We start from the raw sequence: 56,396 nt of genomic DNA, 5'->3' as shown, positions 1-56,396 counted from the left end.
GGCTTGATCAGCCTCGTCACCCCAATCTCCAGCATAGCTCACTGTCACGCGGCCAACGTGCCTCCGTAGCTAACATCTACGTCAGCGTTGAAGAAGTACCCTGCGCCACGGGATGTTTTGACCAGGCGAGGGTTGGCCGCATCAGCCTCCAGCTTTCGGCGCAAGCGCATGATTAGGACATCGATACTTCGATCGTACACCTCTTCTCCACGCACACGGCTCGCGAGCAAAAGCCGTTCTCTGGATAGCACGTTGCGGGGGTTCTCCAGAAATGCGATCAAGAGATTGAACTCACATGCGGTAAGCTTTACCTCGCCACGCTCCGCACAGATCAGTCGCCGCTGCTTCACGCTGAGCTTCCAGGCCCCAAAGCGAAATGAGCGCTGCTCTCTGGTTCGCGGACTAGAAATGCGCTGGCGTAGCGCTACTCGAATGCGGGCCANCGTGGACTGCGGTTACCTTCAGGGCATGCATCGTGAGATACTCGGCGATGAGGCGCCGCATTGCGGCATCATCGTCAATGACAAGAACATGTTTCAACGGCACACCTTCAATCTTGAATCCCCTTGTCTAAACCTGTTGCCGAGCAACCCTGGGGCACCGACCCAGAACAGCTGCTCCTTGATACCACTCGCCGTTGCGTGCGGCCAATGTGAGGCCGTGCTCGTCCTGTTCTTTTCATCCCCAGCGAATTGACCGCACCAAGGCAGCCCGTGGCCACCAGACAGGTCCCAGCGCCGACATGACCCTGCCGTGTGGTCCTTCGCTTTTTCGCTTCGAGCTCCCCCGTTGGTGCAGGCCTGCCAATATCACTCAAGTTCGACCTCATGGATGCCAAGTTTCCTGCTATGCCCTTGCATCCTGGTCATCCTGGAGTTTGCGGACCTGGATCATCTCGATATCATCCGGCTCGTGGATCCAGCTCGGACATGGTTGAGCAGCGCGGCGTTTGGCTTGATCGGAGAGGCGGTCGGCGGAAGAAGACCGTGATTCGCTGCAGCGGCCTTGTGCAAAATAGTGTGTCTCCTGCCAAGCCGGCTTCGTCCAAGGTGGCCGGCGGCCTCAAATGCTGTTCGGCGACCGGCAGGTCGCCGGTTGCGGTGAACGTCCGGGCTAACATTTCTCAGTTACTGCAACTCCTCCATCTTGAGCGTGTCACTATGCTTGTCCATTGCGCCGTCGGACTGCGTCAATGACGTGCGGTTATCTGCCGATGGGACTGTGCATGATCCACCCTTTGGCGGCGGCGGCCGAACAGCTGAACGAGGCTCGCACCAGGATGGGCTGCGCCGCCACGTCTTCCCAGTTGACCCTCGCCGCCGCGGATTTGCGCCTTCGAGCCAGCTTCGCGGACGAGCTCGCGTCTCAAGCAATGATCTGAGTATGCAGGGCCGCGCATGGCTGCTCTTTAAGGACCGGCAGCATACCGGCAAAGTTGGGCCGCTTTATCGCCTTAGTCGATTCCCCACGGTGATCCCGAGCCTGAACAAGCCCGCCAAGCTCCCCATTTTGTCCTTGGCTTGGCGCTGACAGAAGTACCGTCCATGACGCCAAAGTCGCGGCCCACACTCCAGGAGCAACGGACGGCCGGGACGAGCAATCCTGTAAAGGAGTCATTGTACCAAGATGCTCCGGATGTCGCTGGCTGATCGGGCCCGCGCCACCCACGCATGCGCAAGATGCTCACCCACGCTGATACGAACACGGTCTTTGCTTCAATTGAAACCGAAAAGCTGAACTTGAACATCACACAGTAACAAACCTCCCCGATAAGCGCGTGCCGGACAGGGCCAGAACCCGTCCGGCGGCTTGGAAAGGTAGGTGATAGGGAATGTTTATTGCAGCTTGGCCGCTGGCCATCGTCCTGATGACATCCATGTCACTCCCAGCCGAGCCCGCGCCACTTTCTCCGCGTGAGTTCCGCAGCCTGTCGCGCAAATGCGCCCCCTGGGTTGCGCCGTCCACCCTGGCCGCGATTGCCAAGATTGAAAGTGGCTTTGAAACGCTGGTGGCTCATGACAACACCACAGGTGAGCAGCTTCGCTGGATAGACCACCTGGAAGCCACGCGGGGCATCAAGGAACGCCTCGAAGCACAACATTCTGTCGATGTTGGATTGATGCAGATAAACAGCAAGAACTTTGCCATGCTCAATCTCACGCCGGAAAGGGCTTTCGAGCCCTGCGCCTCGCTTTCGGCTGCCGCCCACCTGCTTGAAAGCCGGTATGCCGGCGGCACCACTGCTGTGGCACAGCAACTGGCGCTTCGCCGTGCCATCTCGGCCTATAACACGGGCGACGTCACGCATGGCTTCGCCAACGGTTATGTACGCAAGGTCGAGTCGGCCGCAAAGGACATCTCAAGTCTCCTTGAGAGAACGCTGGAGCCGACTGCTCGAGATGTGCCGCACCTTGAGGCACCCGGTCGGAAAGCCGTGCCGCCTCTGCTCCAGCAGAGCCAACAGGCCAATAGAAAGAAGCAGCCCAACCAAGATTCTTGGGACATCTGGGGCTCGTATCAGCCAGACCGCTCCGGGGCCGATCCCTCCGATCCGACAGGCAGCCAGGCTGCGAAAGCACGGGAACCCTCGAACCCGAACAAACTCGTATTCGATTGAAACATGGAGATGCAATGATGACGCCACTCAAGATACTTCGTGCGCTTAAAACGCGTGTTCCTTCGCCTTTTTCCATGCTGCGCATGGCGGCTGAATATGTACCGGCCGCTGCTGCAGGCGCGGCGTGGACGGTCTTCTACAGCGGGCCAGCCGCGGCTCAGGTGACCGGAGGGACGGATCCTGCCAAGATGGTCCAGAATATCTGCACGTTCATACTTGGCCCCTTTGGACAATCACTGGCCGTGCTCGGGCTCGTAGCCATCGGTATCTCTTGGATGTTCGGTCGTGCTTCACTTGGCCTGGTTGCGGGTGTCGTTGGAGGGATCGTCATCATGTTCGGGGCCAGCTTCCTGGGCAAGGCGCTCATAGGCGGCGGCTGATGAGCGACCGGTTGGAAGTGAGCACCCTCTATGTGGCGGCGACGCGCCCCGCACTGTTTCTGGGGGTGCCGCTGACGCTGGCCGGATTGCTCATGATGTTGGCTGGGCTTGTTATCATTATCCTTCAGAACCCGCTCTACGAAATCGTTCTCGTGCCACTCTGGTTCGGAGCACGGCTGGTTGTTGAGCGTGACTATAACGCGGCAAGCGTCGTGCTGCTCTATTTGCAGACGGCCGGCAGAAGCGTGGACGGGCCGGTCTGGGGAGGCGCAAGCGTCAGCGCCAATCCGATCAGAGTGCCGAAACGCGGAAGAGGAATGGTGTAATGTTCGGCGCCAGCGGCCGGACCGAGAGGTCTGGCGAGATCTACCTTCCGTATGTTGGTCACGTAAGCGATCAGGTTGTCCTTCTGGAAGACGGATCGATCATGGCCATGGCACATGTGAACGGTGTGCCCTTTGATTTGGAAGACGCTGAGATGCGCAACTCGCGCTGCCGCGCGTTCAACACTCTCTTGCGCAACATCGCCGATGACAATGTCTCGATATACGCTCATCTTGTGAGACACAACGATGTGCCGGCGCCGGCGCCGCGCCAGTTTCAAAGTGCATTCGCTGGCAGTCTGAGCGAGGCCTACGAGCGTCGTGTGCTGTCGGGAAAGCTCTTTCGCAACGATCACTTCCTCACTTTGATCGTGTCCCCCCGCACCGCAATCGGCAAGATCGGCTTGCGGATTGCCAAGTCCCGCAGACGGAATGAGCACGATCTAGCCACCCAAATGCGGAGCCTGGAAGACCTCTGGCACATCACTGCTGGCGCACTCGGCGGTTACGGTCTGCGCCGGTTGGGCATTCGTGAGAAAGGCAACGTGCTCTTCACGGAAATCGGCGAGGCGCTTCGGCTCATGATGACTTGCCGGTTTCTTCCGGTTCCGATGGTTACCGGCTCACTTGGCGCCTCGATCTACACTGACCAGGTCATCTGCGGGAAGCGGGCGCTTGAGATTCGAAGGCCCGGGGATAGCTCCGTCGGATCATTGTTTTCGTTCCGTGAATATCCGGCGACGACGCGGCCGGGCATGCTAAATTCCTTGCTGTCCGCCAACTTCCCGCTTGTCCTGAGCCAGAGCTTTTCCTTCCTCACTCGCCCACAAGCTCATGCCAAACTAAGCCTTAAGTCCAGCCAGATGACGAGTGCCGGCGACAAGGCTCTCACCCAGATCAATGAACTTGCCGAGGCAGAGGACGCACTGGCAAGCAACGAATTCGTGATGGGTTCGCATCATCTGAGCCTGTGCGTCTATGCCGACAGCCTCAATAGCCTTGCAGATCGCGCAGCAAGTGCCCGCGCACGGCTGGCCGACGCGGGCGCCGTTATCGTCCAAGAGGGCATCGGCATGGAGGCCGCATATTGGTCCCAACTTCCGGGGAACAACAGGTGGCGCACGCGCCCGGGGGCGATCACCTCACACAATTTTGCCGGGCTCGTCTCATTTGAGAACTTCCCAAGCGGTTCCAATTCCGGCCACTGGGGCAATGCTGTTGCGCGCTTTCGCACAAACGGTGGAACTTCTTTCGACTACATCCCCCATGAGAATGACGTCGGCATGACGGCAATATTCGGGCCCGTTGGCAAAGGCAAGACGACGCTGATGACCTTTGTCCTCGCGATGCTTGAGCAAAGCTTGGTCGATCGCAATGGTGCGATCGTCTTCTTCGACAAGGATCGGGGTGGTGAACTGCTGGTGCGAGCCACGGGAGGGACATATCTTGCGTTGCGCAGAGGCGCTCCGAGCGGCTTGGCCCCTCTGCGTGGACTGGACAACACCTCCGCCTCCCGGGACTTTCTGCGCGAGTGGTTGATGGCCCTGATCGAGAGTGACGGCCGTGGTCCGATCTCGCCGGAGGAAAGCCGTCGGCTGGAACGCGGCATTGTTCGTCAGCTTTCGTTCGAACCCCCTATGCGCTCACTTGCGGGCCTGCGCGAGTTCCTATTGCACAGCCCCTCCGAGGGCGCAGGAGCACGGCTGCAGCGGTGGTGTAGAGGGGGGGCGCTTGGATGGGCCTTTGACGGCGACGTGGACGAAGTAAGGCTGGATGCCTCCATTACGGGCTTCGACATGACGCAGCTCCTGGAATATGAGGAGGTCTGTGCACCGGCCGCCGCATACCTTCTGCATCGAGTGGGCGCTATCGTCGATGGTCGTCGGTTCGTCATGAGCTGCGACGAATTTCGATTCTATCTACTCAACCCCCAATTCTCGGCCGTTATCGACAAGTTCTTGCTCACGGTCCGCAAAAACAACGGCATGTTGATACTCGCAACGCAGCAGCCTGAACACGTTCTGGAATCGCCTCTCGGAGCTAGTCTCGTTGCGCAATGTATGACGAAAATTTTCTACCCATCACCGACGGCGGACCGCTCTGCGTATGTCGATGGCTTGAAGTGCACTGCGCAGGAGTTCGAGGCAATCCGCCAGGGAATGGCAATCGGCAGCCGCAAGTTTTTGCTCAAGCGCGATAGCGGGAGTATTGTTTGCGAATTCGATCTTGGGCAGATGCGCGAGTACGTAGCCGTACTCTCGGGGCGGGCCAACACAGTGCGCTTTGCCGACCAGCTTCGTAACCAGCACGGAGACGCCCCAAGTGGGTGGCTCGACAAGTTCATGGCCCGGTACCACGAAGTTCAAGACTGACGGAGGAATATTCATGAAATTTGCCAAACTTGCAGTAACGACCCTTGCTGCTTCCCTTCTGCTTCACGGACAGGCCCGTTCGCAATTTATCGTCAGCGACCCTGTAACAGAAACACAAGCGACCTTAACAGCGCTTTCCAATGCGGCGATCCTTGAGAGGTCAATCGAGACGCTCGCTACCACGATTGAAATGGTGACAATTCTAACGTCGTCATTCGCTGTCACGGGACTGCTAAGCTCACTTAACCAAGGAAATCATTACCCGTCGAGCAATAAGCTGGAGGAGCAGATGTTTGATGCTCGGGCGCCAGCTTCGATTATGGCCCGTAACATTGCGAAGGACCCAAATCGGATAGTCAACGGCACCGATTCAGAAGCGAAACTGTTACAGGGACAAATCGCCGGGGCCGCCAATGCCGCAGCTATTGCAGCCGACACTTTGGGCATGATGGACAAGCGCCTTAAGGATAACGCCGGCACGCTTGGTCAGCTTTCCCGCTCGGGAAATATTATGCAGGCCACCGTGACCAACGGTCTGGTCCTCAAGCAGATTCACGATGCGATGATCCAAAATGTCCAGGCCACGAGTCTGCTGACAATGGCCACTGCACAAGGGAGCCTTCACGCCGTGGAGGAGGCCGCCACGCAGCGTCGCGAACATCAGGACACCGCTAATATGTTTAGCATCCTCCCGTAAACCACACAGAGTTCATCAGGCTCAGCTGCGCTGATCAGGGACACATCAGGCTCACGCCATGAATTTCAAAATTCCCGCGCCATTCACGACTATACACACGATCTTTCATGGGGCCTTCACGTCCGGGCTGCACAAAGTGCTTGAAAACGTCCAAGCGGCGGTCAGTGCGCCTCTGGTTGCGTGTGTCACGCTCTGGATAATAATCCAAGGCTGTCTGGTCATGCGTGGTCAAGTCGATGCGCGCGGGGGTATCTCGCGCGTAATCATGGTGTCGATTGTCGTCGCCCTTATCTTAGGGCAGGCCAACTATCAGCAGTACATTGAAGCGCTCTTCGACGACACGATTCCGAGGTTGGCTCACGACATCAGTGGCAGCGACTTGCCCTTCATCGGAATCCCCCAGAAGCTCGATCTCATGTTTGCTTCAAGCCAGTATGTCTTTCAGCTGATTGCTTCCGAAATTGGGCCTATGAACGGCCAGGACATACTTGCTTTCGAGGGAGCGCAATGGATTTTCTACGGCGCGCTGTGGACAGCGTTCGAGATCTACGATGCCGTTGGAATTCTGACGAAGGTGCTCTTGACGATCGGCCCCCTGGTCCTTGTAGGCTACCTTTTTGATCACACTCGAGACATAGCCACCAGATGGATCGGCCAACTGCTCTCGTACGGGCTGCTGCTTCTCCTCCTCAACATCGTTGCAACGATAGTAATCGCTGCCGAAGCAGTCTCGCTGGCAGCCATGCTTTTGATGATCAAATTCTCGGGCACGACAGCAGCCAAGATCATCGGGCTTTACGAGCTCGACATGCTTTTCCTAGCTGGTGACGCTCTGATCGTCGCGCTTCCGACGATCGCCAGCAGCATCGCCGGCGGCTCTTGGGGAGGTGCGAACCGACCTCTTAACAGCCTCAATCGCCACTTTGCCAAAACGGCGGGTGCTTAATCAATCGACAAGCTCGGTGCCAAAAACATGAAATATTGCCTACTTCTGTCAATCCTCGCTTTGGCCGCCTGCAAGACGAGCCATGGGCTTGCGACATGCGCGGGTGCCCCATTCCAACTGAACGTGGGACAATGGGAAACCACCCCTGAGGATCTTCGGGTCGAATGCGCGGAAGAGCCAAAGTGAAAGTTCCTGAACATGCCCTTCTGGTGGAGAGAGAAACGCTAGCCGCCCACTATAAGAAGGTGGAAGCGTTTCAAACTTCACGAGCGAAGTCTGCGCGGCGCCTGTCAAAGGCCCTGATAGCCTTTGCCGCAGCGGCGGTCCTAGGAAATGTTGCACAGGCATTTACCATTGCTGCCATGGTCCCGTTGGCCAAGCTCGTACCTGTGTTCCTCTGGGTCCGGCCGGATGGGACCGTCGACAGCGAAGTGTCAGTCTCTCGACTGCCGGCAACCCAAGACCGAGCCGTCATAAATGCTTCGCTGTGGGAATATGTTCGCCTGCGCGAGGGGTACACAGCAGATACAGCCCAATACGCCTATGACCTCGTATCCAGTTTCAGCGCGCCGGCTGTGCGACAGCAATATCAAGATTTCTTCAACTATCCGAATCCCACCTCGCCGCAAGTCACGGTCGGCAAACGCGGCAAGCTCGAGGTCGGGCATATTTCTTCAAACGACATCAGTCCGGACGTTCAACAGATCCGTTACAAACGTACGCTTGTTGTCGATGGGCAGATGCCGATAGTGACCACCTGGACAGCTACCATCCGCTACGAGCGCTTGACGGGTCTGCCTGGGCAATCGAGGCTCACCAATCCGGGAGGTCTACTCGTCGCTTCCTATCAAAGCTCGGAAGATAGCGTATCGAACCTGGGCTATGTGCAGCCATGACAAAAAGAGCGTTTCTCGCGCTGGTCTGTTCACTCTTCTTAACGATGGAAGCGTCCGCGGAAGACACACCACTTGCCGGCAAGCATGATGCGCGCATGCGCTACCTGGCTTACCGTCCTGACGAAGTGGTGCGCCTGTCTACCGCAGTGGGGGCAACGCTGGTTGTCACATTCGCGGCCAACGAGACAGTCGCAGCCGTGGCCGTTTCCAATAGCAAAGACCTGGCTGCGCTCCCGCGCGCCAACTATCTCTTTTTTAAGGCTAGCCGGATGCTCCCGCCGCAGCCCGTCATTGTGCTGGCCGAGAGTGAGTCCGGTACACGGAGATACGTCTTCAGTATTTCAACGAGAGCGATGCCAAAACTCGATGAGAAGCAACCTGACCTATACTACAGTGTGCAGTTCACCTATCCTGCTGATGACGCTGCTGCTCAGAGAAAGGACGCAGAAAGGCGCTCGATTCTTGGTCAGGCCCGGGCGAAAGTGCTGCGCGACGAGAGAGTTCAGGATTTGTTGAATCGGCCCGCCGCAACTACCAGTCCGGACGAAAGCAATTTTCACTACGTCGCAAAGGGCGATCGATCGCTGGCGCCGCTGGAAGTTTTCGATAATGGCTTTACCACCGTATTTGGCTTCGCAAGCAATTCCCGCATACCCTCCCTCTACATTATCAATCCCGACGGCAAGGAAGCCGCTGCCAATTACACGGTCAAAGGAGACTATGTTGAAGTATCCGCAGTCGCCCGGGAATGGCGTCTGAGAGATGGCAATACGGTCTTGTCCATTTTCAACAGGGCTTATGACCCTGTGGGACGAGCGCCAGGGACCGGTACAGTGACACCCGACGTGTGGCGCGTTTTGAAAGGCCCGGCCGATGAATGAAACCGGCCCACAGTCGGGACATGATGTCCATGCCTCAGGATCGATGGTCTCGGAGCCGGCCCGCCGGCATGTTTCGGGATTGCAGAAGTTGGCCATCGCTGCACTTGTTCTCATCTCATCTCTATCGCTCATCTGGCTCGGCGGTCGTCCCAGCACACAAGACGAGCCAACTCAGCCAAAACCTGCAATTGTCGCCGACGCCGAGCCATTCCGCCCCGTGCCGATTGAGATTGCTCCCGAAGCTCCAGCACCCGTACAGGCGGCGCAGGCAGGAGATCCTGCGCCATCCATGCCGCCTCCGGCGCCAGCTGATCCACCGCCGGAGGAAACACCAATTTTCGCCTACAGTGGCAGCGGTCAAATGCCCAACGACGGTCAGCGGAGCGAAGACAACCATAGGGATGCTCCCGCGACCTCGCATGAGATTTCAGAGGCTGGCGATCTGACGAGGCGATTGAAGCCAGATATGCAGGAGCCAAGCCGGGCCACACTTTTGCCGCACCCTGATCTCGTGATTACCCAAGGAACGATAATACCCTGCATTTTGCAAACGGCAGTCGACACAAATTTACCGGGTTATGTGAAGTGCGTCTTACCTAAAGACGTCCGCGGCGCCACCAACAACGTGGTGCTTTTGGATCGCGGGACGACCGTGATTGGCGAGATCCAGCGTGGTCTCCAACAGGGGGATGCGCGTGTCTTCGTGCTGTGGACGCGCATCGAAACGCCTGACCATGCCCTCGTTTCGCTAGCGTCGCCGGGCGCTGACGAGCTCGGCCGCTCCGGAATGCCTGGCACGGTGGATAATCACTTCTGGCAGCGCTTTGGTGGAGCAATGCTCATGAGCGTCATTCAAGGCGCGTTTCAGGCCGCCGGTCAATACGCTGGCAGCTCAGGTGGAGGAAGCGGCATCAACAGCTTCCAGAGCAACGCCGGACAAGCCGTTGACACGACCCTTAGAGCAACGATCAACGTTCCGCCAACTCTGAAGAAAAACCAGGGAGATGCTGTATCGATCTTTGTGGCTCGGGACCTCGATTTCTCAGATGTATACGATCTTAGACCGATCGCCGTGGCGCCAGCCCCCCAACATCGCCAACGCCGGAGAGACAACAATGCGACCGGAGGCTGACCCTCAATTGCGTTTGCTTCTCAACCCTGTCTTGAAATGGCTTGAGGAGCCAAGGACCGAAGAGGTCGCTATCAACCGGCCTGGGGAAGCCTTTGTCCGACAGGCCGGCGTTTTCACGAAACATCCGCTACCGCTATCTTATGACGATCTGGAGGACATCGCGATCCTCGCTGGAGCGCTGCGCAAGCAAGATGTCGGACCGCAAAGCCCCCTCTGTGCGACTGAGCTGCCGAACGGAGAGCGGCTGCAGATCTGTTTGCCGCCCGCTGTTCCCTCAGGAACAATAAGCCTGACGATACGGCGTCCCTCAAGTCGTGTGACCGAACTCAAGGAAGTTTCTTCTCGCTACGAATACTCGCGTTGGAATCAATGGCGGTCACGAAAGGAGCGCCAAGAGCGGCAGGACGAAACGATTCTTCAGCACTACGACCATGGTGACTTGGAGCAATTTTTGCGAGCATGCGTTTGCGGGCGGCTCACGATGCTGCTTTGCGGACCTACTGGAAGCGGCAAAACGACAATGAGCAAGACTTTGATCAACGCTATACCCCCGCAAGAGAGGCTGATAAGTATCGAGGACACGCTCGAACTTGCAATCCCGCACGAGAACCATGTCCGATTACTCTATCCGAAGGACCGAGCAAGCGTAGGTGCGGTGACAGCCGAGCAACTGTTGCAAGCCAGCTTGCGCATGCGCCCTGATCGAATATTGCTTGGCGAGATGCGCGATGATGCTGCTTGGGCCTACCTTAGCGAAGTCGTCTCCGGCCATGCGGGATCAATATCAACGATTCATGGGGCGGATCCGGTCCAAGGCTTTAAAAAGCTCTTTTCACTCGTCAAGAGCAGCCCGCAAGGAGCTGCTGTGGAAGACCACACGCTTCTTGACCTGCTGTCGGCTGCCATTGACGTCATTGTGCCGTTCAGTACCCACGGCGACGTGTATGAGGTGGGGGAGGTGTGGCTCGCCGCCGATGCCCGGCGACGCGGAGAGACAGTAGCCGACCTTCTTAACAAGCACTAAGGCTAGAGCACGTCGGGGAACGGTAAGTCGTTTGTGATACGATGGCGTAATTTGTTCAGATTGAACGTCCACTTTGATTTGAGGGAGGTGGATAATGGGAGGAGGACTGGGCGTAGACCTTCGGTCACAAGTCTGAAGTCTTCGGGCGCCCTGTCGGCGCGGCAAGTCGCGGCACGATTCGACTGGGTGTATCGAGCGCGTCCGCTGAATTGCGCGGGCGACGCTCACCGAGCTGGTGCCGATGCCTGCTTCAAAAGCGGCACCGACACCCGGCAGGTCGTACCCTTGATTTACCTAGCCGCGCTCAATGAATGTCTTCAAAGCCGCCGAACGTGGTTCGGAATGACCGGTGGTAAATCGGGAAGTGCCATATAGGGAATCCTCCTGGTATTGCCTCCAGGGGGTCCTCTCAATGAACAAAGCCGCAACCTGCCCTTGCGACCTCAGCTGGAGTTTGCGACGCAACCCATAGGAGGATCGATGCGCAGAGAAATCGCAGGCAGAGTCGGTGGCATTGTGGGCTGGCCGACCGACGGTTTCAGCCCGTCAACAGGTCTTCACGTGTTCCATCCCCGACTATTGCAGGCGTGCGGCTTGCATGCTCCCGCGATCACCCATCGGAAAGAGCGTTACGAACACTACGAAGAGTTGCGCGACTTCCGCTGTCGCCCCGGTCTTACAGCGGACGGTGACCTGTCCGACCTTGATAGGGCGTGAAATGCGAACGCTGCTCATTGATCATCATGTGGATCTTACGCGCGCTGTGCGAGTTGCGCTCGGGGATAGCGGTTTTGCCGTTGATGTAGTTGGCAACCTGGAACAGGCGTCGAGGGCATTTTGTTGCGCAACCTATGAAATTCTCCTGCTGGAGTTGGCTCTGCCAGATGGCGATGGCTTGGGCTGGCTGAGACAGCTAAGGAGCAACGGGCATTCAGTTCCAACCCTCATTATGAGTAGCATCAACGATCTCGAGAAGCGGATTGCAATTTTCAACGGTGGCGCGGACGACTTTCTGCTCAAGCCCGTCTCTTTCGATGAGCTCATCGCCAGAATGAGAGCCATTCTGCGCCGGTCGACACAGGTGACCGACCCCATCGTTGTATTTGGCAATCTCAATTTCGATCCGATCGGCCGACAGGTTTCCGTCTCGGGTCATCCTCTGAAGATCGCACGCCGCGAACTATGTATTTTAGAGCATCTGCTTATCCGTGCAGGCCGCATCGTGCCTCGTGCGCAGTTGGAAGATCACCTCTATTCGTTCAACGACGAGGTATCTGCCAACGCGCTTGAAGTCGGAATCTATCGCTTACGTGGACACCTGAGTAGGTCAGGTGCAACGCCACGTATCACGACCATGCGCGGCATTGGTTACATTCTTGAATTGACTGAGGCGGCATCCGCATAGTTGGTCTAAATTGAAAGAACAGACTGCCTGCCGTCGTCAGGTTGAGCTTGTGGCCATAATGGACACCGCGGCCGCCCTTGACGATGGTGTCGGCATGCGGTTCGAACGGCTCTGTCGCAAACCTTTTTGTAAGCGAGCATGGCAAGAAAAACGCCTCAGCTGTGGAGGAGCACGTGATGTTCAAGGGCCGCCATTTCGACCAGTCGGTGATCCTGCTGTGCGTGCGCTGGTACCTGGCCTACACTCTGAGCCTGCGCGATCTGGAAGAGATGATGGCCGAACGCGTTGGAGGTCGACCACTCCACTGTGCATCGCTGGGTCGCCCACTTCTCGCCGCAGCTGCTGGAGCGCTTCAACCGGCGCAAGCGTGTGGTCGGCAGCAAACGTGACGTACATCAAGGTCCGCGGCGGTATCTCTACCGCGCTATCGACATCCTCCGCGATACGGTCGAGTTCTTCTTTAGCGAAAACCGTAACCAGGTGGCGGCCCAACGCTTCCTCCGCAAGGCGCTGACGCGCCATGGCCGGCCGGAGCGCATCGTCATCGACGGCAGCCAGACCAATTACGAAGCAATCCTTTCCTGCGACGCTGAAAGCCGGCTGCGGCAGCGATCGCGGCGACCGCTGAAGCCGATCCGCTCCGCAATAGCCGGCATCTCAACAATCGGATCGAACAGGATCACCGGCGTATCAAGCCGCATTCGATCCATGCTCGGCTTCAAGTCGCATGCGAACGACGTGGTTATCCTCTCCGGCATCGAGATGATCCACATGATGGGCAAGCGACAGGCGAGGTATGCCTACAAGTCTGTCGATCGCTGTTTCGATCTCCTCGCTGCCTGACGGACAGGCCGAAATGGCCGTTCACAACCCCATTTCCAGGTTTGCGACAGAGCCTTTTGTCGGCGTTGCCGGCTTCGAAGGGCCGGTGCGCGCCGAGCGGATCAAGATCACCCCCGGCCACCTTGCTGCGGCCACTCGCCGAGTACGGAGCGGTGGCCGGAGGGAGCTGGTGATGACGACCCTAGATCATGACCTGCTGATCGCAATCCTGGATCGGCTGAAGTTGACGGCGATCCGCGACCAGCTCGACACGCTCATGTCGAGCAAGATCGCGCAGTTCCCGTTTGTCCGCGAACTCGACGGCTTCGGCTTCGACGCGCAGCCATCGGTCTGCTTCAGCCAAACGTATTCATAGGTATGGGACAGGCTGCTATGTCCGCCACCCACGCCTGCTCCGAGGCCCTCCAGGGCAATGGTCTTCGGCGAGGAGGATGAGACGCCGCTGGAGCTCGGGTGCAAGCGCTGCCACGCCCGCTCCGAGGCCCCACAAGGCCGAAGCGCAGTCGTCGGGGTCACGAGGCCCCTCGGCCACGACGACGAGACGTTGCTGGAGCCCGGTGCAAGGGCTGCCACAGATGGCCTGAACCTGAATCCGCCTTTCTTGAGGCGTTGCGACTATCATCGCGGCGACACCGCAGCTCTTGATTTGTGTGCGAAATCCTCAGCAGATCCATCGGGCTGAGCCGCTCAGCAATATCAACGAGAATGTCCAGCGGCAGATCAAGGATACTCAGAGGAGGAAACGCTCTTGAGGCTCAGAGCGCGTCTGCTCCAGTATAGATCAGGATGATTCACCGGGTCCTTCAACGCCAGCCGCCGGTTCCGATGAGAGAATTGTCCCTGATATCACGCTCGATGGAGTTAAATGCCGAGATGGGCGCCTTGCCACGCTCCTCAATGCCCCTCATGATTCACCGCCTATAGCTACCAACTGAATGAATCATCGTGATTGTCGCGCAGCGGAATCCTCAAGGATCGGGCAGTTCGTAGGGGGCGCCGGTTTGACCAGGTTGAGCCCGCGAATTGCTCGATCAGACAAGATCCTAATTCTCGACCATGCGGTGAGGCTCGAACGAGATCCTCGGGACGCACTCCAAGGTTTCGATCATGTTCGGCACACAAGGAAAGGGCGGCATTGCTGCCGCCCTGTCCGCTGTAAGTTGATAGGGGCTGGATTAAAAATCCATACCGCCCATGCCGCCCATGCCGCCCATGCCGCCGCCGCCCATGCCGCCAGGCATGCCGCCGCCGGCCGACTCCTTCTTGGGAGCCTCCGCGATCATGGCTTCGGTGGTGACGAGCAGGCCGGCGACCGAGGCCGCGTCCTGGAGAGCGGTGCGAACGACCTTGACCGGGTCGACGATGCCCATGGCGATCATGTCGCCATACTCGCCGGTCTGGGCGTTGTAGCCGTAGGTCGCGCCCTTGTTGTCGAGGATCTTGCCGGCAACGATCGAAGCTTCAGCACCTGCGTTCGAAGCGATCTGACGGGCCGGAGCCTGCAGTGCACGGCGAACGATGTTGATTCCGGCAGCCTGGTCGGCATTGACGCCGGTGACCTTGATGTTGGCCGAAGCGCGCAGGAGAGCGACGCCGCCGCCTGCAACGATGCCTTCTTCCACGGCCGCGCNGCCGGCAGCCTGGTCGGCATTGACGCCGGTGACCTTGATGTTGGCCGAAGCGCGCAGGAGAGCGACGCCGCCGCCTGCAACGATGCCTTCTTCCACGGCCGCGCGGGTCGCGTTGAGGGCGTCGTCGACGCGGTCCTTCTTTTCCTTGACTTCGACTTCCGTCGCGCCGCCGACACGGATCACCGCGACGCCGCCCGCGAGCTTCGCCAGACGTTCCTGCAGCTTCTCCTTGTCGTAGTCCGACGTGGTCTCTTCGATCTGCTGCTTGATCTGGGCAACGCGGCCCTGGATCTCGTCCTTCTTGCCGGCGCCGTCGACAATGGTGGTGTTCTCCTTGGAGATCGACACCTTCTTGGCGCGGCCGAGCATGTTGAGGCCGACATTCTCGAGCTTGATGCCGAGGTCTTCCGAAATGACCTGGCCACCGGTGAGGATGGCGATGTCTTCCAGCATGGCCTTGCGGCGATCACCGAAGCCCGGCGCCTTGACGGCGGCGATCTTCAGGCCNTCTCGGCGGTCTTGGCTTCTTCAACCGTGATGACGCCTTCATTGCCGACCTTCTGCATCGCTTCGGCGATCATCTTGCCGACCGACTCGTCGCCATTGCCGGCGATCGTGCCGACCTGGGCAACTTCCTCGGAGGTCTTGATCTTCTTGGCAGCGTTGCCGAGAGCCGCGACCACTTCGGTCACGGCCAGGTCGATGCCGCGCTTCAGGTCCATCGGGTTCATGCCGGCGGCAACGGCCTTGTTACCTTCCTGGACGATCGACTGCGCCAGGACGGTCGCGGTCGTGGTGCCATCACCGGCGATGTCGTTGGTCTTCGAAGCAACTTCGCGGATCATCTGCGCGCCCATGTTTTCGAACTTGTCGGAAAGTTCGATTTCCTTGGCGACGGTGACGCCGTCCTTGGTGATGCGCGGTGCGCCGAACGACTTGTCGATGACGACATTGCGGCCCTTGGGACCGAGGGTCACCTTCACCGCGTCGGCGAGGATGTTGATGCCGTGAAGCATGCGCTCGCGGGCGTCGCGGGAGAATTTTACGTCTTTGGCAGCCATTTTTTAGCTCCTGGCAGGGGCTTGCGATCAAGCCCGAAATTCAGTTGACGGTGAGGCCGATGATCAGCCGATGATGCCCATAATGTCGGATTCCTTCATGATCAGAAGGTCTTCGCCATTGAGCTTGACTTCGGTGCCCGACCACTTGCCGAACAGGATGCGGTCGCCGGCCTTGACGTCCAGCGGGACCAGCTTGCCGGCTTCGTCGCGAGCGCCGGAGCCGACGGCGATGATCTCGCCTTCCTGCGGCTTTTCCTTTGCCGTATCCGGGATGATGATCCCGCCGGCGGTCTTGGATTCGGATTCGACCCGGCGTACGACCACGCGGTCATGNCGGGACCAGCTTGCCGGCTTCGTCGCGAGCGCCGGAGCCGACGGCGATGATCTCGCCTTCCTGCGGCTTTTCCTTCGCCGTATCCGGGATGATGATCCCGCCGGCGGTCTTGGATTCGGATTCGACCCGGCGTACGACCACGCGGTCATGCAGCGGCCGGAAATTCGACTTTGCCATTTTTGGATTTCCTTGGTGCGGATGTTGAACGGTGCTCCGTTGCCGGAGCATGCCTAGCACTCAGCCGAAGCGAGTGCTAACGCGGCAATGAGATAAGCCGCAGGCTCCTGCTAGTCAAGACCGAAGAGCAAAGAGCAAAGAGAAAAGAGAAGACAGCAAAGAGCAGCCAGCAAAGAGCGTGTAAGCATCGAGCCTTTTATGTGAACAATGTCGGGTATCCGACATATATGGGGCGGCTCACCCTTTGTAATTGAGCTTTATTCAGATGGTACGATTGGTGCAACGGGTGTTGCATTTGAACTCATCCAGAGGCTCGCACGGGTCGTGCTGCGTCAGCTTGGTCATGTCGAGCTTCAGAAGGCCATTTTTTGGCATTGGTTCTGTTGCTCCTATTGCCATTCATGACCAATCCTGCGCGCGTGAGCCGGCCGGCTAGATTCCAACCACGAGAGCGCCGCCGCTGAGACCCGCACCCGCCGCCGCCAGAAGGATTTTCTCTCCTGGCTGGAATGGCTTCATCTGGTTGGCGAGCGAGAGCGACAGCGGGACCGTCGCGGCCGAAGAGTTGCCGTATTCGGCAATCGTCTTGACAATTGCTTGGTCCGCAATGCCGAGGTTTCTTCCGACCGCGCCGAAAATCCGAGTATTGGCCTGATGCGGCACAAACCGGCCGACATTGTGTGGCCGCACTCCCGCAGTGGCTAGCGCGGCTGTCGAGCAATCGGTCATCATCTCGACGGCCTTTGCGAACACTTCGGGCCCGTCGGTCATCGTCATCCGGGTCTGCCCGAGGTCGAGGTCGCCATGGAACGGCGTGTTGCTTCCTCCTGCGGGAATCTGGATCAGCCCGTAGCGCGAGCCGTCCGAAGCCACCGAGGCACCGAGAATGCCCCGATCAGCATCATCGCACTGACCGATCACCAGGGCGCCGGCGGCATCGGCGAACAAGACTGAGCTCGCGCGCTCGGCTGGATTGATGCGGCGGCTGAGGATGTTGGCGGCGATGACCAGCGCTGGTTTGCCATGCAGGCGGGTGAACCCGTCCGCAAACATGAGCGCATAGATGAAGCCGGCGCAGGCGCCGGTCAGATCGACCGCGCCTGCGCGGCCAAGGCCAAGCTTGTGTGCGACCAGCGGCGCGCTTGGCGGCAGAAGATGGTCGGGCGTCGAGGTGGCAAGCAACAGCAGACCGATGTCGTGGCGCGCAATACCGGCGTTCACCAGCGCCATGTCGCCAGCCCGGGTGGCAAGACCCGACAGCGTGTCTTCGTCCGTTGCCCAGAAGCGCGAACGGATTCCGGTACGCCTTTCGATCCAGCCCGGCTCGAGGCCGAGATTGCTCTCGATCTCGCCATTAGCCACCTTGCGCCCAGGCACGCGATGGCCAAGTCCGAGAATGCGCGACGACTTGCTCATGGCCTTGACCCGAAGCGTTCCCCGGCCTCCTCGATGGCGTCATATAGTCGTTCGAGCTCGTCGCCTGCGATGCAATAGGGTGGCAGAAGGTAGAGGACATTGCCGAGCGGGCGCACAAGTAGGCCGCGCTCGAGGAAGAAAGCGCGCAGCTTCGGACCAATCTCGGCGAGATAACCTGCTGAACCGGTTCGCAGGTCGAGCGCCGCGATCGTTCCCGTGGCTCGACAGTCGGCAAAATATGGATTGTCCCGAAAGCGTTGCAGCCCGACGGCCTGCATCACGCTCAAGGCCGTGATCCGCCCGGCCACTGGCTCGTCGCGCCAGATCTCGACATTGGCGAGTGCTGCCGCACAGGCAATCGGATTGGCGGTGTAGGAGCTCGAATGGAAAAACGTCTTCTTCCGGTCCTCGGAATAGTGCGCCCGGAAGATGGCATCGGTGACAAGCGTTACGGCCAGCGGGATGGTGCCGCCGGTCAAGCCTTTGGAGGTGCACAGGATATCTGGAGAAATCGATGCCTGCTCGCAGGCGAACATGGTTCCGGTGCGTCCCCAGCCGGTCATCACCTCGTCGGCGATCAGCAGCGAGCCGGAGGCCTCAGTGATCTTCTTCAATTCGGCCAGAACCGATGCTGGATACATCAGCATGCCGCCGGCGCCCAGCACCAGCGGCTCGACGATCAAGGCTGCGGCTCGTCGATCGCGGGTCACAGCCTCGAAACGATCCAGCGTCTCCTGCTCGTGCCCCGCGGCCGGAAAGGGGATGATGTCGACCTCGAACAGCAAGGGTTCATAGGCGGCGTTGAACACGCCACGCGCACCGACGCTCATCGTTCCAATCGTGTCACCATGATAGCTGTGCTCCATGACGACGATGCGCGAGCGCGGCGCGCCGATGTTGCGGAAATAACCGAGCGCCATCTTCAGCGCGACTTCGACTGAGGTCGAGCCACTGTCGGAATAGAACACCCAGTCGAGTCCAGCGGGAGCGAGGCCGACAAGCGCCTTGGCCAAGCGCTCTGCCGGCTCGTGCGTGAAGCCCGCAAAGATAATCTGGTCGAGGCTCGACGCGGTTGTCTCGATTGCCTTCATGATGCGGGGATGGCGGTGGCCATGTGTGACGACCCACCAGGAGGAGATGGCGTCCAGGATGCGGGCGCCGTCGGCCCTGTGGAGATAGGCGCCCTCAGTCAGGACGATTTCTGGGATCGCAGGCTCGAGTGCGTGCTGGGTGAAGGGATGCCACACATGAGACTGCGACATCAGTCACCTCCAGTAATCGAGGCGAAGGCGAAGCCGGCAACCATTGCGTCCCTCAGTGTTTTCCCCGTCAGCACATCGAGGTGCGGCAGCCTGCCGAGCTGCGGGGCACCGCTGAATTCCACGATGGTCCGTTGCGTATCGGCCATCTCATCGCCGATGAAAGCGATGCCCGCCAACGGGATGGAGCGGGCGCGGAGCGCCTCGACCGATAGCAAGGTGTGGTTGATGGTGCCGAGTGTGGTGCGGGCGCACAGAATAACGGGCAGCCGCCATTCAGCGAAGATGTCGATTAACCTTGTGCGCCGGTTGAGCGGCACCATTAGGCCGCCGGAGCCTTCGATGACGAGCGGCGTCGGTAGGACGGGAAAAGCAAGATCGGCAGCCTTGATCGCCACGCCGTCGATCTCGGCCGAACGATGCGGCGACAGCGGGCTCCGCAAGCGGTAGGCTTCCGGCAGCACGCGCTCTGAGGGCAAGCCGGCAAGCCGCGCGACAACCTCGCTGTCGGTCTCGCCGTCGAGGCCCGATTGCACCGGTTTCCAGTAAAAGCCGTCCAGCAAACCGGCGAGCCCAGCCGCAAACACGGTCTTGCCAACTCCGGTATCCGTTCCGGTGATGACGATGCGTTGGGTCATATCGCCTCCGGTGATGTTTCGGCCAACACCTCGACCAGCGCCTCGACCATGGCGGAAATGTCGGCTTCGCCAATATTGAGCGTCAGTGAGATGCGCAGCCGCGACGTGCCCTCGGGCACGGTCGGAGGACGAACGCCGCGTATGTCGAAGCCGCGGGCCTGCAGGCGCGCCGCCACTGCCATGGTGCGCCTGACATCGCCGATTACTAAGGGCTGGATCTGAGAGCCACTTGGTGTCACACCCCAGCGATTGACCAACCGGCCGGCGCTGGCGACGCGTTCATGCAGCTGAACACGCCGCATAGGCTCGTCGGCGAGCATTGCGAGTGCCTCGCGCGCCACGACCGCCATCAGTGGCGATGGCGCGGTTGCGTAGATGAATGGCCGGCAACGGTTGATCAGATATTCGCACAGTGCCCTCGGCCCGGTGACGAGCCCACCAGATGCGCCGAGCGCCTTGCCGCAGGTGTGGAGCGCTATGATGTTGTCGCGGCCCTCGAAAGCGGCGGCAAGCCCCCGGCCATCCGGTCCCCAGACGCCGGTGGCATGCGCCTCATCAATGACGATGAATGCGCCGTGCCGATCGGCAAGTGCGACCAGGCTCTCCAAAGGCGCGCAGTCGCCATCCATGCTGTAAAGGCTTTCCACCGCGATCCAGACGCATCCCATGCCGCCTGCGACGCGCCAACGTGTAATCGCATCCTCGACAGCGGTGGCGTCGTTGTGCGCGGCCAGCACGAACTGTGCGCGCCCGGCCTGCGCACCCTCATGCATGCTGGCATGGGCGAGCTCATCGACAACCAAAAGATCGCCCTTCTGCGGCAGGGCGCTCAGCAGAGCGAAGTTGGCGATGTAGCCGCTGCCGAAGAACAGCGCGCGGTCGGCTCCAAAGAATGCCGCCGCGTCTGCCTCGAGCTGCTCGTGTTCCGGTGCATTGCCGCGCAACAGCCGCGACCCGGTGGCGCCAACCGGCGTGCCCCGCGCAATCGCCGCCACAACCGCATCGCCAAGTCTTCTGGACGCGGCCAGCCCGAGATAGTCGTTCGACGAGAAGTCCAGCCCGGCGCGGGGCGAAAGCGTCCGCAGCCGGTCCTTGCGCGCTAGCCCCTGCAAGGTCGCATCATAACGGGCAAGCGGCGCCCCGTTCATTGCGCCTCGAGTTCCATCGGATCGATGCCAAGGCGCCGGAACAGCAGGGTATCCTTGTCCTCACCGGGATTGTCCGCCGTCAGCAGCGTGTCGCCGAAGAAGATCGAGTTGGCGCCGGCAAAAAAGCACAGCGCCTGCATCTCGTCAGTCATCGCGGTGCGGCCGGCGGACAGACGGACATGCGATTTCGGCATCATGATGCGCGCCAGCGCGATCACGCGCACGAATTCGATCGGCTCAATGGGCTTGGCGTCTGCAAGCGGCGTACCGGCGATCGGGATCAGCATGTTGATCGGAACGCTTTGCGGATGTTCCGGCAGATTGGCCAGCGTCACCAGCATGTCGATCCGGTCCACCGGCTCCTCGCCCATGCCGACAATGCCTCCACAGCAGACCTTGATGCCGGATTTGCGAACGTGGTCAAGCGTCTCGAGCCGCTCGGCAAAGCTCCGCGTACCGATGATCTCGCTATAGTAGCGTTCTGACGTATCGATGTTGTGGTTGTAGTAGTCGAGGCCCGCCTGCTTCAGTCGAGCGGCTTGCTCAAGATCGAGCATGCCGAGTGTCATGCAGGTCTCCAGGCCCAGCGCCTTGACGCCTTCGACCATCGCCACCACCGCATCCATGTCGCGCGCCTTGGGGTTTCGCCAGGCCGCGCCCATGCAATAACGGGTGGCGCCGGCATCACGCGCCTTGGTCGCTTCGGCGATGACGCGCCTGACATCCATCAGCTTGGACGCCTCCAACCCGGTTTCGTGACGCCCCGACTGGCTGCAATAGCCACAATCCTCCGGGCATCCTCCGGTCTTGATGCTGAGCAGCCGGCTGAGCTGGACCTTGTTTGGATCGAAATTCTGGCGGTGCACCGTTTGCGCCAGGAAGAGGAGATTGTTGAAGGGGGCATGGTAAAGTGCCTGAGCCTTCTCCAAGGTCCACGCTCCAGGGTCAGGGGGGTCAAGAGATTTGGCCTGTGGCGGTGTCTGCGTTGAACTTGCCGTTTGCATCTCCATGCTGTTCCTCCGGTCTGTCTTGCGGGTCTTTGCTATCTGACTATGATGATCGGAAAGGACAGTTGACCCAATCCTGTTCGTTACTCAGACAATCATGAGCCCCGATGGTCGAGGCCGATATCCAGGATCGGCGCGCTGTGGATGAGTCGGCCGACCGAAATCAGATCAACGCCGGTCGCGGCAACCGCTCGCGCTGTATGCGACGTGATCCCGCCAGAAGCCTCGGTGATAGCGCGGCCACCGACCATTGCGACGGCGCGGCGAAGATCGGGGAGGGACATGTTGTCGAGCAGAACCGCATCGGGAGCGAAGCCAAGTACCTCCTCCAACTGGGCCAGAGTATCGACCTCGACTTCGATCTTGACGAGATGACCGGCCGCTCTTCGTGCTCGCTCGAGCGCTGGCCGGACGCCGCCTGCGATGGCGATGTGGTTGTCCTTGATCAAAATTGCATCGTCCAGGCCGAAGCGGTGATTGGACCCGCCACCTGCGCGCACGGCATACTTTTCGACTGCCCGCAATCCGGGCGTCGTCTTGCGGGTGCAGACGATCTTCGCGCCATATCCACGAACCGCAGCGACCATCGATGCCGTTGCTGTGGCGATGCCGCTCAGATGGCACAAAAAATTGAGTGCCGTCCTTTCGGCTGTGAGAATGGCCCGGGCCGGGCCAACCACTGATGCAATGACCTCTCCATCCACGACATTGCAGCCGTCTGCCCGCTCCACGGAGATTTCGACACCAGGATCAATCAAGCCGAAAGCGAGCATCGCCAGATCGATGCCGGCGACAACTCCGGACTGTCGCGCCACCAACACGGTTCCCGCTTGGCATTCCTTCGGGACGATGGCGTCCGTGGTCAAGTCGCCGGCTCTGCCAAGGTCTTCAAGAAGAGATGCCCGTACAAGCGGCTCAAGCAGGACCGTGGGGAGCGGTGAGAGCATCATCCCTTTGCACCTTCGGAGCTTGGCGAGTGTCCGAGTTCCCGCGCAGCCGCCAAGGCGGCTTCGAGCGTGATTTCGGACCGTCGGGCGGCAGTCGCATGATGAGGAAAATCTGTCCGGTAATGAGCGCCGCGGCTTTCTTCGCGCAACAAGGCGGCAACAGCAATCATTAGCCCGACAGCCGCCGGATCCGAGACCGCATCCTTGCTTTCGGCGAGCGGCAATAAGGCACGCGCGGCTGCTTTCAACGCTTGACCATCCCGGACGATGCCGAGTGCGCGCGACAGAAAAACGCGCACGGCTATCGGAGCGGGCGGTGGGTAAACGTTCGCAAACGCAGGCCTTGTTCTGCGCGCAGGCGTTCCGGCGACGCTTTCAGCGACCCAGCGGGCGCACACGATTGCCTCCGTCAAGGAATTGCTGGCGAGCCTGTTGGCGCCATGCAGTCCTGTCGAAGCGACTTCGCCGCAGGCCCACAGCCCCTTGACGGAGGTCCTGCCCGAGCTGTCCACGGCAACGCCACCCATGTGGTAGTGTTGGGCCGGACGAATGGGGATGAGATCGCGCGCGGGATTGATGCCCGCTCCAAGGCAGGCTGATGCGATTGTCGGGAAATGTCGAGCGAATGCCGGGCCTGGCCGTTGTCGGGCATCGAGAAAAACATGGTGGCCGTCCGCAAGATGGTTCCACACGGCGCGGGCCAAGACATCGCGAGGCGCAAGTTCCGCCCCGGGCACGCTCTGGAGAAAAGCCTGGCCGGTTTCATCGATCAGGGCAGCACCTTCGCCTCGCACAGCCTCGCTGACCAGCGCCATAGGGCGTTCTGGGCCGTCAAGCGCGGTCGGGTGGAACTGAATGAATTCGAGGTCGGCTAGGACAGCTCCAGCGCGGGCCGCAAGCGCAAGGCCTTGTCCGCAACTGCCCCAAGGGTTCGTGGTGTCGAGAAACAGTCCCCCGATGCCACCGGTGGCGAGAACCACCCGCCGTGAGCCGAAGAAGAAAGGTGCGATCGAACAGCTCGCCCAGACGCCTCGGATCGCATTCTCTCGCACTGCGAGCCGGCGCGCTTCCACGCCCTCCACGACAACTATCGACGGAGTGGAACGCACAGCCGCGATCAGCGCACGCATGATCTCACGCCCGGTGCCGTCCCCATGCGCATGAACGATGCGACGTCGGCTGTGTGCGGCCTCCAATCCGAGGCACAGTGATCCTTCCGGCCTGCGGTCAAAGCGAACCCCAAAGCCCGCAAGCCCCTCTATGGCCTTGGGCGCGGCTTGGAGGATGCGGCTCGCCACGTCTCTGTCGCAGAGACCATCCCCGGCGGCAATCGTATCGGCCAGGTGCATTGCCGGATCGTCGTCTTCGCCGAAACTTGCAGCCAGGCCCCCCTGGGCCCAGGTGCTCGAGTTGTCAGCTCCCAGCAGCGACCTTGACAGAAGAAGCACCGGCTCCGGCGACAGTTGAAGCGCGGTCATCAGTCCGGCGATGCCGCCGCCGATGATGATGGGCCGCCCGAAGAAGCTGCGGAGGTCGGCGCTCAAACTGCCAGCATCCGTTCGACCGCTAGCCGCGCGCGCCCGGCGATCCCGGGTTCGACGGTTACGACATGGTGGTTCTGCTCGAGCGCCGTGCGGATGTTGGCAAGCGTGATCCGCTTCATATGCGGGCACAAATTGCAGGGCCGGATGAACTCGACCTCTGGGTGCGCTAACGCGACGTTGTCGCTCATTGAGCATTCCGTCATCAGCACGACACGTGGCGGCCTTTGCCTTTCGACATAGTCGGACATGGCAGCCGTCGAGCCGGAAAAATCTGCTTCAGCCACGACGTCGGGCGGGCATTCGGGATGGGCGAGCACGACCACGCCGGGATGGCTTTCGCGCAACTCGCGGATGTCGGCCGGTGTAAAGCGCTCATGCACCTCGCAACGCCCTTTCCAGGCGATGATCTGCACATCTGTCTGAGCGGCGATATTCTGGGCCAGATATTCGTCCGGCAACATGATCACCCGGAGAACCCCAAGGGATTCGACGACCGCCTTGGCGTTGCCGGATGTACAGCAGATATCCGACTCGGCCTTCACTTCGGCGGACGTATTTACATAAGTGATGATCGGAACGCCGGGATAACGCTGGCGCATCAAGCGCACGTCTTCTGCCGTGATTGAGTCCGCCAACGAGCAACCGGCGCTGAGATCCGGAATGAGCACGGTCTTGCCCGGATTGAGGAGCTTGGCCGTTTCGGCCATGAAATGGACGCCGGCCAGCACGATGACTTGCGCCTCGACCGTCGCAGCCGTGCGGGCTAGTGCCAAGCTGTCGCCGACGATGTCGGCCACGCAGTGGAAGATCTCGGGCGTCTGATAATTGTGCGCCAGGATGATCGCGTTGCGCTCGCGCTTCAGCGCAAGGATCGCCTCGATATCCTCGGCGAAAGCCGGCCATTCAATCGGCGGGATCACTCGTCGGACGCGCTCGTAGAGCAACGCGGCCGTAGGCAGCATGGCGCCCATCGACCCCCTCCCGCTTATACTCTAACTGAAAATAACCAGCATATACTTGCTGTGAGTATAAGGGATGTCAACCCCGCGCCAGCGGCAATTTTGTCCCGGCGATGAGCCTATCGTCGAGAACGGCGTGGCGGAAACGGAAAAGCTTCGCTGGCCGGCCGCCGGTCTCAGTGGTGGCCTCTCCGGTCTCCTCGACCAGCTCCTGCTGTTCGATCAGTCGGCGAAAGTTCGGCTTGTGGATGAGCCTGCCGGCGAGCGCCTCCACGGTTCGCTGCAGCTGCAAAAGCGTGAAGACCGGCGGCATCAGCTCAAAGACGACTGGGCGGTATTTGATCTTGGAGCGCAGCCGCGCAATGCCGGTCGCCACGATGCGGCGATGATCGGCGACCATGGACTTGCTGGGCACCAGCGGCGGGGGTCCTGCGTCCCGCCCTCTTACGGCCTCTTGGACCAGGCCTGCTTCGTAGACTAACTCATAGCGTTGAAGCGTGAGTTCCTCGTTCCAAAGGCGGTCGTCGAAGCCAAAGGCTATCGTCGCCCGCTGCCAGCGTTCACGTCGCGTGGCCGAATCGCCAACCCCGTTTGCCCATTCGATCAGGCGCGGCCGCAGAACGTCCAGCACGACCGCAGGCGTGCCGGAGCGGTGGTCCTCCCATGGAAAATATTCATACCAACTCTGCCATCCGCACTTGGGCGAGCCCGCTGCCTGTTCCTTGCGCGTCAATGCGAGATAGCTGATGGAGATGACGCGCTGCTGGCGCTCGGCGCCGATGCGATCCCGATCCGCGAACGTGTAGAGTTGCTCAATGTACCCCAGCCGATGGCCGGTTTGCTGCTCGACCCACCCCCTCAAGCCGGATTGCAGCGATCGGTGCTCAAGCGCAAAGGGACCGGAGGGCAAGGTGTCCGCCTGGCCGATGGTGAGGACACAGGGTTGACTGCCGTTTACGGCGACCACAAAGGCGATCAAGTCCACTTTGACGTTGTCGGCCTTGCCGGCGGCTCTGTCTTTCCTGAGTCCTATTGCCTGATCGTCCATTATTTGGCCAACTCGGGGGCACCTTAATCGATTTAGTGTAAGCGTGCCAATTGGCACGTCAACACCCCGCAGCTGCATGGCCATTTTTTTGCTCTTCGCACCTGCACAAAAATGTGCCAAAGGCGACAGCCGCAGCTGGTAACGTAGGGGAAGGAGGGTCCCATGAGCGCTTATGGTGACACCAGGGCGATCACACCGCCGGATATTCGTTCGCGCAAAGGTGGGACGCCGCTCGTCTGCCTTACCGCCTACACCACCCCAGTCGCCCGGCTTGTCGATCCCCATTGTGATGTGGTGCTCGTCGGCGACAGCGTCGGCATGGTTCTCCACGGCCTGCCCTCGACGCTCGGTGTCACGCTGGAGATGATGATCACGCACGGCCAGGCGGTGCGCCGTGGCATCAAGCAGGCGCTGATGGTGGTCGACCTGCCGTTCGGTTCCTACGAGGAAAGCCCAGAGCAGGCTTTCCGCAATGCCGCGCGCGTCATGGCCGAGACCGGCTGCACGGCCGTCAAGCTCGAAGGCGGCGAAGCGATGGCAGAGACGATCGGCTTCCTCGCCGCACGCGGCGTGCCCGTCATGGCCCATGTCGGATTGACGCCGCAGGCCATCAACACCATCGGTGGCTACCGCGTACAGGGCAGGGGCGGGGATGCCGAGCGCATCAGGCGCGACGCAATTGCGGTGGGCGAAGCGGGCGCCTTTGCGGTCGTCCTGGAGAAGGTTCCTGAGGCGCTCGCCCGCCGGATCACCAAGGAGGTGGCGACCCCGACCATTGGCATCGGTGCCTCGGCAGCCTGTGACGGCCAGATTCTCGTCGTCGACGACATGCTGGGCCTCTTCGGCGACTTCCGGCCCAAGTTCGTCAAGCGCTATGCTGAACTCCGGGAGGCGGCTGCGGCTGCGATCGCTTCCTATGCGCGCGAGGTGAAGGAGCGCCAGTTTCCCGCCGCAGAGCACGTGTTTGCCGATGCGCCCAAGCCCGCCGACACGGACGCCACCAAGAGCGGAGAAGCAGCGTGAGCGTGCCGATCGTCAGGAGCGTTGACCAGCTTCGCGAAAGCGTCGCCGCATGGCGCTGCGAAGGTGTGAGGATAGCCCTGGTGCCAACGATGGGCGTCCTGCATGAGGGCCATCTCAGCCTGGTGCGCGCTGCACTCGAGAAGGCAGACCGTGTGATAGTGACGCTCTTCGTCAACCCGAAGCAATTCAACAGCCAGGCCGATCTTGCCGCGTATCCCCGCACCGAGGACGAGGATGCCGCCAAACTGGCACCGGTTGGCGCGCACCTGCTTTATGCGCCAGTTGCAGAGGAGATGTATCCGGCGGGCTTCGCCACCACCGTTTCGGTTTGCGGTGTCAGCGAAGGCCTGTGCGGTACATTCCGGCCGGGGCATTTCGACGGCGTGGCGACCGTCGTCGCCAAGCTCTTCCTGCAGACCAGCGCTGACTTCGGCTTCTTTGGCGAAAAGGACTTTCAGCAAATTCACCTGGTCAGGCGCATGGCCCGGGATCTGGATATTCCAATCACCATTGTTGCCTGTCCGACAGTCCGCGAAGCCGACGGTCTTGCGTTATCATCGCGCAATGTGCGGCTCTCGCCAGCGGAACGCGCTGTTGCTCCCAAGCTATCATCGGTCCTGCTCAAGACGGCTGAGCGGCTTCAGCGCGGCTCACCCATCCTGCCAACGCTTGCAGAATCTCGCGCAGCAATTCTGGCTGCAGGCTATCGCGAGGTCGAATACCTGGAACTTCGCGATGAGGCAGATCTGCACCCGATAACAAGCCTCGATCGACCGGCACGGTTGCTTGCCGCCGCCTGGCTCGGCGGCACACGGCTCATAGACAACGTCAGACTATTTCGGATTGGTTCAACAGATTAGCCACGTTCTCGGCACGCGCCGTATTCGTCCGGGATCATCTAAAACAAGGTCTCTGCCTAGCATTGAGCGTTACGGAGGTTACGCACAGGACACATGCATCGCGTGTTTGAGAACTTCGTCGAGCAACTGTCTGCAAGTGTTGATGCTGCCGATCTCTGTGAGGCAATGGCCTCCGCTGCAGCCGGCTTCGACTTCCCGCTATTCGCCTATTTCACCTACCCGTCAGCCTCCGGCGACGCCCCCCAATTGATTTCAAACTATCCTTCATCCTGGACGTCACGTTATCTGCAACAGCGGTACCACAGTCTCGATCCGGTCATCCTGCGCGGGCTGCAAGGCTGGGATACATTCGATTGGGGTGTGGATCGCGCTCGGCACGGTCTGCCGAATTCGCAGCAACAAATTCTAGAGAGTGCGGCTGAGTTTGGCATCTGCGGCGGCCTGACGATGTCCATGCATGATCATCTCGGCCGGTTTGCTGCCCTGACCTTTGCTTCCGACGAGTCCCGTCCGCCTCTGTTGCGGTCACTGGCACGTTACGAAAAAGCATTGCAGCTGGTGGCCATCAACTTTCATATCCATGTCCGGCGAAGGCTCGCCGATCATCGCGTGGTGGATGGTGTAACGCTCACCCCGCGGGAGTTCGAGTGTCTGAAATGGGCGGCGCGCGGCAAGTCGGCTTGGGATACTAGCCAGCTTCTCGGCGTCTCAAAGCGCACCGTGACCTTTCATCTGGAAAACGCCAAGGCAAAGTTTGGCGTTCGAACGATCAACCAAGCCGTTGCACGAATGGCTGCCTCCGGCCTGACGAGATCCTGATTCTCAGCCACGATACCTGTAAACCTCTACAGGCTGCATCGCTGTCAGCTTTGCCCTTCGATGGCGGGAACACATCCCACATGGAGGCGACCATGATGCAACTGATAGCACCAGACTTTTACAGTGATTTTGCAGGCGAGCTCAAAGAGATGCACGGGCTCAGGTTTCGGGTGTTCAAGGAAAGGCTCGATTGGGAAGTTGATACCGAAGACCAGATGGAATCCGATCCGTTTGATGCTCTCAAGCCTGTCTATCTGCTCCTCAAAGGATCCGACTGGCGAATTCGCGGTTGCGTGCGTCTTTTGCCCAGCACCGGACCCACAATGTTGCGCGACACCTTCCCGGTGCTGCTGGGTGCTGACGTCGTGCCCTCGACCACCGACATATGGGAGAGCAGTCGTTTCGCGCTCGATCTTCCTCCGTCGGCGCCCAAGGCAGCGGGCGGGCTGGCTCAGGCGACCTACGAGCNCTACGAGCTCTTCGCGGGCATGATCGAGTTCGGCTTGGCCAAGGATCTGACCCGGATCGTAACGGTGACGGACACGCGCATGGAGCGGATCCTCCGCCTTGCTACGTGGCCATTGTCGCGCATCGGAGAACCCAAGTGCGTCGGCAAAACGGAGGCGGTGGCTGGGTTTCTCGAGATTTCCCACGCGAGCCTTTTGCGCATCCGCAGCAGGGGACGTCTGAGCGGACCGGTACTGTGGCAACCGGTTCTAGGCCCGTCAGCATAGCGCCATTGTGGACACCTGTGCCATGAAGGATGCTGGTTTGCCCAAGGAAGCGACGGTCGGCCTTGTATGCTGGCCGGACTGGCGTCGCCAGGACGCTTACCACTACGCCAGACGATTGCCACGCACTGGCTGGGCCTGGGAGTTTCTTCGGCGCAATCCACAATTCCAGCGCGACCACGCCAAAATGGCACCGTCCGCCTGCTTCGTCGGAACCCAGGCCGACATGAAGATAATCGAGTTGACGACAGAATCAGCTTTCCTAAGACAATGGAGCCTCCTTTTTCGCGGACGCGCCACAGTCGGACGCTACATCGGCGAGGGTCTTTTGGGATCCGCGCGATTGCGCCTGTATTCTACGAGCGGCCGCGGAGCCGCTGGGGCTCGACCACGATTTTGAACCGCTTCACCTTTCTTCGCTCTCATGCTGCAAGGACATCCTGCTGACAGCTGCGGGCATGCAGCACGTGCTGCTGAGGGAGAACTGCCGGAGTCTGCAGATCGCCGTTTCCGGTGCGTCCGTCCTCCGCCCGTTGCGGCTATATGTCGACGCAATCCTTCAGCCGCAGCACCTCAAGTTCCATGTCGCTGCCCTTCAGTTCCTGAACGACATCAATGATTGCCGCCGCGTGTCAGCTGCTTGCTTTCCGCCGGAACACCGCGGAGCGCGTCTGCGTATTGTACTGCAGGCTTTGGATGGCTCGCTGGCGGGAGCATCTCATCAGGAGGTCGCCATTGCCTTGTTCGGGAGACGCCGTGTCGAAGAAGATTGGCGTCATCCAGGCGGCCATCTTCGCGATCAGGTACGTCGCGCCATCCAACGCGGCCGCTACCTGATGGGCGGCGGCTACAGACAGTTCCTGAGGTAATTGGAGTGGTTGCGATTGTCTTATACGAACGCGCAACCTCCATTTTCTCACTGCAATGGTGCGTTGCACAAAACGTGGCAAGCGCCTAGTTCTTCCGCGGCGAATCGGGTTTCGGCGAAACACCGGGACCCAACTTCGTCGATAAGTGCATTCATGACCTGAGGACCCCGATGACCGTTATGAACTCCGACAAAGCCGGCGCTGCAAGCCTTGAGACAATCGCGCGAAACGGCAGCATGCTGCGTCGCATAGCCGTACGCATTCCGACCTACCTGTCGGATATTCGCGAGAACCCGGCGTGGCTGCCCATGTTCATGTTAGCGCGCACCATGCCGGCACGGAGAATGCACTGGCGTGGTGCAAAGCCGGTCCGAAGGCCGCAAAGAGCCCAGGACACGATGTTTGCCGGTGTCAATTGCCACGACGTTGTCGACGCGCTGCGGATGGATGGGCTTTTTCCCGGCCTTGTCCTGCCTGCAATGGTGGCTGAAGATGTAGCCGCATTCGCCAGGTGCACACCTTGTTTCGGCAATTTCGATCGCCGACTCGAGTTCATGCCGGCGGAGCATGCGGAGGCTGAGGCGCGATTTGGCCGTCCGTTGCTCAGCGGCCATTATTTCGAGCGCATTCTGGGCTGTAAGTCGGCCGTTGCCATCCAAAACGATCCGCTGCTCATGGATATCGCGGCGCACTATCTCGGCGGCCAGGCGACGCTGATCACGACGCGCGTCTGGTGGAGCTTCCCGACCGGCCAGGCGTCTGACGCGGACAAGAACCTGGCTTCGCTCGGCAAATACCACTTCGACCTGGACGACTGGCGGATGCTGAAGTTCTTTTTCTATCTGGTGCCCGTCGACGAGGGGACCGGCCCGCATATCTATGTTCGCGGCAGCCATGATCGCCGTGCCCTCAAGCACCAATTTACGCTTGTCGTCGGCCATCCAGCGCAAGAGATTCTGGACGTCTACGGCAAGCAGAGTCCGGTCACGCTGACCGGCATGGCCGGTTTCGGTTTCGTCGAGGATCCGTTCGGGTTCCATATGGGCACCGTGCCGTCGCACAGGCCACGGCTGATGATGGAAGTTGGCTTCGGCGTTTCTCCTCCATCGCGCCGCCGCTTCCATGGCGAGCCTGTGATCCGCTGATTTCGAAAAGTCCCGAAACAGCCTTCCCGTTGTGAGGGAAAGATAAGGCTATGCCGCCAATCGATCTGTTCCGGGCCAAAAGCGGTTGTCTGCACATGCCCTGAACTTGGCTGGTGCAATGAGTCTCGCCATTGCTCCAGCCAGCGCATCAGTGCCTGTTTAATCGAGGTTAGATGGCAGTGCGCCCAAGAGATCCTCCTCGATATCGCCTGCCGCGCGAAGCCTCAGATGCTCTTCGAAAACCTCCTTTACGGACCAAGTCGTCTCGGGTCTCCTTTGAGTGGCCGGAAGGTGGTGCACAGCCGTATCGTGCTTCGGGATCCTGAACGAAGGCGAGGGGCGGTTTGTTCCTCGCGGGGCGCATGCAGCGGTGCCGGCATGACAGCTTCGTCTTGGATCCCGATGCTCGGCAACGTCGGCGGTGAAGGCTCTGTCTAGGCGGCTTACGTGACTCCAATGCAGGAGATCGACCATCTCCTGTCGAGCACATTCGTTGGCGATCACCGTCGCGGCGCTACGGACGCCGCGGCGCCTGCGATCAATGCAGTTTGCCGACTAGCCGAGCGTATTCGGCTTCAGCCCTGCCATATGACCCATCTGCCAGCGCAATTAGACGCGCGCGATCAAGAATGACTACCTCTCCTCGCATTGAGCGTATCAGACCTTGGCCCTCCAAGGTTTGCAGCGCTATGGTGACGCCGGGCCGCCTGACACCGAGCATAACTGATAAGAACTCGTGCGTAATCGCAAAGCTGTTCCCGTCGACGCGATCATCACACATCACCAGCCATCTTGAGAGCCTGTCGACTATGTTCATCCGGGCATTGCTGAGCGCGGTGAAGCTTGCCTGGAGGTGAAAGTAGTGAACGTAGCGGAGCAGAAAGGTTCGCAAGGTTGGGCTTGTCAGAAGCGCCTTGGTGAAGAGGCCCGCGTCGATAACAAAGGCTCGGGCTTCTAATTGGACGTAACAATCGTGCGTTGACCGGTCATCGCCCATGATAAGCGCTGAGCCGGTCATGCCCTCACAACCAATGATTCCGATCTCAGCTTCGATACCAGGCCGCAGCTCGCCCACCACTGACCCGAGACCGCTCTCGAAGAAGTACACGGTGCTGATTGGTGACCCCGCCACTTCGAGATGCGTCTTCAGCCCAAGGGAGACGCTTTCGAAATGAGGTTGCAGCAATGCCAAATCTGCCGAGCACATTCGTAGCAGCAGCGAATTGCGATAGATCGAATTTTGGCCGGTGTCGCGTTGCGCGGCAGTGTGAGTTTGTGAACTGGAGTCTGTCATAGCTCCCTCTCCCTATTGGGGCGGAAGCATGTTGATCGCTCACAGCCGACGGACGCCCTTAGAGTTGCCGTCGATGGCACACTGTATGCCTGCCGACCGCGGATGTCCCATTTTTTAATCAATTACGTTAATCGGCCCGAGCCAAGCTTTGGCGCACCCGCTCTAACGCGGCATTCAGATGCTCCAGAAATTCGTCATCGCTTTTGGTCGCCAAGCCGACTTGTCGAGCGCGAGTTACAATGCGCTCCTGGAGTGAAACCGCTGTCTCATAGTGGTCCACGATCATCTGAAATGAAGCGCTCATTGGGGCGGATTGAAAGGGCTGTGCCATAGCACAACCCTAGCTCCACGAGGATGAGAGTTCCATGCCGGCCGCCGCTTGGGTAACAATCGTACAATATACCCAAGACTGACCGCGCTCTTTGGTTATCCTCCCAGAAATCCGGTAGCCTTGCGTGGCGCAGCTTCTCTTCGCTCTTCGACCTCCTGACCCGGCCGACCAGTCCCGGCTTCAGCCATTCCGCCTTGTCCTTCTTATGCTCATTCGGGACCGGGACGCCGACCTCGCCCTGCACACGATCCCACAGCGTTTGCCTTTTGTCGGCCTTGACGGCTAACATCGCCCGCCCTTGTAGGACCGCTTTCAGCCATGATCACCTCGGGGGCTGAACGAAGCGCGTGGTTGTCGACTCTGTCGGTCGTCGCAGACGCTTACGGAGGCCTCACCGCAGAGGGAGATGCGCACTCCGGCTCGACGACGGCTGTCGAAAATCAGACTGATGTGGATGCACTACCATCGATCGGCACTAAGATTCTCGACCTCGGCAATAAGCTCCTCTGTACAGCAAGCGACCTTCCTGCCTCGCAATATCAAAAGTCAAACCCCGCCGCAGATGCATATGCCTGGCAGCACGCGTCGGTCTTTGGCCGCGCATCTGCCAAACCGAAATCAAGTAGCCCGCCATCGCGCGACCCTCAACGCGATCTTGATCATTGCAGTGGGGCAATAACTTATCTCTTTGGAGCTTGGTGGTGATATATAGGCGCCCAAGCCAGCGCTAATATTGCATGGAGCTAAAAATTCTTGGGTGTTGGCTGGCGGGTGTTTGATGCGGTTTCATCGTCTAGGCGCGGTCGCTCTGGGTCTGGCGTCCTTCATCAGCAGCGCTCATGGCCAAGAATCCTGCGACCCTAACTACACAGGCGCCTGTGTTCCAATCGCCAGCGATGTCGACTGTTCCTCCGGAAAGGGCAATGGTCCCGCATACGTACACGGGCCGGTCTCTGTCGTAGGCACCGATATCTATGATCTTGACCGAGACGGCGACGGAATAGGTTGCGAAAACGGCTAGAGGAGGAAAGTCGCCCTCCAACTTCATGACGGCACCAGCCCATCCGCTGTTGATGGTAACGGTCACCTCCGAGTTGAGGGTGAGCAACGTTCCCAGCCATTTGCATCAAATATCAGGACCTCGTAAATGCGACTTATGGCGACTCTGCGGTACGACGGTCGAACACCTTCCACGTCTCAACCGTCTCCTGCCTTACGTTTTGTCAATTGGTAGCTGATTGTAGAATGTGCCAGTAACTGGGATGCTCATCTCGTTCCACATGCGCGAGCCCTGATGCGCGTCAGTTATTTTTACTCTCCGGTCACGATTGAGACCACTGGCCCGGGCGATGTTCCCCGAGAAGAACAAAGAGGTAGATGGTGCCGGCATGGTCCCACCAATGCTCTCCCCTTGTGAACGGCATCCAAACTTTTCGGCGGGCTTGAACAGCGGCCACCTTTGGCGGCTGTCGAGGGCTGATGATAGATTCCATTCCAGCTCTTTCTAATGTGCCGTCCGAACAGTGAACGAAAGTAGAACATATAGTTCAAGCGCGAATCGACTGTGAGAGGGATGAGCTCCAATTTGGGTCATGCCTGACGCTGGTGGAAGACGAAATTGCGGTGGCGACTGGAAGCTCAGCGATGCACCAAATGGAACTGGGCAGCTGGTGCTGTCCGCTGCGGCGCTATGACGTCAGACGATGGTATCTGCCGAATGACCTGGGGAATCTTCGGGGACGTCGAGGCCGACGTGGTCGGAAGCAAACTGAGTTGCGGGCGATGCGGCAGGAACGAGTATATGCAAGCTGAGATGCCTGTCGCTGTCTCCGCGTTCCAGGCCGACGTTCTCTGCATTCGGAGGCCTGGTGAGCGATACGGGTGCGCCTGAGTGTCAATGGCGCATTTAGCAACGGCCTGGTACACGATTCACCGCGGTGCGAGCTGATCGAAACTGGCTTGGTCGATTGCATCGTAATAGCGCCGCCCACGAGGAAACATTTTTCTATCGTTTGCGGTTGGGGCCGCATGACGCGATTGTCGGACGCAACAAGCCAGCTTGGCAATCGGCAGTAGGCTGTCCACACTGTACTCCCTAGTGTCCAATACATACCTAACGAGACCGCCATGCCGTCACCTCCAGATTTCACCGACGATTTTCGCTCCGGGCTGATCACGCTGCTGCGCTGGCGCAGGGATGTGCGGCGCTTCGAGCCGACGGCTCTGCCGGAGGGTACGCTGGAACGCCTGCTCGAGCTCGCCAGCACTGCGCCCTCCGTTGGCCTCAGCCAGCCCTGGCGCTTCGTAGTCGTCGAGAGCCTCAAGCGGCGCACTGCCGTGAGAGACTGCTTCGAGCGCTGCAATGCCGAGGCGCTCACGCGCTTTTCGGGAGAGCGCGCCGCACTCTATGCCCGGCTGAAGCTTGCCGGGCTCGACGAGGCGCCCTGTCAGTTCGCGGTCTTCGCCGACCGCACGACCCGACAAGGCCATGGGCTCGGTCGCATGACCATGGCGGCGACCATCGACTATTCGGCCGTCATGGCGGTGCACACACTGTGGGTGGCGGCGCGGGCGGAGGGCATCGGCATGGGCTGGGTGTCGATCCTCGATGCGACCGAGATGGCCGAAATTCTCGACACGCCGCCCGAATGGACGCTGATCGGCTATTTCTGCCTCGGCTATGCCAGCGAGGAGCACGACATGCCGACCTTGGAACGCGAATGCTGGGAACATCGGCGGCCGCCGGTGGTGATCAGGCGGTAGTGGGGCTGCCCATCATTCGCCTCTTCCCTGGCGATGAGCTTGACGCAGATCGGGTCGCCCTTCGCCACATTGCCATTCCGACCGAAGCCGAGGTTCGTGTTCTTGCAAAGGCCAGGAAAGAGCAGCATGACAAGCGCGACCGCAGCGAAGATGGCGCTTGCGACAACCGGGCTGAAGCCGGGCATGGAGGTGGTCGACCTCTGTTGCGGGGCGGCTGTGCCGATCGCCACGATCGCCCGCCATGTCGTCGCACTACGCCGACCAACTGGAGGCCGCGCAGCGCCGGCTGACCGGCGCCGGCGCGACCAATTGCGAATTCGTCGCCGGCTACGCGCTACGAACTCGCTACTCTGGTGTCACGCCCCGTCGAGTCTTCACGGCCAACGCCTTCGACGGCGTCCCGGACCGACCGCGGCTGGCACGTGCCGTGCGCGAGGCGCTCGCCCCCGGCGGACATTTGTTATCGTCAACTGACACCGCAGCCGCGCGAGACGACGACGGTCCTGAAGCGAACTCAGGCTGTCGCCAAGACAGACCATCGCCGATGCCCAAGTCGGCGGCACCATGCTCCTAGATGCCGACTGCCTGACAAAGGGTCGCAGGCCCGTCGTCCGTCCACTGTCCAAGCCCTCCTGGCCTTTCCGAGGCCGTGATCCTGCCGCGGGTGTGAGTTTGCGATCCTCATAAGAGCGTCAGGCGCGAATAGAAGTTTGGGTCGTGGCTCCACAGCCGCCGACCTATCCATCGGGTGGATGGTAGTTATCACAACAATCAATTTTACCAATATTATGGAATTCTACTACAAGGCCGCCACTTAAAGCGGCCGGACGGGTATCCGTCTCGCGTGGGCTGGTGCTGCCCGCAAAGATGCGGAGACGAACATGTGCGGGATTGTTGGCATCGTTGGGCAACAGCCGGTGTCGGATCGGTTGATCGGCGCGTTGAAGGGTTTGGAATATCGCGGCTATGATTCCGCCGGCGTTGCGACGATCATCGAGGGTGCCTTGCACCGCCGGCGCGCCGAGGGCAAGCTCGTCAATCTCGAGACGCGACTGAAGGAAGAGCCGCTGAGCGGCAACGTCGGCATCGGCCACACGCGTTGGGCAACCCACGGGGCCTCGACCGAACGCAATGCGCACCCGCACTTTAGCGACGGTGTCGCCGTAGTCCATAACGGCATCATCGAGAATTTCACCGAGCTGAAGGACGAATTGGCGGCGGATGGCGCCGAGTTCCAGACCGACACCGACACCGAGGTCGTTGGGCATCTCTTGGCAAGATACCGCCGAGAGGGCATGAGGCCGCAAGAGGCCACGCGTGCCATGCTGAAACGCGTCAAGGGCGCTTATGCGCTTGCCATCCTCTTCGAAGATGAACCGTCGACCATCACGGCGGCGCGCAACGGACCACCGCTCGCGATCGGTCACGGCGACGGCGAGATGTTCCTGGGCTCCGACGCGATCGCCCTTGCTCCCTTCACCAATGAAATTACCTATCTCATCGACGGCGACTGGGCCGTTGTCGGCAATTCGGGCGCCCATATCTTCGATGTCGACGGCCGTCCCGTCGAGCGTCCGCGCCATATCTCCACGGCCGCGGCCGATCTCGCCAACAAGGGCAACCATCGCCACTTTATGGAGAAGGAGATTTACGAGCAGCCCGAGGTCATCGCCCATGCTCTCCGTCATTACATTAACATCATAGACAGTCGCGACATGGTTCCTGGCATTGATTTCGCCAAGGTCCCGAGCTTGGCGATCTCTGCCTGCGGGACCGCCTATTTCGCCGGACTGATCGGAAAATACTGGTTCGAGCGCTATGCGCGCCTGACGGTTGAAATCGACGTTGCGTCCGAATTCCGTTACCGCGAGATCCCGTTGCCGCCGCAGTCGGCGGCTCTTTTCATCTCGCAGTCCGGCGAAACCGCCGATACGCTTGCGTCATTGAGGTACTGCAAGGAGCGTGGGCTGAAAATTGGCGCTATCGTCAATGCCTGCGAATCGACCATCGCTCGGGAGGCCGATACGGTTTTCCCGATCCTTGCCGGACCGGAGATCGGCGTCGCCTCTACCAAGGCTTTTACCTGCCAGCTTGCCGTTCTAGCAGCACTCGCCATCGGCGCGGCCAGAGCCCGCGGGACCGTCCCCGAACACGAGCTGCAGGCGCTCGTCAGGAGCCTCGCCGAATTGCCGCGCGTGATGGGCCACGTACTCGAGTGCATCCAGCCGGAAATCGAGTTCTTGTCGCGCGAACTGTCAAAGTGTCGTGACGTCCTGTATCTCGGCCGTGGCACCAGTTTCCCGCTAGCGATGGAAGGTGCGCTGAAGCTCAAGGAGATTTCCTACATCCATGCCGAGGGCTATGCAGCGGGTGAATTGAAGCACGGGCCGATCGCCTTGATAGACGAGAACATGCCGGTGATCGTCATCGCGCCCCATGACCGTCTTTTCGACAAGACCGTTTCCAACATGCAGGAAGTGGCTGCCCGTGGAGGGCGGATTATCCTCATCACCGATGAAAAAGGGGCAGCCGTATCGAAACTCGAAACCATGCACACGCTCGTGCTGCCGGTTGTCGACGAGATTATCGCGCCAATGATCTTCTCGCTCCCGATACAGCTTCTAGCCTACCACACGGCGCTCTTCATGGGGACGGATGTAGACCAGCCGCGCAATCTCGCAAAATCGGTCACGGTCGAATGATTGTGAACCTGTACAGGTGGCGATGCGCCTCCAGGAAAGCGGTACCCCTTGTCTGGATCCGAAGCCCGGATGAAACCAGATGACCATTGTTTGCTGCAATTGCGAAACTCGGTAGCGGTTACGAGCGGGTCTTTCGCTGCCTCGCCGGTGGAGATTGGCCGAAGGAAGCAGTGTCCTGCCGAAAGTTCGAGTTGCTGTTCAAGAAAGCCATCGGCGAGAATGGTCCACGAAGGATCGCAGGTCGCATGCGCTACGCCGACCAGGCTCTCAGCACGGGCAGCCTTGATACTTGATCAGAAGCAGGTGAGCCGCCATATTCCGGCCCGGCCAATTCAGCGGCCCATCCCATGCATGAGGCCGGTTCGGCCGAATGGACGACCAATTTTTTTTATTTGCTAAGTGTGCGCCTCGGGGAGGAATCTCCGAGGGAGCTCCCAGTTCTTGGAGATGTTTATGAAGGATTCGCGCATTCCCGAACCAGTCTTGACGGCTATGTCCCAGGGAACCCACATCGTCCGCGCTTATCGCGAGCACCTTGGATATTCGATCGACGACCTGGCGGTCGCGTGCGGGCTGGCCGCTGAGGAAATCCAAAACATCGAGCGAGGTCTGAGGTACAGCAAGGGCTATCGGGATCGGATAGCGAAATCGCTTTCCATACCTGTGGGAATTCTTGAGTCGGAGTTGGACATTTCGGACGCCGCCTGAACAGATCGGATGATCTGCAATGGGTGGACTAGCTGTTGTGATGTGAAGCTTGCGGCTGATGTCGACGCTTGATTCGATTGATGCGATGCCTTCTGGCGCAGCTCACCGAACAACAAAGCGATATAGCCGCCCGGAGTGCTACGAAACGTGCACGACGGCATCGGCTCGCGACGAAGGACTAACGGCGAACTCTTCCTAGTTCGGCAAGGCGATGCTGGCTTGAGCATCAACTCGGCCCACGAGAGTGGCTACTCCTAGGCTGAATCGTCCACCATGGCGAAGTCGCGCCGCTCTGAAAGTAACATGGCGGGCATCCTGACGTTTCCGGGTTGACTATGGGCGTTCGAACCAGGAAAAGGGGCCGCTCTTCGTGAGTGGCGTGCGCCGGCAGTCTGACCCCCAAGCCCCCCGCCCAGGCTGCCGGCGCGCTTCTAGAAAGATCGAAGTAGCCACTCGCTTGCGCTCTGCCCGCTGACACCTTGTGGTTCCTCCTGCGGGTCCAGCGGACCACCTTGGGTGTCGCCAGTTCTGGTGGTCACGCGCCTCCATTTGCGATCTCGTGTCAGTGAGTGCACCGCAAGCACCCTCTCTGCCAGCCTGAAAAATTCATGGGGGTTGGTGGATGTGGCGCAAGCCCGTTGAAATGACGTAGGATTTGGTTGCTTAAGCCGATCCGAAATTTCCCGGAGACCACACGNGCGCAAGCCCGTTGAAATGACGTAGGATTTGGTTGCTTAAGCCGATCCGAAATTTCCCGGAGACCACACGCACCATGAACGATCTTGCGCTGCCGCTGAGCGGTTTGTCATCAGTCGGCGACTAGTCCGTCGTCGCCCGTTTCGACGGCGGCATGCTGTCGTCCAACAGCGGCGTTCTGGCCTTTGCCGAGGTGGAAAAGCGGTTGCGGGTGGCCGAGCGTCTGGCGCGTTGCATCGACGATCCGTGCTGCCCGGACCAGGTCGTCCACAGCCTGGCGGACATGATCGACTTTCGCATGAAGGTGATCGCCGCCGGCTACGAGGACGGCAACGACGCCAACCGGCTGCGCCGCGATCCGGTCTTCAAGATGGCCCAGGATGCGCTGCCGTCGGGTCGGGATCTGGCGTCGCAATCGACGCTGTGCCGGCTGGAGAACCTACCCGGGGTGCGGGAGCTGGTCGCGATGGGGCGGGCGATGGTCGATCTCTATTGCGCCTCGTTCCGGCAAGTGCCGAAGCGGATCGTACTCGACATTGACGACACCTTCGACGCTGTGCACGGAGGCCAACAGCTTCGTGTTCAATGCCCACCATGACGAGTACGGCTTCCAGCCGATCGTCGTGTTCGATGGTGCGGGACGGTTCGTCAGCGNTGTTCAATGCCCACCATGACGAGTACGGCTTCCAGCCGATCGTCGTGTTCGATGGTGCGGGACGGTTCGTCAGCGCGATCCTGCGACCGGCCAAGCGGCCGAGTGGGGCTGAGATCCGCCCCCACCTGCGCCGTCTGGTGCGGGCGATCCAGATCAACTGGCCGAACATTCGAATCCTGCTCCGCGGCGATAGCCCTTATTGCAACCCGCAGGTCATCGACTGGTGCCGCGCCAACGACGTCGACTTCATCTTTGGCCTCGCGCCCACCCCGACCCTGCGCAAGCATGTCGCGGATCTGGAGGCCAGCACGACCGCGCGCTTCGAAGCGTCGGCCAAGACAGGCAAGGTCCGCAGGTTCAAGAAGTTCGTTGACGGAGCCCGCGGCGCGGCCGGGCCGGCAGCACTCAGGCGACTATAACGGGCGCAGAGCCGACCCTGCGGCTTCCAGACATTGTCGTGTACAGCTTCAGACCCTCAAGCCGAGCCCGCATGGCTTCGCTTACCTTTTGCGGGGCGGCGGTACGTCCAAGCCGGTTCAACAGTTAAGAATTTCGCAAAGACGATACCCCCCGGATCCTCGAGCTTCCGCTGCCACTTCCCGCATTTCGCCGAGGCGGTCAATGACCCGCCCTTCACAAGGTTATCCGGCAAGCATCTGGGTGCGAGAGATAATGTTGCCGGAAGCATCTTTCATGGCTTCTACACCTGCCTGAACGCCAGAACCGCGTTCGTGCCGCCAAAGGCGAAGGAGTTGCTCAGTGCCACGCGCACCTTGCGCTCGCGTGCCACATTGGGCGTGACGTCGAGATCGCAATCGGGGTCCAGCTCACGATAATTGGCAGTCGGCGGCACGACGCTCTCGCGGATAGCCATCACGCAGGCGATCAACTCGAGCGCGCCGGACGCGCCGAGGCAATGCGCGTGCATGGACTTGGTAGAAGAAATGGACATTGAGAAGGCGTGCTGACCGAAGACGCGCTTGATCGCCGCCGTCTCGATCTGGTCGTTGGCCTTGGTGCCGGTGCCGTGCGCGTTGAGATAGTCGACATCCTCGGCGTCCAGCCTGGCATCGGCAAGGCAGGCCCGCATTGCTGCCTCCGGCCCCTCGACAGTCGGCGCGACGATGCCGGACGCATCGGCGGAAAGGCCGACACCGGCAATTTCGGCAAGGATGGTGGCGCCCCGAGCCAGGGCATGCTCGTAGCTTTCCAGCACCGCCATGCCGGCGCCTTCACCAAGCGACAGGCCCTGGCGATCGGCCGAGAATGGCCGGCAAGTATCGGGCGAAAGCACGCGGATCGCTTCCCATGCCTTCAGCACACCCCATATGAGCGGCGCTTCGCTGCCGCCGGCAAGCATCACGTCGGCCCGGCCGAGCCTGATCTGGTCCACCGCGCAGGCAATCGCATGGTTTGCCGAGGAACAGGCGGACGTGACGCCGAAGACCGGCCCGCGCAGGCCGAGACTCATGCTGACCTGGCCGGCAGCGGCACCCGGCATCGCCTTGGGTACAGTCAAGAGAGCGGCACGCTTACCGCCCAGAAGGATGGCGCGGTAGGTTTGCTCGATCGCATCCCACCCGCAGCCGCCAACGCCCACCGTCGCACCGAAGCGATAGCTATTTCCCTCTTTGGAGGAAAGTCCGGCCTGACGCATGGCTTCGCGCGCCGCAAGCACAGCGAGCAGGCTGAAGCGGTCCATGGAGATGAGTTGCTTGCTATCGATGTCATGCTCCGGCAGGGCCTTGATCTCGGCACCGATCCTGACCCTCAATTCATGGAACTCGGAGTTGACGATTGGGCCGATGGCGGAGCGGCCTTCTCGCATCTCTGTCCAAATGGCGGCGGCGTTGGTTCCAAGCCCGCAAATCCCGCCAATCCCAGTAATCACGACGCGCCTGTCCATTCACACCCCCGTAGGGAGCAAGCTGCGCACGGCTTCCACCATGCCCCCAACATTCTGGAGATCCGACCATGCCTCGGCCGTATTCATCTCGATCTCGATGCCGTAGGCCTGCTCCAGGTCCCAGAGAACGTCCGCCAATCCCAGTGAATCGATACCGAGCGAAGTCAGTCCCGTGGCAGCCGTTATTTCGCCGCCCGTGGCAGGCGCTATGCCGCCCTCCGACGCGGCGCGCTTCTTGATCATTGCGATTATTTCGTTGGCGAGTTGATCTGCCATCTTGTTCCTTTCCAGCTTGCGTTTTCGGCGTCGTTCAAAACCCGAGTCGCGTCGCGTTGCCAAAATTGCCCCTCATAGAGCCTGTGCGCCGACCAAGCCCAATGCCCATAGGAACCGGACGAGTTCCGGCTTCTGCGGCGTCAGCCCGATGACGAAGAAAAGTCGCCGGCCTCCCGCTTTTGCGCCAGCACATCAAGAATCTGCGTGTAAATGGATAGGAACCGTCGTCAAACGTCAGCTAAACGCTGCGACGGTGGGTGCTGTCAGCGTATTCACTCGGCACCTCATATGTAATCGAGATGTTTCATAGCTCCGGACCAGTTGCGATCAACTATTGTACCGGTCGCCATTCGTCGGAGAGTTCGACATGATTTGGAGCGCTGCCTCTATTCCCAGTACAATCTCCACCGCACGCGACAGATTTCCTCTTTCGAGCTCTTCTCAAGGGACTCGCCACGCGATAGAGAGGCAGTGATCGGCGCACGTGAGGTCCTGCCAGGTCCATGCGACATTCCGGAGAATTGGTAAAATCGTTTGTTTCAATCAAATTCATCCACGCTATGGATAGCTAAGACATGCGTTTCAAAGGGCTCGATCTGAATCTTCTCGTCGTTCTCGACGCGCTGCTTAGCGAGCGCGGCCTCACGGCGGCGGCACGCAGCATCAACCTAACCAAATTCATGGGGGTTGGTGGATGTGGCGCAAGCCCGTTGAAATGACGTAGGATTTGGTTGCTTAAGCCGATCCGAAATTTCCCGGAGACCACACCTACCATGAACGATCTTGCGCTGCCGCTGAGCGGTTTTTAGTCGGCGGCAAGTCCGTCGTCGCCCGTTTCGACGGCGGCATGCTGTCGTCCACAGCGGCGTTCTGGCCTAGGCCGAGGTGGAAAAGCGGTTGCGGGTGGCCGAGCGTCTGGCGCGTTGCATCGACGATCCGCGCTGCCCGGACCAGGTCGGATTCAGCCTGGCGGAGGTAAACGCATATCGAACGATTATNGCCGAGGTGGAAAAGCGGTTGCGGGTGGCCGAGCGTCTGGCGCGTTGCATCGACGATCCGCGCTGCCCGGACCAGGTCGTCCACAGCCTGGCGGACATGATCGGCTTTCGCATGAAGATGATCGGCGCCGCTACGAGGACGGCAACGACGCCAACCGGCTGCGCCGCGATCCGGTCTTCAAGATGGCCCAGGATGCGCTGCCGTCGGGTCGGGATCTGGCGTCGCAATCGACGCTGTGNGCGATCCGGTCTTCAAGATGGCCCAGGATGCGCTGCCGTCGGGTCGGGATCTGGCGTCGCAATCGACGCTGTGCCGGCTGGAGAACCTGCCTGGCGTGCGGGAACTGGTCGCGATGGGGCGGGCGATGGTCGATCTCTATTGCGCCTCGTTCCGGCAGGTGCCGAAGCGGGTCGTACTCGACATTGACGACACCTTCGACGCTGTGCACGGAGGCCAACAGCTTCGCCTGTTCAATGCCCACCATGACGAGTACGGCTTCCAGCCGATCGTCGTGTTCGATGGTGCGGGACGGTTCGTCAGCGCGATCCTGCGACCGGCCAAGCGGCNCCTTATTGCAACCCGCAGGTCATCGACTGGTGCCGCGCCAACGACGTCGACTTCATCTTTGGCCTCGCGCCCACCACGACCCTGCGCAAGCATGTCGCGGAACTGGAGGCCAGCACGACGGCGCGCTTCGAAGCGTCGGCCAAGACAGGCAAGGTCCGCAGGTTCAAGGAGTTCGTTGACGGCGCCGCTAGTTGGAGCCGCGTCGAGCGCATCATCGCGCGGATCGAGGTCGGCGCCCAAGGTGCCGATACCCGCTTCGTCGTCACCAACCTTGCCGGTGGGAAGGCCAAGGCGCTCTACGAGGATGTCTACTGCCGGCGCGGCGCGGCCGAGAACCACATCAAGTCGTGGAAGACGCATCTTGCCGCCGACCGCACATCCTGCACCAGAGCGACGGCCAACCAGTTCCGGCTATTCCTACATGCCGGTGCTTACTGGTTGATGTGGGGCTTGCGGGCCGCGATGCCGAGGCGCTCGAGCTTTGCCGTCGCCCAATTCGACACGCTGCGATTGCGCCTCATCAAAATCGCTGCGCGGGTGGTCGAGATGAAATCGCAAATCCGTCTGCACCTGCCGACATCGTGCCCCGACCAGCGCATCCTGCGCATCGTCCTCGATCGCATCCCGCGACTCGCGACATGAACGATGGGGCGCAGACGCCCCGAAACGAACCCGTCGACCGCAACCTGCAAACCCCCGCCTGCCATCACGACGGAGCAATCCCGGCGCCTGACAAGGCGCGTGGAAAAGCACCGCAACGGCGACCACAGCGTCGCTTCAGGCCGTCAAAAGCTTATCGCCGTGCATCAAGGCGGCTAGAAAAGTTCGAACGCTATCCGCTCACATTTGGACCCACGACCAGCCTGCGGATAAGCACGGCAACATCGCCAGGCTTCGCGTGTGGCTTACGCGTCGCAGGGCTTTCGAGAGGGTGTTTCCTCATCTGCTCGGCAAGGTTGGAGCGGGAGACGCCGATTGTGTCAGCGACGGTCTTCACAGCGAACCGTCCTTGTCGAGCGAGGCGAGCCGCAACGCCGGCTTTTGGCCGCCAGCACGCAATGGCGTGCCGTCGCCGAGCCGTTCAGCTCCGGCAGTTCCAGGGCATGAGGGCGTCGATGTCGGACTCTATGGATTCATTCGCACCGCCCGTGAATCCCGGCCCTGCACCAATATGCGGAAGATCCGCTGATTCTCGCTGGCAACGCTTTCGTCGATGCCACTCCGCGAAAAGTTCGTGCGTGTTTTTTATTGTCGCGTAGGAGGCAGGCCTGCCACACTGGCGGTTGGCTTCCATGGCGGATCTGCGCCGGCAGCTTTCGACATTCATCTCGAACACTGTTGTGTGATGAACAAGTCTGTCCACCGCCGCGAGGAGCAGGGCGGGGTCGAGAAAGAGCCTGTTCCATTCTCCATGGGCTGATTGGCGGTGATCGCCGCTCATAGCTTCTGGACGAGATCGGTGGTTCGGATGAACAACACACGCCAGCCGTTCTCAGAGGGCGAGCCCAGTAGCTGCAACGAGATGCTTCAGGTCGCGCGCCATCGTATTGGTTGCCCGGCGCTTTCCCAGGAATGGCGGACAGGATGTGTCCGCGGGAGAAGCTGATTAACGCGCCATTCAACCACGTTGGGCGTTGTCCGATGTCGGACGATGTCGGATACGCAACGTAGCACAGGCAGATTTATTAGATTGTTTCGAAATGCTTTTCTCCTTTGGCACGGGAGATGCATGGTCATCGGCAACAAACGCGTCACGGACTGAGGAGAAATCATCCCATGATCACGCTCACCGAAAATACTGCCGCCGGGGATCTCCCGGTTGCAGACCATCCAAAGATGACGCTCGAAAGGCCTGGCAGCATGAAGACGGTTGCTTGCGTCCTCCGCTCGGGCGGCGAGTTCGAGCCGCGCCATGTTGTCCGTCTGTTCAACCAGGTGACCGAGCACTTGCAAGGCGCCCAGTTCCGTTGCTTCTCCGACGTCGACGTGCAGGGCTTCGAGGTAATACCGCTTCAGCACGGGTGGCCGGGCTTTTGGGCGAAGATGGAGCTATTCCGCCCGGAGCTGCCCGACGACTGGCTGTACTTCGATCTGGACACTTCAATTGTCGGCAGTCTCGCAGACATGGCGGCGGTCGAGGGTCCGGTGATCCTGCGCGACTGTTACCGGCCGGGGGGCCTTGCAGCCGGCATCATGGCGATCCCGCAATCGATTAAGGCGGCGGTGTGGGAGGCGTTCATAGCCGCACCCGCGGACCACATGCAGCGGTTCGCTGACGATCAGGAGTTTCTTGAGAGCTGCCTGGGAGTCGATTGGCGCCTGTGGCAAGACATCTGCCCCGGTCAACTGTGTTCGTACAAGATGGACGTTCAGCGCCTCGGCTGCGTTCCGGCCGGCACCCGCGTGGTGTTTTTCCACGGCAAGCCCCGGCCATGGGAGATTGGTTGGTGAAACATTTGAGCGACGCGGCGACGCGATCATCCGGCGCCTGCCGCCCGAGGCAAAGTCGGCGCTATCGGAATATCTCCTCCGGCGGCGTAGCGACATCATGCTTTATATGGTCGATAGCTGACGGCCGACGGATCAGTAGCCAGAGCGCTATCGCGTGCCGGAGACCTCAAACGACGCGTTTGCCGCTAGTAAATAGTCAGCCGTGAACAGTAAGGAGGTCGGGCCGCGAGCCGTTTGTGGCGGCTTGGAGGGCAGCGATAAGCAGCCGCAAAAGCTGTTTGAACTAGCTAAGCACGAGCGAGAAGTTCTAGCCTGAAGTGACCAAGTTGGCGTTGAAGCAACAGGCCAAGGAGGGGTCATCCCGAAAGGCCACGGCAACCATTTGGTATGGGCGTTACGTCTGGGTCGGCAGACCGAGATGTTGCCCTTCTGATAACTTGATGCACCAATTTCGACCGAGATTAAGCATCTAGAGATCGTAGGGAGAAGCGATTGCGATTAAAGCAGGATATGCATCCAGCCGACCGCATTGAATGCGACTACTGCGTTGTTGGGGCAGGGTCAGCCGGCAGCGTTGTTGCTGACCGATTATCTGAGGATGGCCGCTTCAGAGTCTTGGTTCTTGAAGCGGGGCCAGTTGACAGGGCCCCCTTGATTCATGTGCCAGCCGGGTTTCTCAAGCTTCAAAACGACAGAAGGATCAATTGGAGATTCCGTAGTGAACCGTCTTCGGAGCTCAATGGTCGGAGCCTCGATCTACCTCAGGGAAAGGTTTTGGGCGGTAGCAGTTCGATAAACGGAACGCTGTTCGTTCGCGGGAATCCGGAGGAGTATAATCGCTGGGCTCAGCTTGGATGCACCGGTTGGAGCTACGGTGAGCTATTGCCCCACTTCCGATCGATAGAGCACTACGATGGTGGCAATTCTGCGGACCGGGGAAGTGACGGTCCTCTGCCAGTGATGGCTTTGGCAGTCCGGCATCCCCTGTCTTCGGCGTTCATCGAGAGTGCTAAGTCTCTCGGCTTTCCCGTGCTCGCGGACATCAATGGCCCGCGAAATGTCGGTGTCGGATGGTTTCAACAGAATCGCCAAGGTCGCTTTAGAGCAAGCACTGCCCGTACATTTCTGAGGCGAGCGAGAGCACGTTCAAACTTTCAACTGATGACAAATGCGCTGTGCACGCGCGTACTCTTTGAAGATCGTCGCGCGACAGGGGTTGAATTCCTACGAGCTGGCCAGCTATTCCAGGTGAAGGCAAGGCGGGAGGTTATCCTCGCCGCAGGGGCTCTCAAGTCGCCGCAAATATTACAGTTGTCTGGCGTTGGGCGTTCCGACCTTCTGTCGAGTCACGGCATTCCGTTGGTGCATCATGCGGCTGGTGTTGGCGAAAACTTGAAGGATCACTTCCTTGTTAGAGTCGCGCACCGAGTTCAAGGCTGCGTAACCCTCAATGAGCGGGCACGGGGGTGGCGACTCTTGCGCGAGTCGTTGGCCTATGCCTTGCTTGGAGGAGGTCTCATGTCCTTAGGGGCGAGCAACGCAGTTCTCTTCGCTCGAAGCCGGGACGGTGTGGTCGCTGCCGACCTCCAATTGAGCTTCACTCCAGGCAGTTACGCTGGCTTAGGCAAACTTGAGCCGGCCCCGGGCATGACAGTCGGCTTATGGCAGTCATTTCCTGAAAGCAGTGGACGCGTGAGTATCGTTTCAGTTGACCCGAATGTCCCTCCTGCAATATCGCTCGGCTATCTCTCGGCACATTTGGACAGTGAGGTCCTCCTCGCGGGCATAAGATTAGCACGCGAACTGTTCGAGAGGCCTGAACTCGCTCGATTTAGCGTTTGCGAGATCCTGCCGGGCCCTCTCAAAACAAGCGACGCGGAGCTTCTAAATTATGCACGAGAATATGGCGCGTCTGCTCTTCACTTCTCAAGCACCTGTCGAATGGGGGTTGATGAAAGGGCTGTTGTCGATCCCAAACTCCAGGTTCACGGAGTGAGGGCGCTGCGAGTTGTCGATGCCTCGGTCATGCCAATAGCATCGTCTGTCAATACGCATGCGGTAACAACGGCAATTGCTGAGAAAGCGTCGTCGATTATTCGTTCCTCGGTTACCTAGCCAATCTTCAGGTCGTGTCCCGTCGCGTAGATGATATGGGGCGAGCGGCGAAGGGGGTGGCACCGTTGTGCGTTGTCGAACCAACCAAAAGGACGCCCACCAAAGTAAGCATGCGCCAAGCCTTTCAATTACCAATAAGTTCTGCTCCGGGTACCCCTCCGGTGACGTCGTCACCGGAGGGGTACGACCGCTGCCGGCGTTGGCCTTGACCTTCCGCCACTCGATCGATGGCCCCTTCGTTTCAGCTCCGCCACCAATGCCGGCACCTATCCCTGCTCCCTGCCCGACGCCAGCAGTCCTGCGAAACGGACATTCTCGCGCTGGGGCGATGATCTCCTGCGAACCTATCTCTACGAGGCGGCCAGCGTCCTCATGCACCGGACGGGGAAATGGTCAACGCCGAAGGCGTGGGGCATGCGTCTGTCGAAGTGGATCGTCATGAAGAAGGCCAAGGCAGCAGTCGCCTGCAAAATCGCATTCGTCTACATTACATCTGGGCCGACGGCACCAGCTTCTAGTGGGGCAGTGAAAAGATGGCCAGTCGATTTCCCTTTTCGACCAGTTCTCGGAGCGCAATCATGCGGACCAGGTGATGTCCTGCCGGGACGGTGGTTGCGGCGAACTCGTTGATTCGGCTGACGTTATGTAAACGTCGTTGCACACGTTGAGGCACCCGACCCGAACATCAGCATGAGGCGCTCGACCTCGGAACGGACCATGACCCCAGCGATGGCAGAACGGAACGGGACTGACAGCCACCCGCAATTGAAGGGTCGATTCACACCAAAACTTTAGGGCCCTGGTTTGAAAACATGCATACACTTGAAATCATTCTCGCGAATGTGAAGGTCCATTGAATTCTCTGCTACTTATCGAATGAATCATGGTGGGTCTTGTGTCTCCCGAATAGCCGCGAGACAATCGGCATTAATCGCAGAGTTACGATCTTTCACGAACTCTTATCACTGTCGTCACATTGAATACGGTAATCTCCACCCCACCATCATAGTAGTGGAACGCTAAAAATTCCGTGTTCAAGGTTGGCAAGATTGTCTGGAGGTTCTCGTGATCGGATCACCACTCGAAGGAGTGAGAGTACTCAGCCTCGCGGAACAGTATCCTGGTCCGTATGCTACCCTGCTACTTGCAGATCTAGGCGCAGAGGTCACTCTTATCGAAAGGCCCAACGGAGGTGATCCGGCTCGAAAGCTCAAAAGCCTTTTTTCCTCGTTGAGCCGCAACAAGCGAAGTGTTGTCCTTGATCTCAAGTCAGCGGCCGGTCGGGAATCCTTATCCGAGTTGAGCAAAACTGCGGACGTTCTCATCGAAGGCTATAGGCCCGATGTAATGAAAAAGCTCGGATTGAGTTACCCAGAACTCAGTCCAATAAATCGCCGCCTGATATATCTCTCATTGACTGGCTTCGGTCAAAATGGCCCTTACCGCAGGCGCCCGGTTCACGACCTCTCCTGCCAAGGCTTGGCCGGGGTTCTATTTCAGCAGCATCGAACCGGATACCTGGAGAAACCGTTTCAATTGCCCGTTGCCGATCTCGCCTCGGGTACCCTAGCGGCATTCGGTGTGGTTTCGGCTCTGCTGGCGCGGGAGCGAACCGGACACGGCTGCTACATCGATCTGGCTATGACCGATAGCCTGGTATCATGGATGACTCCGTATCTCTATGCGAGTTTGAACGGCAGACCAATGGCAGAGGTATACGAGGAAGAACCGGGCTATGGGACGTTCTCTTGCGCAGACAATAAGGTGATTACGCTGAGCATAGCGCATGAAGATCACTACTGGCAGGCTTTGTGTCGAAGTACTGGTCTGGCGCATCTGGCCTCCGCAAGCCATCAGGACCGCGTTCAACACGCTTGTGACTATCGCGCGCAACTTTCTGCCGCGATCGCGGAGGAAACGCAAGACACGTGGGCAGATCTATTTAATATGATCGAAATTCCTTGGGGGTATGTGCTTGACCTAAATGACGTCGCAAGAGATCCGCAGCTACGCACACGAGACCTATTTGTGCGGCTCAGTCCCAAGGATGGAGGCGAATGGCACGTGAACCAACCGCTACAATTCGACTGCTACAAAACCGGAATTCGGCTCCCCTCGCCTAAGCTCGGCGAGCACACTCAAGAAATTCTGTCCCGTTGCGAATCAAGCGCGACCGCACTCTCTGGAGAGCGGTAAATGACCGCCCGAATTGATCAGTCGCAGGGTACGCATCTCACTAGCCNGCGACCGCACTCTCTGGAGAGCGGTAAATGACCGCCCGAATTGATCAGTCGCAGGGTACGCATCTCACTAGCCCTCGGAGTGCCCGCGTCTTGAGAAAATTCCCTGAGAGTTCGGCCACAGCCATTTCATTCACCCGGTCGTCTATATCGCGGGAATGATGCGCGCCGCATGCCAGTGCTTGACGCGTGCGCCGCGTTTGCCGCTGGCTGGAGACGAGCGCGAGCGGGTGGTTTCTGTGATCAAGAACACCATCGTCCCGTTGAACAGCTGCAACTCTAAACCAGCATAGAAACAGGACGAACGGAGGCACTCAAATGCTGAATACCCCTAGAGGAGCGAAAGGCAGCCCGCAGGAGGACGGTGACGTGCGTCCACTGAGCGGTATTCGCGTCTTGGCGTTCACGCACTATGCGGCGGGGCCAATCGCGGCGCAGTATGTTGGTTCTCTTGGGGCGGAAGTCATCAAGATCGAGGCTCCGGCGGGCGATTATCAGCGTAGCGGGATCAAGGAGCCGACGGCGGCTCCAGACGCACCCAGCCCCTATTTCCTGGGCATGAATCGAAACCAGCGTTCACTGTCTATTGATCTGAAAAGGCCGGACGCGCTGGCGGTTATCCGCATGATGATCTCCCAGGCGGATGTCATTCTGGAGAATTTCCGGCCCGGGGTCTTGGAGCGGATGGGGCTAGGCAGTTCCGCCCTTCTCGCCGAGCACCCCGGAATGATCTATTGCTCGATTGCGGCTTATGATCCGGCCGGCCCAAGCAGAAACAAGCCGGGACAGGATTTGATTATTCAAGCCCTGTCGGGCATCGCCAGCCTGGGTGGGGCAGCCGATGGTCCGCCCGTTGCTGCGGGTGCCTACATCGTTGACACCTATACGGCATCGCAGGCGGTCATCGGCATTCAGGCGGCCTTGCGCCAGCGCGACCAGACCGGGCTTGGTCAATGGGTGCGCGTGGATATGATGTCGTGCGCGCTTCACTTGCTGGCCTCGGAATCCAGCTATGCACTGAACGCGCGAGAACAGGCCTATCGCGGCCGGAATGGAATCAGCCACAGTCACCAGCCTGCGCCTTACGGTCTCTATTCGACCTTAGACGGCGCAATTGCTTTGGTGGCTCACCCCGCATCCCTTCCCGATATTGCCGCAGCGTTGGGCCTCAGCGACCGGATCATACCGCTGCTGGATGGGAAAGGCGCTTGGACAAACCGGGACCAGATCGCCGCTATCCTGTCAGACCAGCTGCGTCAGCTGACCAGCAATGATGCGCTTACGCGCCTTGCACCCACGGGTATCCTGCTGGCCCCGGTACGCAGCATCGATCAGGCGCTGGCCGATCCCGATGTGGCCAGCGAACTAGTCCGCGAGGTCGAACACAGCTACGGCGGCCGATATCGCGTCACGCTGGAGCCGCTGAAGCTTTCAGGCTCTGCGCTCGTTTTCGATCGTCCTGCCCCCGATCTGGGCGAACATTCAGTGGAGGTTCTGCGCGAGACTGGCATCGATCAAGACCGCATCGATGCGCTGATCGCTAGCGGCGCAATTCGTGTCCCCGGCAGGCCGCAGGATCGGAAATAAGTGATTCAAACCGAGATGCAAAATAGGACATCGCGTCACTACTGATCCTGAACGACAGCGAAAGCGTCACCATTGCGCGACGCGCGATCCAGCGTACAGCTGCCGGTTCGCATCGTCGGCGTCCCACGCGCAAAAGCGCCGGGTAGCTCTTGATCGGTTCGGCCTTGGGTGGAGTAAGCGGGTGGATTCCGCGCCGGTCAATCCCACCAACGCTTTTCCATAAGCATATCCCGCATCTTTGTGACTGTGCTGATTGAGAGTTCTGTCGCCGCGACGGTTGCATCGATCCAATCCATGATAATCTGGCCCTTCATCAATCTCGCCAGGGGTCACCGCGACGCCCAGGACGACGCCACCCGGGTCATCAACGACGGCGTGTGGGTTGTAGACGGGCTACCTTGATGACGACCCGAATCGAGAGCACGTAGCCGTCGGCGTGAGGCGTACAGGCACGGTCAGCCGGTTCGCAAAGCCGGCTTCGGGCGGGCCGCCAGGAATGCGCCTCGCAATGATCGAGCCTGAAATCATCCTTGGCGCGCAAAAAACATCCTCGATGGTCCAACGCAGTCCCGCCGCGCCCGCCAATTCCTCGAGCGTGACGCCCTCGCGCATAGGCTAAATGGCATCCGAGGTCGTCAGGATTGCTGAGGTGGCGACGGAACTAGAGCCAGCGTTCGAACCGTTCTGCTTCGTCCGGTTCAGGGGCTAAGGGGCAATCGCACACGATGGTAAAGCCGCTGGCCGTTGGCGGTTTCCTTGCCCGGAACTTGTTGAGATCGACCCAGCCTATTGGCGGCGGGGAGAGGTTCACGAGAACATAGCTGAGCTGGATCGCCAGATCACCGCTGGCACCGCTCGAACGAATTATGCCGGCAACTGGAGACCATTTACGGAATCGGCCCGATCATTGCGATCGCAGCGACCAACACGGACGTGTTGCTGTTCAAATCCGGCAGATAGCTTGCAGCATGGCCCGGCCTTGTCCCGCGGCAGAAGTCATCTGGCGGCAAGCAGCGTGTTGGGTGAATCAGCAAGAAAGGCGATCCTTACATCCCGTCGGCTGCTCGTCATCGGGGCGCACGCCGTCTTCGCTAGCAGCCAAAAGCGACCTCCGGCGCAATGGCGCCCGGACGGGCGCGCAGAATGTCGGCCATGGCGTGTGTCACCCGCTTTGGATCGCGCGGATCGTGGATCGCAGCGGCCAGTCTGTCGGCCAGTTGCAGGCGTCGCTCGGCCGCGGGCAAAAGCATGACGCCACCATCCGAGGTGGATGCGTCCGCCGTCAAACGCAGCTGTGATCTTCTTGCGTCCAACGGCTAGAAATGAGAGCGGCAGCAACGTATCGTCGGTCATGGCGGGTGTGAGGAGGGTCAATGCGGACGGTCGTCAAAGCGTCATTTTTGCTCCGCTGTTGCAGCGTCCAGGGTTTGAGCCCAATGCATGACGCGGCCCGCTGCCGAGCCACATCCAACTTATATACGGTCGCTGTTCAGAACAGCTGCACCAACATCCCGCTTGCGGCGAACAAGGCTCAGAAGGACGGGACCATTCTCGCGAAGCGGCATTTCAAGCCAAGCCACACCTCGGTTCGTCCACCTGGATCGTCGGGACTGGTCAGGCCCTGAAGGTGGGAATAGGCCTAACGTTCAGCAGCCGCTAGTCAGGCGGCCTTCATCATTACCCCCTCGATGACAACGCCCGCATTGATGTGTTTCCACAGCGCGACGAGCAACTTACGGGCAAGCGCAACGTTCGTCGTTTTCTTGAGCCGCTCGCCACTGCGCCTGACCCGATCTTGGAACCACAAGGTGAGCGCCGAGCGCGATTGATGGTGCAACCCCAGCCAGGCGATCTGAATCAGCGTCGCTCGTAGCCTTGGATTGCCGGATTTCGAGACCGCCTGGTCGTGATCGATTGACCCGCTCTGCCAGGGTGTCGGTGCAAGGCCCGCATAGGCGGCCAGCTTTCGTCCGTTGTCAAAATGGCGGGAAAGCCCTTCCGACCACAGGACAGGAGCAAACTCCGGCCCGATGCCTTTCAGGTTGAGCAGCATCGCCGGCGCTGGCGAGACGGCCTCAGCGGCAGCAAGCATTGCGTCGCGCTCGGCCTCGACTGCCTTGATCTGTTCGATCAGTAGCTCAAGCCGCTCGAGTTCGCGGCCAATCTGTAGCTTCAGATGGACAGGCAGAGGACGCCCGTCGCCGGTCGTCAGCTCCTCAAGACACTTGCGCCGGTCGCGGCGCAACGGCTCGTAGCTGACCACTCCCTGGTCAAACAGAAGCTCCTTGATGCGATTAACGTGGCGGGTCCGCTCGTTCGTCAAGGCCTTGCGCTCGCGCGAGAGGCGGCGGCGGTCCTCTTCCTCGGGCGTCGGGCACCCGCAGCATAGCACACACGCGCGGCTCGCCGCGCCTATAGGCGAGCAGCGCGCGCACCAGCCTCACCACCGATCTTGTCGGTCTTTGCCCGTCGCCGCCGACGCGAGGTCGCAATCGAGGCCGGATCGACGATGTGGCTTTTTCGATCCCCTTGGCCTCCAGCATGCGATGGATCCAGAAGCCGTCGAGCCCGGCTTCCTGGATAACGACAATCGAAAAAGCGTGGTCCGGTGCGCGCCTGTGCCTTCCTGTTGAACTCGGCAAGCGGTATCCAACCCGCGTATAAGAGTTTGCAAACCGTCGTCTAAAGGTCCTGTCTCCTACAAGTTCCAAAGACACGAAGATTGCGCCAAGATCGGTACGGATAGTGGTCGGCGCTTCGGGTTGGATAGCTGCAACGGGCATGCTTGCCTCCAGTGTGAGATTCTCTTAGCGACCTTACTCTGTCAGAGGTAGTGTGCTGAGAGTTCTGCAAATTCGCTGAGAGGGGGCGGTCATGGCAGGCTGGTGATGTTCAACGTCACCGATTCCCTGGAAGGAACGCCACCATGACCAAGACAGAAGGTAAATCGACCAGCGCTGCCGTCAAAGACATT

General features: G+C 59.9%; 40 protein-coding genes and 13 pseudogenes. 32 read left to right on the top strand and 21 right to left on the bottom strand.

Annotated elements, in window-relative coordinates; translation table 11 throughout:
• Positions 1-44: 44 nt before the first annotated feature.
• A pseudogene (locus tag X756_RS01000000166160) lies at positions 45-540 on the bottom strand (winged helix-turn-helix domain-containing protein).
• 1,291 nt (positions 541-1,831) lie between these two features.
• On the opposite strand from X756_RS01000000166160, the gene X756_RS138350 reads away from it, so the two are divergent.
• The 14 genes and pseudogenes from X756_RS138350 to X756_RS1000000168235 all read left to right on the top strand — a co-directional run.
• Positions 1,832-2,617 carry a type IV secretion system lytic transglycosylase VirB1 gene (locus X756_RS138350; protein WP_023673708.1) on the top strand — a complete coding sequence of 262 codons (786 nt, stop codon included), beginning with the start codon at positions 1,832-1,834 and terminating at the stop codon, positions 2,615-2,617.
• 74 nt (positions 2,618-2,691) lie between these two features.
• On the top strand, positions 2,692-2,997 hold the full coding sequence (virB2, locus tag X756_RS138355) for a pilin major subunit VirB2 (protein WP_023673707.1): 306 nt from the start codon (positions 2,692-2,694) through the stop codon (positions 2,995-2,997).
• Positions 2,997-3,323 (top strand): type IV secretion system protein VirB3, encoded by a 327-nt coding sequence (locus X756_RS138360; protein ID WP_023673706.1) that lies wholly within the window; start codon positions 2,997-2,999, stop codon positions 3,321-3,323. Before virB2 ends, X756_RS138360 begins: the two co-directional genes overlap by 1 nt.
• On the top strand, positions 3,323-5,692 hold the full coding sequence (locus X756_RS138365) for a VirB4 family type IV secretion/conjugal transfer ATPase (RefSeq protein WP_023731606.1): 2,370 nt from the start codon (positions 3,323-3,325) through the stop codon (positions 5,690-5,692). The genes X756_RS138360 and X756_RS138365 overlap by 1 nt, the downstream gene beginning before the upstream one ends.
• Before the next feature lie 13 nt (positions 5,693-5,705).
• Entirely contained in the window at positions 5,706-6,389 is a 684-nt protein-coding gene (locus tag X756_RS138370) for a type VI secretion protein (RefSeq protein ID WP_023673704.1), read from the top strand.
• A gap of 58 nt (positions 6,390-6,447) precedes the next feature.
• Positions 6,448-7,335, top strand: a complete 888-nt coding sequence (locus X756_RS138375) for a type IV secretion system protein (RefSeq protein ID WP_023673703.1) — start codon at positions 6,448-6,450, stop codon at positions 7,333-7,335.
• Positions 7,336-7,362: 27 nt separating this feature from the next.
• Positions 7,363-7,521, top strand: a complete 159-nt coding sequence (locus tag X756_RS1000000168240) for a type IV secretion system lipoprotein VirB7 (RefSeq protein WP_081726271.1) — start codon at positions 7,363-7,365, stop codon at positions 7,519-7,521.
• The gene (locus X756_RS138380) at positions 7,518-8,231 is read left to right on the top strand and encodes a type IV secretion system protein VirB8 (protein ID WP_023707035.1); all 714 of its coding nucleotides are present in this window, start codon (positions 7,518-7,520) and stop codon (positions 8,229-8,231) included. The genes X756_RS1000000168240 and X756_RS138380 overlap by 4 nt, the downstream gene beginning before the upstream one ends.
• A complete protein-coding gene (locus X756_RS138385) occupies positions 8,228-9,112 on the top strand; it encodes a TrbG/VirB9 family P-type conjugative transfer protein (RefSeq protein WP_023690639.1) in 885 nt (294 codons plus the stop codon). Before X756_RS138380 ends, X756_RS138385 begins: the two co-directional genes overlap by 4 nt.
• Complete coding sequence (virB10, locus tag X756_RS0135680; protein ID WP_023707034.1) at positions 9,105-10,244, top strand: type IV secretion system protein VirB10; 1,140 nt, start codon at positions 9,105-9,107, stop codon at positions 10,242-10,244. Before X756_RS138385 ends, virB10 begins: the two co-directional genes overlap by 8 nt.
• On the top strand, positions 10,228-11,268 hold the full coding sequence (gene virB11 / locus X756_RS138390; RefSeq protein ID WP_023673699.1) for a P-type DNA transfer ATPase VirB11: 1,041 nt from the start codon (positions 10,228-10,230) through the stop codon (positions 11,266-11,268). Before virB10 ends, virB11 begins: the two co-directional genes overlap by 17 nt.
• Before the next feature lie 718 nt (positions 11,269-11,986).
• Positions 11,987-12,673 (top strand): response regulator transcription factor, encoded by a 687-nt coding sequence (locus X756_RS138395; protein WP_023679590.1) that lies wholly within the window; start codon positions 11,987-11,989, stop codon positions 12,671-12,673.
• 285 nt (positions 12,674-12,958) lie between these two features.
• Positions 12,959-13,516, top strand: coding sequence for a DDE-type integrase/transposase/recombinase (locus X756_RS02180; RefSeq protein WP_023673697.1), 558 nt, complete (start codon positions 12,959-12,961; stop codon positions 13,514-13,516).
• Positions 13,517-13,688: 172 nt separating this feature from the next.
• Positions 13,689-13,847, top strand: a pseudogene (locus tag X756_RS1000000168235) (ATP-binding protein); the annotation flags it as partial.
• Between the two features lie 844 nt (positions 13,848-14,691).
• Here the strand turns inward: X756_RS1000000168235 and X756_RS01000000166155 are convergent.
• The 12 genes and pseudogenes from X756_RS01000000166155 to X756_RS138455 form a co-directional block, all read right to left on the bottom strand.
• A pseudogene (locus X756_RS01000000166155) lies at positions 14,692-16,208 on the bottom strand (chaperonin GroEL).
• Between the two features lie 63 nt (positions 16,209-16,271).
• Positions 16,272-16,532, bottom strand: coding sequence for a co-chaperone GroES (locus X756_RS138405; protein WP_023671517.1), 261 nt, complete (start codon positions 16,530-16,532; stop codon positions 16,272-16,274).
• Positions 16,533-16,542: 10 nt separating this feature from the next.
• Positions 16,543-16,719 (bottom strand): annotated as a pseudogene (locus X756_RS138410) (co-chaperone GroES); the annotation flags it as partial.
• Between the two features lie 432 nt (positions 16,720-17,151).
• Positions 17,152-18,135: a beta-ketoacyl-ACP synthase III gene (locus X756_RS138415; RefSeq protein WP_023673642.1), complete on the bottom strand. Its 984-nt coding sequence runs from the start codon at positions 18,133-18,135 to the stop codon at positions 17,152-17,154.
• Positions 18,132-19,397, bottom strand: a complete 1,266-nt coding sequence (locus tag X756_RS138420; RefSeq protein WP_023673641.1) for an adenosylmethionine--8-amino-7-oxononanoate transaminase — start codon at positions 19,395-19,397, stop codon at positions 18,132-18,134. The genes X756_RS138415 and X756_RS138420 overlap by 4 nt, the downstream gene beginning before the upstream one ends.
• Positions 19,397-20,032 carry a dethiobiotin synthase gene (gene bioD, locus X756_RS138425; RefSeq protein ID WP_023673640.1) on the bottom strand — a complete coding sequence of 212 codons (636 nt, stop codon included), beginning with the start codon at positions 20,030-20,032 and terminating at the stop codon, positions 19,397-19,399. The genes X756_RS138420 and bioD overlap by 1 nt, the downstream gene beginning before the upstream one ends.
• A complete protein-coding gene (locus X756_RS138430) occupies positions 20,029-21,180 on the bottom strand; it encodes an 8-amino-7-oxononanoate synthase (protein ID WP_023673639.1) in 1,152 nt (383 codons plus the stop codon). Before X756_RS138430 ends, bioD begins: the two co-directional genes overlap by 4 nt.
• Positions 21,177-22,190: a biotin synthase BioB gene (gene bioB / locus X756_RS138435; RefSeq protein WP_031239560.1), complete on the bottom strand. Its 1,014-nt coding sequence runs from the start codon at positions 22,188-22,190 to the stop codon at positions 21,177-21,179. Before bioB ends, X756_RS138430 begins: the two co-directional genes overlap by 4 nt.
• Before the next feature lie 92 nt (positions 22,191-22,282).
• A complete protein-coding gene (gene nadC, locus X756_RS138440) occupies positions 22,283-23,137 on the bottom strand; it encodes a carboxylating nicotinate-nucleotide diphosphorylase (protein ID WP_023673637.1) in 855 nt (284 codons plus the stop codon).
• On the bottom strand, positions 23,134-24,678 hold the full coding sequence (locus tag X756_RS138445) for an L-aspartate oxidase (RefSeq protein ID WP_023673636.1): 1,545 nt from the start codon (positions 24,676-24,678) through the stop codon (positions 23,134-23,136). Before X756_RS138445 ends, nadC begins: the two co-directional genes overlap by 4 nt.
• Positions 24,675-25,649: a quinolinate synthase NadA gene (gene nadA / locus X756_RS138450; RefSeq protein WP_023673635.1), complete on the bottom strand. Its 975-nt coding sequence runs from the start codon at positions 25,647-25,649 to the stop codon at positions 24,675-24,677. Before nadA ends, X756_RS138445 begins: the two co-directional genes overlap by 4 nt.
• Positions 25,650-25,716: 67 nt before the next feature.
• On the bottom strand, positions 25,717-26,685 hold the full coding sequence (locus X756_RS138455) for a membrane protein (RefSeq protein ID WP_023673634.1): 969 nt from the start codon (positions 26,683-26,685) through the stop codon (positions 25,717-25,719).
• A 162-nt stretch (positions 26,686-26,847) separates the two neighbouring features.
• On the opposite strand from X756_RS138455, the gene panB reads away from it, so the two are divergent.
• The 6 genes from panB to X756_RS138485 all read left to right on the top strand — a co-directional run bounded on the left by panB (position 26,848) and on the right by X756_RS138485 (position 32,132).
• Positions 26,848-27,708: a 3-methyl-2-oxobutanoate hydroxymethyltransferase gene (panB, locus tag X756_RS138460; protein WP_023707031.1), complete on the top strand. Its 861-nt coding sequence runs from the start codon at positions 26,848-26,850 to the stop codon at positions 27,706-27,708.
• Positions 27,705-28,568, top strand: coding sequence for a pantoate--beta-alanine ligase (gene panC, locus X756_RS138465; RefSeq protein ID WP_023731599.1), 864 nt, complete (start codon positions 27,705-27,707; stop codon positions 28,566-28,568). The genes panB and panC overlap by 4 nt, the downstream gene beginning before the upstream one ends.
• 93 nt (positions 28,569-28,661) lie before the next feature.
• Positions 28,662-29,387, top strand: coding sequence for a LuxR family transcriptional regulator (locus X756_RS138470; RefSeq protein WP_023673631.1), 726 nt, complete (start codon positions 28,662-28,664; stop codon positions 29,385-29,387).
• 92 nt (positions 29,388-29,479) lie between these two features.
• The gene (locus X756_RS138475; protein WP_023747265.1) at positions 29,480-30,121 is read left to right on the top strand and encodes an acyl-homoserine-lactone synthase; all 642 of its coding nucleotides are present in this window, start codon (positions 29,480-29,482) and stop codon (positions 30,119-30,121) included.
• Positions 30,122-30,576: 455 nt separating this feature from the next.
• Positions 30,577-30,987 carry a DUF2285 domain-containing protein gene (locus X756_RS138480; RefSeq protein WP_023673629.1) on the top strand — a complete coding sequence of 137 codons (411 nt, stop codon included), beginning with the start codon at positions 30,577-30,579 and terminating at the stop codon, positions 30,985-30,987.
• Between the two features lie 170 nt (positions 30,988-31,157).
• Positions 31,158-32,132: a hypothetical protein gene (locus X756_RS138485; RefSeq protein WP_023707029.1), complete on the top strand. Its 975-nt coding sequence runs from the start codon at positions 31,158-31,160 to the stop codon at positions 32,130-32,132.
• Between the two features lie 538 nt (positions 32,133-32,670).
• On the opposite strand, the gene X756_RS138490 is transcribed toward X756_RS138485, so the two are convergent.
• The gene (locus tag X756_RS138490; RefSeq protein WP_023731597.1) at positions 32,671-33,426 is read right to left on the bottom strand and encodes a Crp/Fnr family transcriptional regulator; all 756 of its coding nucleotides are present in this window, start codon (positions 33,424-33,426) and stop codon (positions 32,671-32,673) included.
• Between the two features lie 1,124 nt (positions 33,427-34,550).
• Complete coding sequence (locus X756_RS1000000169055; RefSeq protein ID WP_023707027.1) at positions 34,551-34,865, bottom strand: hypothetical protein; 315 nt, start codon at positions 34,863-34,865, stop codon at positions 34,551-34,553.
• 1,019 nt (positions 34,866-35,884) lie between these two features.
• On the opposite strand from X756_RS1000000169055, the gene bluB reads away from it, so the two are divergent.
• The 4 genes and pseudogenes from bluB to X756_RS01000000166145 form a co-directional block, all read left to right on the top strand.
• Entirely contained in the window at positions 35,885-36,520 is a 636-nt protein-coding gene (gene bluB / locus X756_RS138500) for a 5,6-dimethylbenzimidazole synthase (RefSeq protein ID WP_023685561.1), read from the top strand.
• Between the two features lie 881 nt (positions 36,521-37,401).
• The gene (glmS, locus tag X756_RS138505) at positions 37,402-39,222 is read left to right on the top strand and encodes a glutamine--fructose-6-phosphate transaminase (isomerizing) (protein ID WP_023731596.1); all 1,821 of its coding nucleotides are present in this window, start codon (positions 37,402-37,404) and stop codon (positions 39,220-39,222) included.
• A gap of 453 nt (positions 39,223-39,675) precedes the next feature.
• Positions 39,676-39,930: a helix-turn-helix transcriptional regulator gene (locus X756_RS138510; protein WP_031197535.1), complete on the top strand. Its 255-nt coding sequence runs from the start codon at positions 39,676-39,678 to the stop codon at positions 39,928-39,930.
• 772 nt (positions 39,931-40,702) lie between these two features.
• Positions 40,703-41,661, top strand: a pseudogene (locus X756_RS01000000166145) (transposase); the annotation flags it as partial.
• Between the two features lie 320 nt (positions 41,662-41,981).
• On the opposite strand, the gene X756_RS138515 reads toward X756_RS01000000166145, so the two are convergent.
• Positions 41,982-43,187 carry a beta-ketoacyl-[acyl-carrier-protein] synthase family protein gene (locus tag X756_RS138515; protein WP_023707447.1) on the bottom strand — a complete coding sequence of 402 codons (1,206 nt, stop codon included), beginning with the start codon at positions 43,185-43,187 and terminating at the stop codon, positions 41,982-41,984.
• Positions 43,188-43,463 carry an acyl carrier protein gene (locus tag X756_RS138520; protein ID WP_023673543.1) on the bottom strand — a complete coding sequence of 92 codons (276 nt, stop codon included), beginning with the start codon at positions 43,461-43,463 and terminating at the stop codon, positions 43,188-43,190.
• Positions 43,464-44,038: 575 nt separating this feature from the next.
• Between X756_RS138520 and X756_RS1000000169050 the strand changes: the two are divergent.
• From X756_RS1000000169050 to X756_RS1000000168220, 3 pseudogenes are all read left to right on the top strand, one after another.
• A pseudogene (locus X756_RS1000000169050) lies at positions 44,039-44,140 on the top strand (LysR family transcriptional regulator); the annotation flags it as partial.
• Between the two features lie 131 nt (positions 44,141-44,271).
• Positions 44,272-44,420, top strand: a pseudogene (locus tag X756_RS1000000170155) (transposase); the annotation flags it as partial.
• Positions 44,421-44,465: 45 nt separating this feature from the next.
• A pseudogene (locus X756_RS1000000168220) lies at positions 44,466-45,671 on the top strand (transposase); the annotation flags it as partial.
• 483 nt (positions 45,672-46,154) lie between these two features.
• Here X756_RS1000000168220 and X756_RS1000000168215 read toward each other — a convergent pair.
• Positions 46,155-46,538: pseudogene (locus X756_RS1000000168215) on the bottom strand (ATP-binding protein); the annotation flags it as partial.
• A gap of 267 nt (positions 46,539-46,805) precedes the next feature.
• Between X756_RS1000000168215 and X756_RS138530 the strand changes: the two are divergent.
• The 4 genes from X756_RS138530 to X756_RS138535 all read left to right on the top strand — a co-directional run bounded on the left by X756_RS138530 (position 46,806) and on the right by X756_RS138535 (position 53,422).
• The gene (locus X756_RS138530) at positions 46,806-47,480 is read left to right on the top strand and encodes a hypothetical protein (RefSeq protein WP_023731590.1); all 675 of its coding nucleotides are present in this window, start codon (positions 46,806-46,808) and stop codon (positions 47,478-47,480) included.
• 2,504 nt (positions 47,481-49,984) lie between these two features.
• Entirely contained in the window at positions 49,985-50,113 is a 129-nt protein-coding gene (locus X756_RS1000000170470) for a hypothetical protein (protein ID WP_280806622.1), read from the top strand.
• A 547-nt stretch (positions 50,114-50,660) separates the two neighbouring features.
• On the top strand, positions 50,661-51,791 hold the full coding sequence (locus tag X756_RS0135620) for a CoA transferase (RefSeq protein ID WP_198020079.1): 1,131 nt from the start codon (positions 50,661-50,663) through the stop codon (positions 51,789-51,791).
• Between the two features lie 362 nt (positions 51,792-52,153).
• Positions 52,154-53,422: a CoA transferase gene (locus X756_RS138535; RefSeq protein ID WP_023731587.1), complete on the top strand. Its 1,269-nt coding sequence runs from the start codon at positions 52,154-52,156 to the stop codon at positions 53,420-53,422.
• 145 nt (positions 53,423-53,567) lie between these two features.
• Here X756_RS138535 and X756_RS1000000170150 read toward each other — a convergent pair.
• Positions 53,568-53,800 (bottom strand): annotated as a pseudogene (locus tag X756_RS1000000170150) (transposase); the annotation flags it as partial.
• A gap of 424 nt (positions 53,801-54,224) precedes the next feature.
• Here X756_RS1000000170150 and X756_RS1000000168200 point away from each other — a divergent pair.
• Positions 54,225-54,509, top strand: a pseudogene (locus tag X756_RS1000000168200) (transposase); the annotation flags it as partial.
• 28 nt (positions 54,510-54,537) lie between these two features.
• On the opposite strand, the pseudogene X756_RS138540 reads toward X756_RS1000000168200, so the two are convergent.
• Both X756_RS138540 and X756_RS01000000166140 read right to left on the bottom strand, forming a co-directional pair.
• Positions 54,538-54,775, bottom strand: a pseudogene (locus X756_RS138540) (transposase); the annotation flags it as partial.
• A 307-nt stretch (positions 54,776-55,082) separates the two neighbouring features.
• Positions 55,083-56,190, bottom strand: a pseudogene (locus tag X756_RS01000000166140) (IS110 family transposase).
• Between the last annotated feature and the right edge of the window lie 206 nt (positions 56,191-56,396).

The sequence above is a fragment of the Mesorhizobium sp. LNJC405B00 genome (assembly GCF_000502615.1).
Classification (GTDB): Bacteria; Pseudomonadota; Alphaproteobacteria; order Rhizobiales; family Rhizobiaceae; genus Mesorhizobium.
Note: the sequence above shows the minus strand (reverse complement) of the source record. Positions and strands in the feature narration are given on the sequence as shown.

Coding starts and splice junctions, on each gene's coding strand:
- X756_RS138365 (WP_023731606.1), top strand. CDS start 3,323: ATGTTCGGCGCCAGCGGCCGGACCGAGAGGTCTGGCGAGATCTACCTT.
- X756_RS138420 (WP_023673641.1), bottom strand. CDS start 19,397: ATGTCGCAGTCTCATGTGTGGCATCCCTTCACCCAGCACGCACTCGAG.
- X756_RS138415 (WP_023673642.1), bottom strand. CDS start 18,135: ATGAGCAAGTCGTCGCGCATTCTCGGACTTGGCCATCGCGTGCCTGGG.
- X756_RS138535 (WP_023731587.1), top strand. CDS start 52,154: ATGCTGAATACCCCTAGAGGAGCGAAAGGCAGCCCGCAGGAGGACGGT.
- virB11 (WP_023673699.1), top strand. CDS start 10,228: ATGCGACCGGAGGCTGACCCTCAATTGCGTTTGCTTCTCAACCCTGTC.
- nadC (WP_023673637.1), bottom strand. CDS start 23,137: ATGATGCTCTCACCGCTCCCCACGGTCCTGCTTGAGCCGCTTGTACGG.
- glmS (WP_023731596.1), top strand. CDS start 37,402: ATGTGCGGGATTGTTGGCATCGTTGGGCAACAGCCGGTGTCGGATCGG.
- bluB (WP_023685561.1), top strand. CDS start 35,885: ATGCCGTCACCTCCAGATTTCACCGACGATTTTCGCTCCGGGCTGATC.
- X756_RS138480 (WP_023673629.1), top strand. CDS start 30,577: ATGCAGCACGTGCTGCTGAGGGAGAACTGCCGGAGTCTGCAGATCGCC.
- X756_RS138470 (WP_023673631.1), top strand. CDS start 28,662: ATGCATCGCGTGTTTGAGAACTTCGTCGAGCAACTGTCTGCAAGTGTT.
- X756_RS138510 (WP_031197535.1), top strand. CDS start 39,676: ATGAAGGATTCGCGCATTCCCGAACCAGTCTTGACGGCTATGTCCCAG.
- X756_RS138530 (WP_023731590.1), top strand. CDS start 46,806: ATGATCACGCTCACCGAAAATACTGCCGCCGGGGATCTCCCGGTTGCA.
- X756_RS138350 (WP_023673708.1), top strand. CDS start 1,832: ATGTTTATTGCAGCTTGGCCGCTGGCCATCGTCCTGATGACATCCATG.
- X756_RS138485 (WP_023707029.1), top strand. CDS start 31,158: ATGACCGTTATGAACTCCGACAAAGCCGGCGCTGCAAGCCTTGAGACA.
- X756_RS138395 (WP_023679590.1), top strand. CDS start 11,987: ATGCGAACGCTGCTCATTGATCATCATGTGGATCTTACGCGCGCTGTG.
- bioB (WP_031239560.1), bottom strand. CDS start 22,190: ATGGAGATGCAAACGGCAAGTTCAACGCAGACACCGCCACAGGCCAAA.
- X756_RS138430 (WP_023673639.1), bottom strand. CDS start 21,180: ATGAACGGGGCGCCGCTTGCCCGTTATGATGCGACCTTGCAGGGGCTA.
- bioD (WP_023673640.1), bottom strand. CDS start 20,032: ATGACCCAACGCATCGTCATCACCGGAACGGATACCGGAGTTGGCAAG.
- X756_RS138520 (WP_023673543.1), bottom strand. CDS start 43,463: ATGGCAGATCAACTCGCCAACGAAATAATCGCAATGATCAAGAAGCGC.
- X756_RS138490 (WP_023731597.1), bottom strand. CDS start 33,426: ATGACAGACTCCAGTTCACAAACTCACACTGCCGCGCAACGCGACACC.
- nadA (WP_023673635.1), bottom strand. CDS start 25,649: ATGGGCGCCATGCTGCCTACGGCCGCGTTGCTCTACGAGCGCGTCCGA.
- X756_RS138375 (WP_023673703.1), top strand. CDS start 6,448: ATGAATTTCAAAATTCCCGCGCCATTCACGACTATACACACGATCTTT.
- X756_RS138370 (WP_023673704.1), top strand. CDS start 5,706: ATGAAATTTGCCAAACTTGCAGTAACGACCCTTGCTGCTTCCCTTCTG.
- X756_RS138455 (WP_023673634.1), bottom strand. CDS start 26,685: ATGGACGATCAGGCAATAGGACTCAGGAAAGACAGAGCCGCCGGCAAG.
- X756_RS138360 (WP_023673706.1), top strand. CDS start 2,997: ATGAGCGACCGGTTGGAAGTGAGCACCCTCTATGTGGCGGCGACGCGC.
- X756_RS138515 (WP_023707447.1), bottom strand. CDS start 43,187: ATGGACAGGCGCGTCGTGATTACTGGGATTGGCGGGATTTGCGGGCTT.
- panB (WP_023707031.1), top strand. CDS start 26,848: ATGAGCGCTTATGGTGACACCAGGGCGATCACACCGCCGGATATTCGT.
- virB2 (WP_023673707.1), top strand. CDS start 2,692: ATGCTGCGCATGGCGGCTGAATATGTACCGGCCGCTGCTGCAGGCGCG.
- X756_RS1000000170470 (WP_280806622.1), top strand. CDS start 49,985: ATGGTCAACGCCGAAGGCGTGGGGCATGCGTCTGTCGAAGTGGATCGT.
- X756_RS138385 (WP_023690639.1), top strand. CDS start 8,228: ATGACAAAAAGAGCGTTTCTCGCGCTGGTCTGTTCACTCTTCTTAACG.
- X756_RS1000000168240 (WP_081726271.1), top strand. CDS start 7,363: ATGAAATATTGCCTACTTCTGTCAATCCTCGCTTTGGCCGCCTGCAAG.
- virB10 (WP_023707034.1), top strand. CDS start 9,105: ATGAATGAAACCGGCCCACAGTCGGGACATGATGTCCATGCCTCAGGA.